Raw genomic sequence first — 55,083 nt, 5'->3', positions numbered from 1 at the left:
CAGCCTGGTAGCGCACTTGCATGGGGTGCAAGGGGTCGCGAGTTCGAATCCCGCCACGCCGACCAAAACGACCAAGGGTTAGCAGCTTTTCGCTGCTAACCCTTTTGTCTTTTTGATTTGCACTCAGCCACAACGCAACGCTCGGTCAATTGGCATCCTGAGTGTTTGATTCGTCTATGCTGTCTTCATTCATTGGCTTGTTGAACGCTCAGTGAGAAGAAGGGGTGTTATGAATATTCAACATTTGTTGGCCCAAAGCGTGGCGCAACGCGCCTCTGACTTGCACCTGTCTGCGGGTTTGACACCGATCATTCGCGTCGATGGTGATTTACAAAAACTGTCTGACCACACGCTCAGCGATGCTGACATTCGTGAAGCGGTCTACAGCATCATGACCGTCCACCAACGTGAGCACTTTGAGCGCGAGTTGGAGTGTGATTTCTCTTTTGAAGTGACTGGCCTGTCACGCTTTCGCGTCAATGCGTTTCACCAAACACGCGGTGCAGCGGTGGCGTTTCGTGCCATCCCGGCAGGTATTCCCAGCCTGGACGATTTGCACGCTCCTGCGGTATTTTCTGAGTTTGTCCGTCGTCCACGTGGGCTGGTGTTGGTGACAGGGCCGACCGGTTCTGGCAAGTCCACCACTTTGGCGGCCATGATTCACAGTCTCAACCAGTCAGACCCCAAACACATCTTGACCATTGAAGACCCGGTTGAGTTTCTGCATACGCCCAACACCTGTTTGATCAACCAACGCGAGGTGGGCGGGCAGACCCTGAGCTTTTCCAACGCCCTGCGTGCGGCGATGCGCGAAGACCCCAACGTGATCCTGGTGGGCGAAATGCGCGACCTTGAAACCGTTCGTTTGGCCATCACCGCCGCCGAGACTGGCCATTTGGTGTTGGGCACCGTCCATACCTCGGGGGCAGCCAAAACCATCGATCGACTGATTGATGTGTTTCCAGCAGAGGAAAAAGAGATGGTCCGCAGCATGCTCTCGGAGTCGCTAGAGGCCGTGATCTCTCAAGTTTTGTGCAAACGCAAAGACGGCAAGGGGCGCGTGGCTGCATTTGAAATCATGGTGGGCACTTCTGGGGTGCGCAATTTGATTCGTGAGGGCAAAGTGGCGCAAATGTACTCAGCCATTCAGACTGGCAGCGCGGCAGGCATGCAAACTTTGGATCAAAGCTTGGCGCAACTGGTCAAGCAAGGCGTCATTGAAATTTCCGAAGCACGGGTCAAAGCCAAGTTCGCTGAAAACTTCATGCGCTGAACAAGTCGTCCAGACCTGTACCTCTATGCCCGATTTGTTCACCTTTTTTTATGGCGCATCTTTGCTGCTGCAGATTTTGGCTGCCGTGGTCGCACTGGATTTGTATGTGCATTCCAGCCAATACCGTTGGGGTTGGTTGTTGCTGGCTTTGGGGCTCGTGGCCTTGACATTTCGCCGTGCCTTGATGCTCTGGACCTTGGACGGCCACCAAAGCGTCACAGGCGTGGAAGCGTTGATTTTTTCCATGATCGCCAGTGCGCATTTTTTAGGCATTGTGCTGATTCGCAATGTGGTCATCAGCCTGGAGCTGGCCAACCGAGAGTTGAAAAGAATTTCACAAACCGACTCACTGACTGGGGCCTTCAGTCGTGCCGAGGCATTCAATCGCGCACGGCTGGAGATTTCACGCAGCCAACGCCACCATTTGCCATTGAGCATTGTCATTGTGGATATTGACCATTTCAAACGCGTCAACGATGACTATGGCCATGATGTGGGTGATCTGGTGCTGCAAGGTTTGGTCAAGACCTGCCAAGTCCAGTTGCGAAAAATTGACACCCTGGGTCGCGTCGGTGGAGAGGAGTTCATGCTGGTGCTGCCCGAGACCGATGAAGACCAGGCCCATGAGGTGTGTGATCGTTTGCGCACAGCCGTTGAAAGCAAAGAATTTTTCCTGCCCTCTGACGAAGTGATCCACATCACCATCAGCCTAGGCATTGCCACGTACCACCCCCAGCAGGTGCGCGTTGACGATGAGTCAGCGCTGGTCCATGTCTTGTGTCAACACGCCGATGCTGCCATGTACCAAGCCAAAAAGGCGGGCCGAAACCAAGTGGCCATCTGGCATTAGCCACTCATTTGCAGGCCAGAGCCATGAGCTTCAAGTTTCTGCTCTGGTCCGAATAGATCGGTTTCTTTTGAAATTGCTTGGCAAAGTCTGAGTTGTCGTTCTCAATCACTTTGTCGTTGTTTTTGTACGAAATGATGGGTAACTTGCCTTCGCGGTCCGCGTAAAACACCCGGCTCTTGAGCTGAACCGTTTGCTCTTTGCAATCAAACTCATACGACGATTGTTCTGAACCGAACTTCACCAATTGGCTCACTTTGCCTTTGACCTTGGCGTCATACAAAGGCAGCCGATTGACGATGGAGAAGGCGCTGAATGTTTTCACCACCGTGGTCTTGCCTTGTGGGGTGATGGTTGATTCGTAGTAATCGTCAGAGCTGCCATGGCCATCGTCGAAATACACCCATGCGGCATGACCGAGTGGCTGAAGCAGCAAACAAACGAGGAGGGCGGTGACTTTCTTCATGGCTAAATTCTAGGGAATCCCCTAGCCGTGAGGCAAAGTCATGATTGGTAGCATGCTTACGAATTACTGACGCGTTTGCACCACCCATGTCTGACTCTCCATTGCCCACCTCCGCACACTATTTTCTGGAGGGCTTGAACGATTTAGGCATCGACTACATCTTCTCCAACTTTGGCACCGACCATGTGTCCTTGATCGAGGCCCTGGCGCAATGGGACCAGCAAGGCAAAGCCCACGCCCAAGTCATGTTGTGCCCCCACGAAAACGTGGCCATTCACATGGCGGCAGGTTTTGCGGCCGTCACCGGGCGTGGCCAAGCGGTGATGGTGCATGTCGACGCGGGCACCGCCAACGCCGCCATGGGCATGCACAACATGTTCCGTGGCCGTTTGCCTGTTCTGCTGATGGCCGGTAAGGCACCTTTCACAGTGCATGGTGAGTTGGAAGGTTCACGCGACAACTATGTCCACTTTGTGCAAGACCCGTTTGACATCGGCAGCTTGGTGCGCTCGTATGTGAAATGGGAATACAACCTGCCCACCGGCGTGACCACCAAAGAGGTGCTGCGTCGTGGCCATACCGTGATGCAAAGCGACCCGCCGGGGCCGGTGTTTTTGACGCTGCCACGCGAAGTGCTGGCCGAAACCTGGGCGCCCGAGGCGGTGCAGTCTTACCCCGAGTCGCGCTACGGTGCGGTGCATGCTGGGGGCGTAGACGAGACTTGCGCCCACGCCTTGGCTGAGCAACTGCTGCACGCTGAACACCCGATGGTGGTGACCGCCTATTTGGGACGCAAGGCGGAGGCTGTGCATGCGCTGCAAGATTTGGCCGAGTTGTGTGGCATTCAGGTGTTTGAGTTCAGCCCCAGCTACTTGTGTATCTCGCGCGAATCGCCGTGCTTCGCAGGCTTTGACCCCTCGGTGGGGCTGGCCCAGGCCGATGTGGGTTGGCTGCTCGATGTCGATGTGCCGTGGTTGCCCAAATACGCCAAGCCGCAGCCCCACACCCGCTGGAGCCATGTGGATGTGGACACGGTCAAAAAAGACTTTCCGATGTGGGGCTTTGCCACCGATGTACGCGTGCAGGCCGACTGCGCCACGGTGCTGCGCCAAGTGGCCACCATCGTGCGCGCCAAAGCCGATGCGGCCTTTCACCAGCGCGTGGCCACCCGCATGGCGCGCATGCGTGCGGCTCAGCAAACGCGTGTCGCCGCTTTGCAGCAAGCCGCGCTTAGCCCCGGCCAAGTGGGCGCTATTTCGCCTGCCTATCTGTGTGCGGCCCTGGGCGCCGCGATTGAGCCGCACGACGTGGTGGTCAACGAAGCCATTCGCAACACGTTTGCTGTGCTCAACCAAATCCCGCGCACCGAGCCTTTGAGCATGATCGCCGGTGCAGGCGGCGGTTTGGGTTACAGCGGCGGCATGGCCCTGGGCATCAAGCTGGCCAAGCCCGGCAGCCGCGTGGTGCAGATCGTGGGCGATGGCGGCTTTCATTTCTCCACCCCCACCTCGGTGTACGCCACGGCGCAGCGCTACGGCTTGCCCATCTTCACCGTGGTGCTCGACAACGGGGGCTGGCAAGCGGTCAAAGAGGCGGTGGTGCGTGTCTACCCACAGGGTGCCGCCGTGCAGAGCGACGAATTTCAAGCCCGTTTGCAAGGCCATGAACGCCACTTCGAACAAATTGGCCAAGCCTTCGGCGCGTATGGCGAATGCGTCAGCGACCCGGCCGAGGTGCCTGCTGCCATTGCGCGTTGCTTGCAAGCGCTGGACGCCGGTCAATCAGCGGTGCTGAATGTGCAAATCGGTTTGCAGTGACCTCGTTTCAATTCGTCTCCCTTTCATGGAATAGGAAAACAAGCATGCGTCTTTCTCACACCTTCGCATTCACCGCGTCGCTGTTGGCAGGTCTGTGCCTGAGCAGCGCGACGGCTCAAACCGCCGACTACCCCACACGCCCGATCACCATGGTGGTGGGCTACTCAGCAGGCGGCGGCACCGACGTGTTGGCACGCATCGTGGCCGAAAAACTGGCTGCCTCTTTGGGCCAGCCCGTGGTGGTGGAAAACCGCCCCGGCGTGGGCGCCATCGTCGGCTCCACCTATGTGGCCAAGGCCAAGCCCGATGGCTATACCTTGCTCATGGGCGCGAGTGGCCCCATGGTGTTCAACCACGCGCTGTATGCCAAGTTGCCGTATGGCCCACAAGACTTTGCGCCTGTCACGCTGGTGGGCATTTCGCCCATGGTGTTGCTGGTCAATGCCAACAACCCGGTCAAGTCGGTGCAAGAGCTGGTGGCGTTCTCCAAGCAGAACCCCGACAAATCGAACTACGGTGCCAGTTCGGCCTCGTTTCAGCTCATCACCGAGCTGTTCAACAACAAAACCGGTGGCCGCTTCATGTACATCCCCTACAAAGGTGCCAACGACTCGGTCACCGCAGTGATGACGGGCGACGTCACCATGACCTTGGCCGATGTGGGCCCGGCCAACGTGGGGCTGCAAAGTGGCCGTGTCAAACCCTTGGCCGTCACCTCGGCCGAGCGTTTGAAAGACTTTCCCAACGTGCCCACCTTGTCGGAGTTGGGCATCGACTTGAAAGCCTCGCTGTGGAACGGCTTGCTGGCCCCCGCTGGCACGCCCCCGGCCATCGTCAAGCGCTTGCAAGAAGAGGTGGCGCGTGTGATTGAACTGCCCGATGTGAAAAAACGCATCAGTGGCATGTCGGTGATTCCGTACACCAACACCCCGGAAGACTTCTCCAAATTCATCGCCTCTGAAATTGTCCTGTGGACGCAGGTGGCGAAAGACAACAACATCAAAGCAAACTGAGGCCCACCATGACACCCACTTTGTCTCGTCTGCTGTGTTTGGTTTTGGCGCTGCTGGGCTTGGCCACCACTTCGGTGCAAGCGCAAAACTACCCGAACAAACCCATTCGCTTGATCGTGCCGTTTCCGCCCGGTGGCGGCAACGACGTGATTGCCCGTTTGATCGCCCAAAAACTCAGCGACCGTTTCGGTCAACAGGTGGTGGTCGACAACAAGGCCGGTGCCAACGGCATTGTGGGTTTACAAGCCCTGATGCAGTCGCCCGCCGACGGTTACACCTTGGCGGTGGCCGCTGCTGGCCCCATGGCGGTCAACCCCAGCCTGTATGACAAGCTGCCCTACGACCCCACCAAAGACTTCTCGCCCATCACCAACTTGGTGAACTACCCGCTGCTGTTGGTGGTACATCCCTCGGTGCCGGTGAAAACCACCCTCGACTTGGTGAACCTGGCCAAGGCCAAACCGCAGCAGTTGTTTTTTGCCTCACCCGGCAGCGGCAACTCGGGCCATTTGGCGGGTGAGTTGTTCAACACCATGGCCCATGTGCAAACCGTGCACGTGCCCTACAAAGGGCAAGGCCCTGCCTTGGCCGACTTGCTGACCGGTCAGGTGCAGATGCTCTACAGCAGCATTCCTTCGGTGTTGCCCCAGGTCCGCTCAGGCCAGCTCACAGCCTTGGCCGTGGGCAGTGCCAAACGCTTGCCGTCATTGCCCGATATTCCGACCCTCGCCGAAACCGGTGTGCCCGGCTATGAAGCCTATTCATGGGTGGGCATCGTGGCCCCGGCCAAAACGCCCAAAGCCATCGTGACGCGTTTGAACCAAGAGATCGTGGACATCTTGAAACAAAAAGACGTGGCGGAAAAACTCAACCAGCAAGGCGCCTTGCCGGTGGGCGACACGCCCGAGCAATTCGCGGCCTACATCAAGACCGAAATCGACAAGTGGGGCGCCGTGGTGCGCGCTGCCAACATCAAAGCCGATTGACCTTTTTTAAAAAGCGACACCCCATGAGCACAGCCAAACCCACCCTACGCCCCAAGAAAAAAAGCCCCAGCGCCGCCTACAAAGCCGGCCTGGCCATGCGGGCCCAAGTGTTGGGGCCCGACTATGTGCAAAAAGCGTTTGACAACGCCAACGACTTGAACATGCCGTTTCAAGAAGTGGCCACCGAATTTGCCTGGGGCAGTGTGTGGACGCGCCCGGGCTTGTCGCTGCGTGACCGCAGCTTGGCCACGCTGTCCATGTGCATTGCCTTGAACCGTCCAGCGGAATTGCGCATTCACTTGCGCGGTGCCATCCGCAACGGTGTCACCCGCACCGAGCTGCGCGAGTTGCTACTGCATTCGTTTTTGTACTGCGGTGGGCCTGCGGCCCTGGATGCCTACAAGGCCGTGCGTGAAGAGTTGCCGCTGATCGAGGCGGCTGAGAAAGCGTTGAAACAAGCGGCTAAAGGCCGTGTCCCCAAAGCCAAGGCCAAAGTCACTTCGGCCCAAAGCAAACCAAGCCCTCGGGTGGCCAAACCAGCACCAAAGGTTGCTGCCAAAGCACCAGCACCGAAGGCTGCTGCTAAAGCATCCGCACGCTGAGCAGAGCGCTCAAGCCCTGAAATTACTTGGCAGATTTGGGGCTCTCCAACCCCGCCATGCGTCCCAACACCTCGGCGGTGGACGCCGTGTCATGCAAGGCCAAGCCTTGCGCCATGGCCGCGGTGTAAACCGAGGCACAGGCGTTGAACACTGGGGTGGGGCAGTGCAGCGACTTGGCCATGTCGCCAATCACCTGCATGTCTTTTTGCCACACCTCCACCTTCATGGTGGGCGGCGTGTACTGTTGCTTGACCATCATGTCCATGCGCAAGCGCATCACGCCCGTGCCGAGCACAGGGCTGGGGCCAAACAAGTCCAGCATTTGCTGCGGGTCCAAGCCCATCTTGCGTGCCAGCGTCACCGACTCGGCGTAGGCCACGTTGTAAATCGCCACCAAGTGGTTGGCGGCGTACTTCATCTTGGTGCCGTTGCCATAAGCACCCACGTGCGGCACGCTGTCGGTGAAGGCATTCAAGATCGGCAAGGCTTGTTGAAAGGCGGCTTTGGGGCCGCTGGCATAAATGGTCCAGGCGCGGTCTTTCATGCGCACGGCGGTGCCGCTGATGGGGCAGTCCAGCGCGGTCACGCCCACGGCTTTGAGCGCTTTTGCGCAATGCATCTTGTCGGCCAAGGGCAAGGTGCTGGTTTCAATCACCAAGGGCGTGTGCTTGCTCTTGGCTGCGGCGTCCGCCAGCGCTTGCGTGACTTGCTGCAAGGCATGGGAGGTGGCCAGCGACACGATCACGATGTCGGATTGGTCGCTCACCGTTTGCACGCTGGCCAAGGGCTTGCCGCCATGGCTTTTGAGCCGTGCTTTGGCGGCAGGCGCAATGTCAAAGCCACAGACCTTGAAGCCTTGGCGCAACAACTCTTCGGCCATGATGCCGCCCATGATTCCGAGACCGACGATGCCGATGCGGGGTGAGTTGTGGGCAGGTGTTGGGCGTTTTTTGGGGGATGTCAAAGCAGTGCTCCACGGGTTGTGAGGGGATTGATTGGGGGATGAACAAATTATCAACACCTGCATAGGCTCCTCGTGGTGTTTGACACACCTGTGTGACACCGGGGCATTCTTCGGGCGATACACTCGTTGCAGTTAACCAACCCACGGGAGCTTGAACTTGGTCTCAACAACGACACGGTTTGGCAGCGGACAAGCTGTTCAACGACTGGAAGACGAGCAGTTGCTCAAAGGTGCGGGCATCTACGCCAACGACGTGACGCCGCAAGGCCAAACGCGTTTGTGCTTTGTGCGCTCTTCTTATCCCCATGCACGCATTGTGTCGATCGACACCTCCGCCGCGCAGGCCATGCCCGGTGTGCGCCTGGTTGTCACCGGCCAGCAGCTGGTCGACGAAGGTCGCCCTGCCATGCCTGGCGTGGCCAATTTCACGCGTGCAGACGGCACGCCCGCCGCCACGCCGGTGCGTCATATCTTGGCGGTGGACCGCGTGCGCTACGTGGGCGAACCCGTGGTGGCCGTGGTGGCCGACACCGAACAACAAGCGCGTGACGCGGCAGAGGCCGTGCAGATCGATTTTGACGAGCTGCCTTGCGCGGTGACGCTGACCGATGCCCTCAAGCCCGGCGCGCCTTTGATTTCTGACGCGCCCGATAACCGAGTGGCCGAAACCCGTTATGGCGACCGCGAAGCCGCTGCCAAAGCCTTTGCCTCGGCGGCCCATGTGGTCGAACTCGACATCACCAACCAGCGCTTGGCCGCTTTGACCATTGAGCCCCGCAGCGTGGTGGCTTCCATCGACGCCGGTCGTCTGGTGGTGCGCATGAGCTCGCAAATGCCTACCGCCGTGCGCGGTGCGGTGGCGGGTTTGTTGGGCCTCAACCCTGAGCAAGTGCGTGTGGTGGTGGGGGACGTGGGTGGCGGCTTTGGCATGAAGACCGGCCCTTACCCCGAAGACCTGGTGGTGGCTTACTGCGCGCACCGCTTGCAATTGCCCGTCAAATGGATTGCCGACCGCAGCGAAGACTTCTTGAGCAGCTCGCACGGGCGTGACATCGAATCGCACGCCTCGCTGGCCTTGGACGCGAGCGGCAAAATTTTGGCCCTGCGCATTGAAAACAACGCCAACGTGGGCGCCTACGCCGTCATGACCGGTGTGGCCATTCAGTTGTTGATTGGCCCCTGGGTGCAAACCAGCGTGTACGACATTCCGCTGATCGACTTCCACTTCACCGGCGTGTTGACCAACACCGCCAGCACCGGCGCCTACCGGGGTGCGGGTCGCCCCGAGGCGATCTACAACATCGAACGCTTGATGGACGAGGCGGCGCGCCAAACCGGTATCGACCGCATTGCCCTGCGTCGTCGCAACTTTGTGCAGCCCTCGCAGATGCCCTACAAAAACCCCATGGGCCAAACCTATGACGTGGGCCACTTCGAGTCCATCATGGACCAAGGCTTGGCCCTGGCGCATTGGGACAGCTTTGAGCAGCGCGCCGCTGCGTCGGCCCAACAAGGCCTGTGGCGCGGTTTGGGCGTGGCCACGTTCTTGGAGTGGACGGGCGGCAATGCCTTGGAAGAAAACGTGCATGTGCAAGTGCTGGCCGATGGCGTGATCGAGGTGTTCACCGCCGTCAACGCCATGGGGCAGGGCATTGCCACCTCGCTGGCGCAACTGGTGGTGGATGTGTTTGGCGTGCCCCTGTCGCAAGTGCGCGTGGTCATGGGCGACACCGACCGTGGCAACGGCTTTGGCAGCGCCGGTTCACGTTCGCTGTTCACCGGTGGTTCTGCTGTGAGCGTGGGTGCCAAGCAAGCGCTGGACAAAGCCCAAGAGCTGGCCGCCCAAGCGCTTGAGGCCGCACCGCAAGACTTGCGTTACGAACAAGGCAGCTTCCATGTGGCAGGCACCGACCTTAAGGTGAGCCTGGCCGAGTTGGCCAGTGCCCAACCCAACCAGCGCATTGAACTCAACTCCACCACCGCCGCCAAAGGTCCGACCTGGCCCAATGGCTGCCATGTGTGCGAGGTCGAACTCGACCCTCAAACCGGCGAAGTGCAGGTGGTGGCCTATGCCTCGGTCAACGACGTGGGCCGTGTCATCAACCCCATGATCGTGCGCGGTCAACTCGACGGTGGCGCCGTGCAAGGCATTGGCCAGGCGCTGCTCGAGCATGTGGTGTACGACGACGAGACCGGTCAGCTGCTCACCGGCAGCTTGATGGACTACGCCGTGCCGCACGCCGACATCATGCCCACCCTGTTTGTCACCGAGATGGACCAAAGCATCCCGTGCAAAAACAACGTCTTGGGCGTCAAAGGCGTGGGCGAGTTGGGCACCATCGGTGCCACACCCGCCGTGGTCAATGCCGTGGCCGACGCCCTGGCCCGCCATGGCCGTGCCGACTTGGCCCCCCAGCTGCAAATGCCGCTGACCCCTTATCGCCTGTGGCGCTTGATGCACGCGGCTTGAAATCAAAAGGACACATCGATGCAGGTTTCTCTCCACGTCAACGGTAAAGCCGTGACCCTCGACGCCGCACCCAACACCTTGTTGGTCCAGGCCATCCGTGAACACATGCAACTCACCGGCACCCATGTGGGCTGTGACACTGCGCAGTGCGGTGCTTGCACCGTGCTGATGAACGGCAGCTCGGTCAAGTCGTGCAACGTGCTGCTGGCGCAAGCCCAGGGCGCACACATCACCACCATCGAAGGCTTGGCCCAAGCCGACGGCACGCTGCACCCCATGCAAGCAGCGTTCAAAGCCTGCCACGGCTTGCAGTGCGGCTTTTGCACCCCCGGCATGGTGATGAGCGCCGTCGACCTGTGCCAGAAAAAGCCAGACGCTTCGGCCCACGAAATCCGCGACATGCTCGAAGGCAATTTGTGCCGCTGCACGGGTTACCAAAACATTGTCTTGGCGGTGCAGCAAGGTGCTGCCGCCATGAAGGCTTGAAAGGGGGCCCCACGTGTACGCATTCACCTACGAACGTCCCACCACCCTGGCGCAAGCCGTGAGCCATCTGCAAGCTGGCGGTCAAGCACTGGCCGGCGGCCAGACGCTGCTGGCGTCCATGAAACAGCGCTTGCTCGCGCCTGAACAGTTGGTCGACTTGGGCGCATTGCCCGAGCTCCAAGGCGTGTGCCAAGACGGCGACCACTTGGTCATCGGCGCCATGACGCGTCACCAAGACGTGGCCAACAACGCCTTGGTGCGTCAGCACTTGCCCGGCTTGGCGTCACTGGCCAACGGCATTGGCGACAAGCAAATTCGCGCCATGGGCACCTTGGGGGGCTCGGTCGCCAACAACGACCCTGCGGCTTGCTACCCCAGCGCGCTGCTGGCCTTGGGTGCCACCGTGGTCACCAACCAGCGCAGCATCGCCGCAGAAGACTTTTTCCAAGGCCTCTACAGCACGGCCTTGGAGCCGGGCGAGTTGATCACCGCCATTCGCTTCCCCCTGGCGCAGCGCGCCGCCTATGCCAAGTTCAAACAATCGGCCTCGCGCTTTGCGTTGGTGGGCGTGTTTGTGGCGCAAACCCAAGCCGGTGTGCGTGTGGCCATCACCGGCGCAGGCAACGGTGTGTTCCGCCATGCCGGCCTGGAAGCTGCGTTGAGCCAAAGCTTCACGCCCGAGGCGGTGGCGCAAGTGGCCATCGACGCTTCCGACCTCAACGGTGACTTGCACGCCAGCGCCGACTACCGTGCCCACTTGATCACGGTGCAAACCCAACGTGCGGTGCGCCTGGCCCTGGCATGAGCGCAGCGGCAGCACTTGCCAGCATTGACGCACTGACCGAGGCCCTGGCCGCCCATGGCTACTGGGCCGATCGGCGCTTGGCCACCACGGTGTTTTTGGCGCTCAGCTTGCAGCGCCCCTTGTTGCTCGAAGGCGAGCCCGGGGTGGGCAAAACCGAGCTGGCCAAGGCCTTGTCCAAAGTGTTGGCGCGTCCGCTGATTCGCTTGCAGTGTTACGACGGCATCGAACAGCGCGAAACCCTGTACGAGTGGAACCACGCTGCCCAGCTCTTGCACATGCGCGCCGCGCACGACAGTGCCACGCCGGAGCAGCTGGAGCGCGAGATTTACCAAGAGCGCTACCTGATTCACCGCCCGCTGTTGCAAGCCTTGCAAACCCCAGCCCCTGGGGCGGTGCTGCTGATCGACGAAGTAGACCGCGCCGACGAGCCCTTTGAAGCGTTTTTGCTGGAGTATTTGGGCGAGTACCAAATCAGCATTCCCGAGTTAGGCACGGTCACCGCACAGCTGCCGCCCATCACCTTGCTGACCAGCAACCGCACCCGTGAGCTCAACGACGCGGTCAAGCGCCGCTGCTTGTACCACTGGATGGACTACCCCGAGCGCGAGCGCGAGTTGGCGATTTTGCGGGCCCAGGTGCCGCAAGCCAGCCAGCAACTGACCCAGCAGGTGAGCGACTTTGTGGCCCAGCTGCGCAGCCAGGCCCTGGCCGCGCACTTTGCGCGCGTGCCGGGCATTGCCGAGAGCGTGGAATGGGCCAAGGCCCTGGTCGCTTTGCACACCACCGCCTTGGATGCTCAGCGGGTGCAAGACACCGCCGGCTTGCTGTTCAAGCAGCGCGAAGACGTGGCGGCCCTCAACGACCTGTTGGCACAACTCCTCAGCCCCACGTCCCACGGCTGATCATCCCCCAGACCCACATGTTGGCGCTCGAGAACCTGGCCGCGTTTGCACGGGCGTTGCAGCGCGCCGGTGTGCCCATCGACAGCGCCCGCGTGGCTTTGGCCGCGCAAGCGGCGGTGCAGGTGGGGGTGACCCGCAAAGAAGACCTGCGCTTTGCCCTCGAAGCCGTGCTGGTGTCACGGCCCCAAGACCGCGCGGTGTTTGACGCGGTGTTTGATGCGTTTTTTCGTGCGCCTGGTGATGCGTCGGCGCTCTCGTTGGCGCCTGAAGAGGCATCGCCCGCGCGCGATCAGCCCGAACCCTCCGCCGCCCAGCGCCGTGCGCAAGAGGCCTTGGCCACACCTGCCGTGGCGCAGCCCCTGCACGACACGGCGGACACGCCAGACGACGACCCCTTGGCGCTGCGCGCCAGTGCCTACGCGCGCTTGCGCCAGGCCGATTTCAGAAGCCTCAGCGCCCAAGACGTGCGCCACATGCAGCGCTTGTTGCGCGACGTGCCCCTGGACCTGCCGCAGCTGCGTGGCCGACGTGTGGCCGCCAGCGCGCAAGGCACGCGACTCGACTGGGCCCGCGCCATGCAATGGGCGGCACGCCACGACGGCGAGCTGGTGCGCTTGCCACATTTGCAACGCCGCCAACAAGCTTTGCCATTGCTCATCTTGGTGGACGTGTCGGGCTCGATGGCGGTGTATGCACGCTGGCTGCTGGCGTTCTTGCACCAGGCCACGCGCAAGGTGCCACGTTCGGTGTTTGCCTTTGGCACCCAGTTGACCGACTTGAGCGCCGCTTTTCGCCAGCCCGACACCGACACCATGTTGGAGACGGTCAACCGCACCGTCACCGACTATGGCTCGGGCACCCGCCTGGGCGACGCCCTGCATGGGCTGCTGACACAGCACGCACGCCAGCTGGTGGGTCGGCGTACTGTGGTGCTGCTCATCAGCGACGGCTTGGACACCGGCGAGCCCGAGGTGCTGGAAGTGGCCCTGCGCCAGCTCAAGCGGCGCACGCGGCGCGTCTTGTGGTTGAATCCTCTGCTGCGCTTTGCGGGCTACACGCCCTCAGCGCGTGGCCCCGAGGTGTTGAACCGTTGCGTCGATGGCGTGTTGCCCATCCACAACCTCAACAGCCTTGAAGACCTGGCGCACGCTGTGGCCCAGGTGGTGCAACACTGAACTGTGAACGGAGAATGAGATGGACATGCAAGGAAGCCGCACCCTGGCGGTGACGCAACAACAAGCCTGGGACGCGCTCAACAACCCCGAGGTGCTCAAACGCTGCATCCCTGGGTGTGACAAATTCGAAGCCTCGGGCGACAACCGCTACACCGTGGGCGTGGCGATCAAGATTGGCCCGGTGTCTGCCAAGTTCTCGGGCTCGGTTCAACTCAACGACATCGTGCCACCGCACAGCTACGCCTTGCAGTTCGACGCCCAAGGCGGCGTGGCCGGTTTTGGCAAAGGCGATTGCAAGGTAGAACTCAAACCCTTGGAGGCAGGCTGCGAGCTGCACTACACCGTGCATTCGCGCATCGGCGGCAAGCTGGCGCAAATGGGCCAGCGCCTGATCGATGGCGCGGCCAAGTCGCTGACCGAAGATTTCTTCAGCCGCTTTGAACAGGTGTTGAAAGACGACGCAGCTTCTGCTGACGCTCAAGGCAACGCATCCGATGAGGCCAGCGCCGTGGCAGCACAGGCTGCGTCTGCACCCACCACCGTGCCCGTGTGGGTCTGGGTGGCCGGTGCTTTGCTGCTGGCTGCGGCGGTTTACGTGCTGCGCTGAAGCAGCTTGGCGGCGTTGCCACCGGCGACGGCCGCCAAATCGTCGCCCTGTAAGCCAGCCTCTTGCAGCCAGGCCACCGGATCGGCTTCGCCCACGGGGTAGTCGCTGCCCATGACCAAGCGGTCTACCCCCACGCGCTCGATCAGCACCTGCAACACCTGCGGGTCGTAGACGCAGGTGTCGTAGTAAAAGCGGCGCAAAAACGCGCTTGGGCTTTGCCCGTCCATGTGACGGACGGTGTCCGGACGGTTGGCGGTGTTGCGGTCTAAGCGGCCCATGTAGTGGGCAAAGTAGCCGCCGCCGTGGGCCATCACCACCTTGAGGTGGGGGTGGCGCGTCATCACCCCTTCGTAAATCAGCGAGGCCATGCACTTGGTTTCTTCGATCGATTGGCCCAGCGAGTTCCACAGCGCATAGCGCTGAAACCACGGGTCGCTCACACCTTCGGGGTGAATCCACGCGGTCAACTGGTGGGCGTCCAGCAAGGCCCAAAACGGGTGGTACAGCGGGTCGCCCATGTACACGCCTTGGTAGCTCGACGACATGTTGACCACCTGCAAGCCCAACTGGCTGCTGGCGCGCTCTAGCTCTTGCATCGCCAGTTGTGGGTCTTGCAGTGGCAACACCATGCTGCCAATGAAGCGCTCGGGGTACAGCGCCACCCAGCGCGCGGCTTGGTCGTTGCAGCGCTGGCACAGCTTCAAGTCGGTGGCGGCATCGGCCCACGAGGTGCCTTGCAGCACCGTGCTGGCACTGACCACCGAGCGGTCGATGCCGCGTGCGTCCATGTCTTGCAAGATCGCTTGTGGGTCAAACATCTTGCCCATCAAGGCCTGTGCGCCCGGGCGCGGCGCTTTGGCGGGCGTGGCCCCAAAGCCGGTGAACACCGTGCGGTTGGTGGAGGCCTCAAACACCTCGTGCTCCAACATGTGCACGTGAAAGTCAATGACCAGAGGAGGGCGTGCGGCGTGGGGCATGGGGGGCAAAGTAGACAAGGGGTAACAGCAAGTGTGGATGCGGGCAATTTTCAACCACGTTGCGGTGCAACGGTGTGTTCAACGTGACTCCAACTCACACCATAAAGAGCGCTACATCACATCATAGGGTTTGGTATTTAAGTGTTATTCGAGTTGAGAAGTGCGAGGACGCTTTGCAAAAGAAAAAACCTTCAGAGAAAGACACCACCATCGCATTGGCCTTACCCGAAGCAGCGCTCTACGCGCAGATTCAGCACGTGTTGCAGCAAGCGCGTCAGCGAGCCCAACGCAGTGTCAATCAAGTGATGGTCCAGGCCTATTGGCAGATCGGCCAGTTGATCGTGCAACACGAGCAAGGTGGGCAAGAGAGGGCTGTGTATGGGGCCAAGACTCTGCAAAGACTGGCAAAACGCTTGCAAATTGAATTTGGCAAAGGGTTTTCAGTACCCAACTTGCGAAATTTTCGGCAGTTCTATCAGACCTTCACCGAAGATGAAATTCGCTACTCGACAAGTAGCGATTTGAGCTGGACGCATTTTCGTGTCCTCATGCGCATCTCCGACCCCGCCGCTCGCCAGTGGTACGCCCGTGAAGCGGTTGCCCAAACTTGGAGCGTGGCTGCACTGGATCGCCAGATCAGCACCTTGTACTACCAGCGCTTGCTGTCCAGCCAAGATCAGGAAAGCGTCAAGGCCGAAAACTCAGTCATCAAGACGTGGGCCAACTTGATATGTATGTGCGGGTGTTTGATGAGCAAATTCGGCAACAGGGTGACAACCCCACCATTGGCCTGATCTTGTGTTCCGAGCGCAACGAAGCTGTGGCGCGTTACTCGTTGTTGGCAGATAGCGAGAAGATATTTGCCAGTCGCTATCAGCCTTGGTTGCCCACTGAGGCTGAACTCCAAGTTGAACTGGCCCGCGATCGAGCCTTGATTGAAACCGCCCAAGCCGCAAACGACAAGCGAGGCGGGTAACTCGCAAGGGCGTTACACCAGCAGGCGCCGCAGCACACGTGCGACAAAGCGTCCGTCTGTCTTCGTCCACAATCGCCCCAAAAATAGTGGGTCTGAAGAAGGAGACACCCCCATGCGATCACGCGTATTAGCTGCCTGCCTGGCACTCACATCCTGGGCCTTGCCCCATGGGGCTGTCTTGGCACAAGACTTTCCCAATAAACCCATCCGCATTGTCGTGGGGCAGGGCGCGGGCGGGGGCATGGACACCTTGGCGCGCTTGGTGGGGCAGCGGCTGTCCACCAACCTGGGCCAGCCGGTGCTGGTGGAAAACAAGGTGGGCGCTGGCGGCATCATCGCCACCGACTTTGTGGCCAAAGCGCCGCCCGACGGCTACAGCTTGCTGATGGGGCCGATTGGCAACATGGTGTTCACCCCGGTGATGACGCCCAAGCTGCGTTACTCACCCACCAAAGACTTCACCCCCGTGTCGTTGGTCGCCACCTTTCCTTTGGTGCTGGTGGTCAGTGCCAAACAAAACATCCAGACCGTGCCCGAGCTGGTGGCGTTCATGAAAGCCAACCCAGCCAAGTCCAACTACGGCGGCTCAGGCCCGGCGTTTCAGTTCGCGTCTGAGTTGTTCCGCCTCAAAACGGGCACACCGGGCGAGTTCATTCAGTACAAGAGCATGAGCGAGACCATCACCGGCTTGATCGCAGGCGACTTGCTCATGTCGATGGTCGACACCGGGCCCGCCACACCGGCCATTGCCGCAGGCCAGTTGCGTGCGCTGGCGGTCACGTCACCCACCCGTTTGGCCGCGCTGCCGCAAGTGCCCACCATGGCCGAGTTGGGGCTGCCCGAGGTGGGCTTTCGGTTCTGGACCGGCTTGTTCGCGCCTGCGGGCACGCCCGAGCCGGTGGTGAAAAAACTCGAAGCCGAGATCAACCGCATCTTGAAGTTGCCCGAGGTGGCCAGCCAAATGGCCACCATGCAAGTCACACCCACAGGCAGCACCTCGGCCGAGCTGGGCAAGTTGGTGGTGCAAGACCTGGCCCGCTGGGCCGCGGTCGCCGAGGTGGCGAAAATCAAAACGCCTGAATAAAAAAAACCGAGACCTTCACATGCCCCCTGTTTCTGCGTGCCACGGCACATGCTGCGGTGTTGACGTGCATGCGCATGTCATCCCCGCCGAATTCCCCCGCTACTTGGGCGATGTGGTGCCCAAAGGCTGGCCGTCCATGGCGCTGGGCGAGAACTGCCACCGCCACGTCATGATCGACGGCAAGAACTACCGCACGGTGTCTGACAAATGCTGGACCACCTCCAAGCGCTTGGCCGACTTCACCGAGATGGGCTTGGCCCAGCAAGCTGTGTCTCCCATGCCCGAGTTGCTGTCCTACTGGCTGGAGCCCGTGGCCGCACAACAACTGATTCGTTACCTGAACGAACACATCGCCCTCATGGTGGCCGAGTCGTCGGGGCAACTGCTGGGCTTGGGCGCGGTGCCTTTGCAGCACATGGACATGGCGCTCAAAGAGCTGCACTACATCAAGCACACGCTGGGGCTGTCTGGCGTGGAGATCGGCAGCAACATCAACGGTGTGGTGGTGGGTGACCCGCAACTCGACCCCTTCTTTGAAGCCTGTGAGGCACTGGACTTGGCAGTGTTTGTCCATGCTGTGCGCCCCACGGGCATGGACCGTTTGGTGGGCCCCGCACCCCTGCAACAAATCTTGGCCTATCCGTCTGACGTGGGCTTGGCCGCGGCTTCGGTGCTGACCAGCCAGCTCATGCTGCGCCGTCCCAAATTACGCATCGCTTTCAGCCACGGCGGCGGCACTTTGCCCATGCTGTTGCCGCGCTTGGAGCAGTCGATGTCGGTGTTCCCGGCGGTGCGTGAGGCGGTCGGGGTGTCGCCCAGCCAGCAGGTCAAATCGCTGTACTTTGACACCCTGGTGTTTGACGCGCCCACGCTGCGGCACTTGGTGCACATCTATGGCGCGAGCCAATTGATGATTGGCACCGACTATCCTTTCAACTTCCACGACCACACGCCCGTGCAACGCATCCACAATGCGGGCTTCGACGACGCGGTGGTGCAGCAACTGGTGGCCGGCAACGCCCAGCGTTTTCTGGCTTTGAATTCATACGGAAAGTAAATTTCATGACCCATGCTTCCTCTCGCATCAGCGCCTTGCGCAGTGCGGCACTGAATGTGCCCAACTTGCAGCAAGCCGAAGATTTTTTCTGTCGTACCTGGCATCTTTTTGTGGCCGATCGTGCACCGGGCGTTGTGTACTTGCGCGGCACGGGCCAAGACCACCATTTGCTGGCGCTGCATCAAGGCGGTGAACACGCACAGATCAAACACGTGACCTTGCGTGCCCGCAGCGAGAGCGCGCTGCACGAAGCTGCCGCTCTGGCCGTGCAACACGGGGGGCGTGTGGTCAAACCTGCGGCACCCAGTGCTGACCCAGCGGGGGGCACCTCGCTGACCATCGCCGACCCCCATGGACGCGTTTTTGAGTTGGTGACGGGCGACACCCTGCGTTCCAGCCCCACCGTAGAAGCGGACCAGCCCATGCGCTTGGCCCATGTGGTGCTCAACAGCCACGACGTTGAAGCCAGTCAAAAATTTCTGGCCCGCGTGCTGGACTTCTCGTTGTCAGACCGCACCAAGATCATGGCCTTCATGCGCTGCAACAACGACCACCACAGCATCGCGCTGGGTGACACCGACAACGATGCCTTGAACCACATCGCGTTCCTCATGCCCGACCTGGAATCGGTCATGCGCGGCGGTGGTCGCATGCGCGATGCGGGTTACGGCATCGAGTGGGGCCCAGGCCGCCACGGCCCTGGCAACAACGCCTTCAACTACTTTGTGGGCCCGTTCGATCTGGTGATCGAATACACCGCCGATGTGCAGCAAATCGACGACAGCTACAAGGCCGGCCAACCCTCTGACTGGAAGTGGCCCGAGGGCCGTGTCGACCAGTGGGGCATTTCCCAACCTCCCAGCGCCAAGCTCAAAGAAGCCCAGCGCGCCGTGTTGTTTGAAACCGTTTGAAGATGAGTCGCTGAAGATGAGTAACGAGATGTTTGATGTGGCCATCGTGGGCTTTGGTCCTACCGGGGCCGTGGCTGCGGGTTTGTTGGGCGGCCGAGGCCTGAAGGTGTGGGTCTGTGACAAGTCAGAGGATGTGTACGACAAGCCCCGTGCCATTGCCCTGGACCACGAGATCATGCGTGTGTTCCAAGAACTTTCCTTGGTTGAAAAAATTGAGCCCTTCACCGAACCCTTCACCAACTCTGAGTTCTTTGGGGTCGACGGCCAGCTCATCAAATGCATGTCCACCGTCGCCGAGCCTTTCCCATTGGCTTACACGCCCTCGTTGGTGTTCAGCCAGCCCCCGGTGGAAGCGGCCTTGCGCGCCCATGTGCGCAGCTTGCCCAACGTCACCGTGTCGCTGGGCCACACCGTCACCGCTGTCACGCAAGACAGCGAGGGCGCCACACTGACCCTGATGGATGCGCAGGGCCACAGCAGCCAGGTGCAAGCGCGCTACGTCATCGGCTGCGACGGTGCGTCGAGCTTTGTCCGCGGGCAAGTGGGCTTGACGTTGGAAGACTTGGGCTTTGACGAACCCTGGTTGGTGGTGGACGTGCTGGTCAACGAACAAGGGCTGAAAAAGCTGCCTCAAACCAGCGTGCAGTACTGCGAGCCAGAACGTCCTTGCACCCTGGTGATTGGGCCTAAGAACCACCGCCGTTGGGAGATTTCGATCAATCCCGGCGAAGACCCACAACACTTGGCCACGCCTGAAGGCACCTGGCCTTTGCTGGCGCGTTGGCTCACGCCCGCAGACGCCACGCTGTGGCGCCAAGCCAGTTACCGATTCCATGCCTTGGTGGCCAAAGACTGGCGCCAAGGTCGCGTGTTCCTCGCCGGCGATGCTGCGCATCAGCAGCCGCCGTTCCTGGGCCAAGGCATGTGCCAAGGTGTGCGCGATGCCGCCAACTTGAGCTGGAAGCTGGCCGAGGTGTTGAGTGGTCGCGCCCACGCCAGCTTGCTCGACACCTACGGCGAAGAGCGCAAAGCCCACGTGACCGAGCTGACCCGGCGCATCAAAGGCATTGGGCAATTGGTGGGCCAGCGCGATGTGGCCAAAGCCCGCGCGCGCGATGCCCAGTTGTTGGCCGAGTGTGGGGGCGTGGTCCAACCCATGCCGCGACAAAACGTGCAACCCGCCCTGGCCCATGGCTGCTTGGTGCCCGGCACTGCGGCGGCTGGCACGCTGTTTCCCCAAGCCTGGTGGCAGCAGGGCGCGCGCAAGCAGCGCATGGACACCGTGCTGGGTACAGGCTGGCGCGTGTTTGTGGCTGCCGGTGCCGATGCGGGTTTTGAGGCCGCACTGGCCGCAGCCCCTGCCGCGTTGCAACTCAAAGTTGTGCGCTTGGGCACAGCGGACGCGCCTGAGTGCGATGGTGTGCTGGCTGCATGGTTCCAAGCCAACGGCTGCCAAGCCGCTTGGGTGCGCCCCGATCACTATGTGTTTGCCACGGCCCACAACGTGGCAGAGCTCACCGCACAGCAACAAACGTTGCGCGCTTACTTTTCATAAATACAACCGGAGACCCTATGACACGTCGTCACTTTCTGCACACCGCCCTGGCCACGGCCGCAGGTTTGAGCACCACCACCTTGTGGGCGCAAAGCGCTGCATGGCCCGACAAACCCATCAAAGTGGTGCTGTCGCAGCCCCCAGGCTCGGGCCCCGACAACGTGGCGCGCTTGCTGGGTGACCGCATCAGCAAGCCCTTGGGTCAACCTTGGGTGATCGACAACAAACCCGGTGGCCAAAACATCATCGGTGCGCAAGCCGCAGCGCGTTCGCCTGCTGATGGCTACACCTTGTACTTCGCCACCACCGCCGCGTTGGTGACCAACAAGCACCTGTTCAAGACCATGCCGTACGACCCACAGAAAGACTTTGTGCCGGTCGCCTTTGTGGCCAAGAGCCCGTTTGCGGTGTTGGTGAGGGCCGAATCACCCATTGCCTCGATCCAAGACCTGATTGCCCGTGCCAAGGCCACACCGGGCAAGCTGTCGCTGGCCAACGAGGGCCCACGCACCTTTGGCGGCATCATTGCGCGCCTCATCAATGCGCGTACCAAGATGGAAGCCAACTTGGTGTCTTACGCCTCGGTCAGCGTGGCGGTGCAAGACGTGTTGGGTGGACATGCTGAAGCCGTGGTGGCCGACTTGGCCTCGACCGCGCAACTGGTGCGCCAAGGCCGCTTGCGTTTGCTGGCCGTCACAGCGGGCAAGCGTGTGGCAGGTTGGGAACAAGTGCCTGCGTTGTCGGAGCTGCTGCCCAACTTTGAAATGGTGGGTTGGTTTGCCTTGATGGCACCGACCGGCACCCCAACGGCGGTGATTCAAAAGCTCAACGTCGAAGTCAACAAATTGTTGGCAGAGCCCGAGTTTGCGCAACGCATGCTCACCATGGGCCCGATTGCCGAGCCTTTGGGCGGAGCCGACAAGGCCGAAGCCTTCTTGAACCGTGAGCATGAGCGCTGGGCCGAAGTGGCCAAAGAGATTGGCCTCTTACCCGAGTAAGGCTGTTCAAAGGCCCTCACGCAGGGCCCTGACTCAGAGCGCTTACTTCTTCTTGGCCATGCCTTCGGCCGAGCAAGGGTTCTCGGTCGAGCAACGGTCGCCAATCACGCCCACGGCTTGAATTTCAATTTCAATGCCTGGGCGTGCGAAGTTGGTCACGGTGATCAGGGCACTGCCGGGGTAGTTGCCGTTTTGAAAAAAGTCTTTGCGCATTTCCACAAAGCGGTCGCCATAGCGTGACTCTTTGATGAACACCGTCATGCTCACGATGTTGGCCAAGCTGCCACCAGCTTTGCGCATCACTTGGTCGATCTGCGACACCACTTGTTTGGTTTGCGCTTCAAAGTTGTTGGAAATGTCTTTCCCGTCGTTGTCGCGGGTCGCGGTTTGACCGGCCACCCAGACCGTTTTGCCGCCTTCGGTGATGACGCCCGGTGAGAAGGCACGCGACAACTGGAATGGTGTTTTTTCCATGTACTCGGCTGCAGAGGCAGCGGGGAGATAGCCAGCAGCCAGCGTCACAAACGCAAGAATCGATGCAGTGAATTTTTTCATAGGGCTCTCTGTGTCAATGCATGGTCAAGATCAACCACCGCCCCAATGTAATTCAGACCGAGCGCCTTGACTGTGCTTACTCCGCCTGCACACCCGCCAGGCGAACCGCCTTGCGGGTTTGTTCAATGTCACGCGTCAAAAACTCGCGGAAAGCCTCGCCTGTGGTGCTGATTGGCACAGCGCCGTTCAGGGCAAACGCGTCGCGCAGCTCTTTGCTTTGCAAGGCTTGCGCCAGTTGACGGCGCAGCAGATCGATCACTTCGGCGGGCAGGCCTTTGGGGGCCATCAGCCCAATCCAGCTCGCAAACTCAAAACCAGGCAAGGTCTCGGCAATCGACGGCACCGTGCCCAGCGGCTGCGTGCCTTTGGGCATGCTGTGGCCCAGGGCTTTCAAGCGGCCGCCTTTGACCAGGGCCATGGCGGCGGGTGCGGGGGTGAGCGTCCAGTCGGTCTCGCCACTCACCACCGATCCCACCGATTGGCTGCCGCCTTTGTAGGGCACATGCAAGGCTTCAAAACCCGCCGCTGCACTCAAGGCCACACCTGCCAAATGGCTTACCGAGCCCGGCCCGGCTGAGGCCATGTTGAACCTGCCGCCCTGTGCCTTGGCATAGGCCACAAACTCCGACAGCTTGTTGACGGGCAGGGAGGTGCGACACACCAGCACATTGGGTAACAAGGCGATGAGCGAGATCAGCTCGAAGTCTTTCAGCGGGTCGTAGTTGACCGCTTTTTGCAGCAGCGGGGCCACGGTGGTCGAGCTGCTTGACGCCACGATCAAGGTGTAGCCATCGGGGGTGGCGAACTTGCCTGCATCCATGCCCACAGCGCCTGCGGCACCGGCCTTGTTGTCCACCACCATGGCTTGTCCCAACAGCGGGGTGAGCTGTTGACCCACCAGGCGACCCATGGTGTCGACCGAGCTGCCCGGCGCATTGGGCACGATCAAGCGCACCGGACGTGACGGGTAGCGTGGCGCTTGCGCCCACAGTGTGGCGGGGGCAGACAAACCAGCGCCACAGAGCAGGGCGCAAGACAACAGTTGGCGGCGAAATGGATCGGCAGATGGCATCCGTGACTCCTAGGTGTGTGGGGCCGATCTGGCGCAGTGGGCTCAGCCCTGCATCAGCTCTTGCAAAGCCTGCGCCATCAGGCCATCGGCTTGGGCAAAGGTTTCCAAAATTTCAAAATGGTTCAAACCCGTGCCCCATCGGAAGGTCAGTTCAACCTCTTGCCCAGACAGGTCTTTGGCAAAGTCACGCGCCTGGCGCTTGAACTCAGGTGACTCTTTGTCGCCACACAGCAACATCACGGGCATGGTGAATTTGCGTAAGTGCCTCTGCGGGCTCAATGCGTAGACGTTCTCGTCTGTGAACGCCACGTACTGGCTGCGTGCCGACAGGCGCACCGGCTCCAGGTCGTACATGCCACTGCAGCACAACAAACCATGGATGGGGGTGTGGGCCAAGCCCTCTTGTGCCCAGTTGTGTGTGGCCAAGCAGGCGGCCAGGTGTGCGCCTGACGAATGGCCCACCACGTAAATGCGTTCTGGGTCTGCCCCCATCGCCGCTGCGTGCTGAGCCGTGAAAGCCAGGGCGCGCTGCAATTGTTCGGCCAGGGTCATCAAGCGACCTTCGACGTCGGTGACGGCTGCAAAGTCTGGAATCACCACATGTGCTCCACGCTTGAGCAGCCATGCCACGGCCATCGCATAGTCCTGCGCCTGACCACGTCGCCACGCGCCGCCATGGATGAAAAAAACCAGCGGCGCGTTGGCGTTTGGGCTGGGGTACCAATCCAACGCTTCTATGGGGGTGGGGCCGTAGGCCATGTGCTGCACCTGCGTGCCTTGTGCATGCACGTACGCACGCGCTTCGGCGCTGCGCGCGGCACAACGTGCCATCACCTCCACCATGTTGGGGGCATGTTGGGTCTGGTCATAGGCCCAGTCGAGTTGGTCTTGCGTCAAGTCTCGCCAGATGGTTGTTTTCATTCGATCACTGCTCCTGATGCTTTGATGGTGGTTCTGCGGGAAGCACTTTCGCTGCGGATGTGGCGACGAAACTCGTCCGGTCCCAAACCCACAAAGTCGTACGACTTGCCTTCGATCTCTTTGCTGCGAAAGTCGGGCTCGCTGATCACCGCCAAGATATCGCGGTGCATGCGATTGACCAGGGCAGGCGCAAAGCTGGCTGGTGCAAACACGCCCACCCAGACATTGGCATCCACTTCTGGAAAACCCAACTCGGTCATGGTGGGCACATCGGGGTAGGCCGCTGCACGGGTTTTACCGCCATAAGCCAAGGGCTTGATGCGCTTGCTGGCCATGTGGGGGCGTGCCGACACAATGCCCGACCACGTGAGCGGCACTTCGCCACTGACCACAGCGGTCACCGCCTGCGGAATGCCGCGGTAAGGAATGTGCACGATGAACACGCCCGCTTTTTGTTTGAGCATCTCGGTGGCCAGCTGCGGTTGGCTACCCGGCCCATACGACGCGTACGACAAAGACCCGGGCTTGGCTTTGGCCATGGCCAGCAATTCTTTGAGGTTGTTGGCAGGCAGGCTGGCGTTGGCCACCAGCATTTGGCTGAACGCCACCAGTTGCGTCACAGGCGCAAAGTCTTTGTCAGCGTCGTAGGGCAGCTTGCTGTAGAGATGTGGGTTGATGGTGAAGGTGGCATCGGTGGTGAACAGCAAGGTGTGGTTGTCCGTGGACCTGGCCACCGCTTCCGTGCCAATCAAGGTGTTGGCGCCGGGGCGGTTGTCGATGGTGATGGGCTGCTGCCATTTGTCTTGCAAGCGTTGGGCCAGGGCCCGTGCCATCACATCCACGCCGCCGCCTGCGGGGTAGGGCACGATGAGTTTGACGGGGCGTGTGGGCCACTCTTGCGCGCTTGCTGAACCTGCGGCCACACAGAGCGCCGCGAACAAAACCGCCATCCAATGTTTCATGTGTGTATCCAAATACCAAAGGTTAGGATGCGGCCCAACGTCCAAGCACCCACAGAACTCAAATCGGCCCCGATCATGACACACCCCATGGCCTTTCCTTCTCTGCCTGAAGTGCGATTTGCACGTATCCCGCAAGAGTCCCAAGCACGCTACTTGGGCGACCGCTTCTCTTACATCGAAGCTGGACCTGCGGATGCGCCGTGTGTGTTGTTTTTACATGGCATTGGCAGCAATGCCACCTACTTTCGCTTTCAATTTGCGTCACTGAGCCATCGCTTTCGCGTGGTGGCCTGGAACGCACCCGGCTACTGGATGAGCGACAACTTGAAGACCGAGCACCCCAGCGATGCCGACTACGCACAGGCCGTGGCGGACTTTACCCAGGCATTGGACATCCATGACATGGTGTTGTGCGGCAACTCGTTTGGTTCGGTGGTGGCGCAGGCCTTTGCCATGCGCCATCCACAACGCGTTGAGCGTTTGATTTTGACCGGCACAGGCGTGGGCCAAAAGCAGCTCAGTGCACAACGGCGCGAAGCCTTTGAGGCACGGGCCCGACGCATACGCTTGGGTAGCTACCAATACGGTGATGCGGGGGTGGACAACCTGGTGGGGCCTCACGCCTCGCCCGCGTTGCGGGCCATGTTGGTGGCCGTCACGCGCGGCACGCAAGCGGCGGGCTTGTTGCGGGCGGTGTCATTCAGATTGAGCGACTTTTACACGCCTGATTTCGCCGCCGCTCTCACCATGCCCGTGTTGCTGGTGCAGGGCAGCGAAGACCGCACCAACCCCAGACAAGACAATGCCGACCTTCTCTTGCCCCAATTGCCGCATGGGCGATTGGTTGAGTTGGTCGGCATTGGGCATTTGCCCGAGGTGGAAGCCCCGGACACCTTCCATCAGTTGCTGGAGAGTTTCCTCAGCTCACTTGACCAGTAGCACCGGCACTTTGGCCACAGCCAGTACCTTGTGAGCCACCGAGCCCACCACCAAGTCTTTGATGGATGAGCGGCCTTTGGAGCCCATCACGATCATGTCGAACTTGCCCGATTCGGACTCGGCCTTGATTTGATCGGCAGGGTGACCATAGCGAATCACCATGTCGTGGGCCACGCCCATTTTGTCGAACAGCTTTTGTGCGCTGCCAATGTCTTTCTCGCTCAGCCCGCGCAGGTAGTCGCTGACCGCGTCTTTGGGCACGTATTTTTTGAAATGTTTCAAAGCCGTGTCGTCATGCACAGAAATGATCGTGATGTGACTTTTGCCCTTGAGTGACGCAGCCAATGTGGCGGCGTACTTGGCGCCAGACAGCGAATTTTTTGAACCATCGATCGCGACTAAAAGCTTCATGCGTTGCTCCTTGGAAATGAGTTGGTGAACTATAGAGTGAATAAACAGCACCTTGCGTGATCTTGATCAAACTAACATGAATCAAGATTCGATGAAGATGCTGTGTTTGCCCCTTTGCTCCAGAAATTCAGATGTGCTGACTCTGCGCCGCTTATTTCTTGCGAGCAGCAATGGCTTTTTCAGCCATGTCCACCAGCTCGACGCCGACGGTCTTTTTCCACTTCTCGTACACGGGGCGAGTGACTTTCACAAACGCGTCGCGTTCGGCAGGAGTGAGTTGGGTCACAGTCACGCCCATGGCAGCAATGTCTTTGAGCACCGGTTTGTCGGCTTCGATCAAGCCTTTGCGGGCCATGGCAATTTCTTGATGACCGGCATCGATGGCGGCTTGGCGCACGATGGCTTGGTCAGCCGCGGTCCATGAGTTCCAAATCTCTTTGTTCACCACAAAGATCAGCGGATCGGCCATGTAGCCCCAAGTGGTGACGAATTTTTGACCCACGGTGTGCATCTTGAGCACCGTGAATAAGAACAAGGGGTTTTCTTGACCATCCACCGCGCCGCTTGAGAGGGCGGGTTGCGCATCGGCCCAGCTCATTTGCGTGGGATTGGCTCCCATGGCGCTGAACATGTCCGAGAAGATGGGCGAACCCACCACACGAATCTTCATGCCCTTGAGGTCTTCGGGCGACTTGATCACGCGCTTGGAGTTGGTCACTTCGCGGTAGCCGTTCTCACCCCAGGCCAGTGGCATCACGCCAGACTTGTCGAGGGTTTGAAAAATCTTCTTTCCCACCTCGCCTTGCGTCAGCGCGTCCAGCGCAGCGTAGTCGGGCATCAAAAAGGGCAGCGAGAACAAATTGAGTTCTTTCACCTGGGGAGACCAGTTGATGGTCGAGCCCACCGCCATGTCGATCACACCTTGGCGCAGGGCGCTGAACTCGCGCGTTTGGTCGCCTTGAATCAGCGACACACCGGGGTAGAGCTTGATGTTGATGCGCCCCTGCGTGCGCTCTTTCACCATGTCGGCCCACAGCTTGCCCGCTTGTCCCCAAGGGGTGGGAGGGCCCAGCACCAGTGACATGCGGTACTCAGCTTTGTAGGTTTGTGCCGGTGCGGCCACCGAGAAGGCGGCCAGCGCGGTGGCCGCAGCCAACACGCTCACGAGAGTTCGACGAAGTTTCATGAATGTCTCCTTATAAAAATCAACGGTCGCAAAATCAGTAGCCCATGTAACGCGGCAGCCACAAGGCCAACTCTGGCCAAGCGATGACGGCCACCATCACCAAGAACATCGAAAACAGCATCCAGCCAACCCAGCGCACGGTCTCCTCCATGCGCACGCCCGCAATGCGGCAAGACACCATCAGGTTCACCGCCAACGGGGGCGTGAACTGACCCAGCGCCACTTTGAGTGTGAGGATGACGCCAAACCACACCGGGTCCCATTTGTAGAACTGCACGATGGGCCACAGCAAGGGCACAAAAATCAAAAAGATCGACACGCCGTCCAAGAACATGCCCACGGTGATGAGCATCAAGATCAACAAGGCCAACACACCGTACTCGCCCAGCCCAGAGTTAACGATGGCTTGGGTGATCGGGTCGATCACGCCCAGTGTGGACAACGAGTAGGCAAAGATGCCCGCCAGCGACACCACTAGCAAGATGATGGCCGACAACTCCCCCGACTCGCGCAAGATGACAAACAGGTCGCGAACTGCAATGGTGCGGTGAATCACCATGCCCACAAACAAGCCGTAGAACACGGCCACCACAGCCGCTTCGGTGGGGGTGAACCAACCGGCACGCATGCCACCCAAAATCAGCACCGGTGCGGCCAAGCCCCACGAGGCTTCGCGCAGGCTTTGCCAAAACGGGGGGCGTGGCAGGCTGGCCTCCAGCGCACCCATCTTGTGTTTGCGCGCCATCCACACGGTGGGGATGATCAAGGCCAAACCGGCCAACACCCCCGGCACCATGCCCGCGGCAAACAGCGCAGGCACCGAAGCCCCTGGCACCAACACCGAATACACGATGAAGGCCACCGAAGGCGGAATCAAGATGTCGGTGGCAGCCGCAGCCCCCACCACACTGGCCGAAAAAGCCGCTGGGTAACCGGCCCGCGACATGGCCGAAATCATCACCGCGCCTACCGCGGCTGCATTGGCCGGACCAGAGCCCGAGATGCCGCCCAAGAACATGGCCACCACAATTGCCACCAAGGGCAACATGCCGGGACCCCGCCCCACCATGGCCACGGCAAAGTTCACCAGCCGCAAGGCCACGCCCGAGCGGTCAAAGATGGAGCCCACCAACACAAACATCGGAATCGCCAGCAAGGGGTACTTGCCCAGACCCGCGTAAAAGTTTTGCGGCACGGCCAACAGGCCAAACCATTGCGCATCGGCATTGGCCAAGGCAATGCAGGCGGCACCCGCCAGACCCAAGGCCGCGCCGATGGGCACGCCCATCAGCATCATCACCACAAAGGCGGTAAACAGCAGGGTGGGGATCATGCGCGACGCCCCCGACGGATGAACAGACCCAAGGCACGGCCTGCAATGGCCACCGACATGATCGGCAGCCAGATGGTGTACCACCACTGCGGCACGCCAATTCCCGGTGAGGTTTCGCCAAAGCGGATGTCGTCCCACACCATGCGCGTGCTGAGCACCGCGATCAGGGCGAACAACACAAACACCATCAGCGCGCCAAATCGTGCCAGCGCGCGCTGGCGTGCAGGCGAGCCACTGTCGGCAAAGTACTCGATGCGAATTTGGCGGTTGCGCGCCACCGACGCCGAGCCCGCCACCAAGGCCAGCACGATCATCAGAAACACCGAGAACTCCTCGGTCCAAGCAAACGACTGGTTGGTGAAGTAGCGCACCAACACATTGCCAAAGGTGATCAAGGCCAACAGCCCCATCACGATGACGGTGAGCCAGTCTTCAATTCTTAGGGGGATGACGGTGACTTCGTCTTGTGCAGACGGGTCCGGCACTTCAAGGGGCAAGTGCGCTGGGTCGTGGGGATGTGTCATGAGAGGAGAGCGGTTCAATCTGAAAATCACTTTAGCATGGCATGCACAGTGGCCATCACCTGTGCGGCGCTGATGCGCGACTGGGCTTCCAGCACCGGCGCGTAGCCCACTGGAATGCGCGGCGCACCCAGGCGCTTGACTTTGCAGCCGGTGGCTTCGGCGGCAGTGGCTGCAATCTCAGCGCCAAACCCTGCGGCTTGCACGGCCTCGTGCACCACCAGCAAATGGCCGGTGCGTGCGCATGAACTGAGCACCGCGTGGCGGTCCCAAGGCCAGATGGTGCGCAGGTCGATCAGCTCGACCTCAATGCCTTGTTGCGCCAGTTGCGCACAGGCCTCGGCGCAAATTTGCACCTGCTTGCTCCAGCTCACCAGCGTCACGCGCTGGCCTGCACGCAAGGTCTGGGCTTGGCCCAGGGTGGCGGTGTGCGTGGGGTCCACCTCGCCACTCAAACCCCACAGGGTTTTGTGTTCCATATAAACCACCGGGTCGCCACTGGCCAAGGCGGCACGCAGCAAGCTGTAGTTGTCTTGCGGGGTGGCGGGGCAAACCACCACCACGCCTGGCAGGTGGGCAAACCAGCTCTCCAGCGACTGCGAGTGTTGGGCGGCCGAGGCATCCCAAATGCCAATCGGCATGCGCACCACCATCGGCACCCGGCCTTGACCGCCAAACATGAAGCGGTTTTTGGCGGCTTGGTTGACGATCTCGTCCATGCCGCACAGCGCAAAGTCGACCACGCGCATTTCCACCACCGGGCGCAAACCCGCCAAGGCCATGCCCACGCCCGCGCCCAAAATAGCCGCTTCGCTGATGGGCGTGTCGATCACACGCTGCGCGCCAAACTGGGCTTGTAGACCTTTGTATTGGCCAAAAATACCGCCGCGTCCCACGTCTTCGCCCAGCACCACCACGCTGGCGTCAGCGCTCATCTCGTGTTGCAGGGCCAGCACGGCGGCTTCTGCATAAGTCATCACAGCCATTGACCGTCTCCCAAGGTTTGCACATCGGTGAAGGCCGCGCTGGCCAGGGGCCAAGCCGCAGCATGGGCCACAGCCACGGCAGTGTCGACCTCGGCCTGAGCTTCGCGCGAGATGGTGTCGAGCACCTGTGCATCGCTGCCGGGCAGCGACAGGTAGTGCTGACGGGCGCGTGCAATGGGGTCGGTCAGCAGGGCTGCTTGCAGTTCAGCTGGGTCGCGGTAAGCGGCCAGGTCCACCGACACATGGCCTTTGACACGGTAGGTGTGGGCATGCAGCAAGCGCGGGCCACTGCCGCCACGTACTTGCGCCACCAGCTGTGCGGCGCTGGCATGCACGGCCAACACGTCGTTGCCATCCACTTTTTCGGCAGGAATGTCCAAGCTCGCGGCGCGTGCAGATGCCCCAGCGCCAGCGGTCATGGGGCCGCTCGCTGTGGTGGCGCTCCAGCGGTTGTCTTCACACACAAACAACACCGGCAGTTGGTACACCTGCGCCCAGTTGAGCGCTTCTAAAAAAGGCCCCCGGTTGATCGCGCCATCGCCAAAAAAACACACGGTGATGCCGCTGCGCTGTTGCAGCTTTTGCGCATGGGCCGCACCCACGGCAATGGGCAGGCCGGCTGCCACCACGCCGTTGGCACCCAGCATGCCCACCGAAAAATCGGCAATGTGCATCGAGCCGCCCTTGCCGCCGTTGGTGCCGTCGGCTTTGCCAAACAACTCGTTCATCATGCGCTGTAAGTTGGCACCTTTGGCCAAGGTGTGGCCATGGCCACGGTGGGTAGAGGTCAGGTAGTCGTCGGCGCGTAAATGGGCGCACACGCCCGCAGGCACGGCCTCTTGTCCGGTGGACAAGTGCAGCGGGCCGCGCACTTTGGCACTGCCGTCGGCTGACTTGCCATAGGCGCTCACGCCACCTTGGCTGGCTTGCTCGGCGGCGTTTTCAAATGCGCGAATGCGCACCATGGTGCGGTAGAGCGCAAGCAGTGTTTCGGTCTCTGGGGTCAAGGTGTCTCCTCCAGGTTGTAGGGTGTCAGAGCTGGGTCATCCAAAGTGCTGTAGCGACCAAGACAGCCGCCATGCAGCGGTTGAATAGGCGCAAGCGTTGGTGCGTTTGGTGGGGCCCACTCAGCCAGTCACGCAGCAGCGAGCCTACCAGCGCGTAGGTCAGGTTGCTGACCAAACCAAAGACTAGCATCAACGGCAAGATCACGGCAAAGCGTTGCAGCGCATCGTCGTGCCCGGCCATCCAGCCTGCCACCACGGTCAAGGCCAGCATCCAGGCCTTGATGTTCAAAAATTGCAACAACACGCCTTGCGCAAAACCCACCCGCAATGCTGCGCCGTCGGCAGCCACCAAACTCCGTGTGCGCGCCAGTTTGAAGGCCAGCCACAGCAAGTAGCCCACGCCCACGCTTTGTATTGCCAAGCGCAGCATAGGCCAAGCCAGCACCAAGCTGCCCACGCCTGCGGCGCACACGCACAGCAGCAGGCCCCATCCCACCGGCACCGCCAACACAAAACGCAGCGCATGGCGCAACCCCAAGTTGGCCGCCAGTGCGGTCGACAAGGTGGTGTTGGGCCCGGGGGTGAAGCTGGTCAAGGTGGCCAGCACCAGCAAGGCCGTGAGCTCGCTCGGCGGCAATTACTTTTTCAAGCGCTCGTTTTGCGGGAACATGAAACGCTTGGCCTCATCGTCCAACTCGGCTTTGAAGGTGTTGCGGGTTTTCAGCGCTTCAGCACGCTGCGCGGCGGGGCGAGCGTTGATCTCATCGAGCAAGCGCTTGATGTGTGGGTACACCGTCCATGGGTTTTCCAGACCCAACACATAAGGCACCATGCGTGCCCAGCCCCAAAACGCCATGTCAACGATGGAGTAGTGCTCGCCCAGCATGTAGTGGTGGTTGCTCAGGTGTTCGTTGATCACGCCCCAATGGCGGTGCGCCTCAAAGTCGTAGCGGTTCAAGGCATATTCTTTGGGCTCGGGCGCGGCATGGCGAAAGTGCACCGACTGGCCCGAAAAGGGGCCAATGCCCGAGGCAATGAACATCAGCCACGACAGCATTTGCCCACGCTCGACGCTGCCCGCTTGCAGGGGCACAAACTGTTGCTCGCGGTCGGCCAGGAACAACAAAATCGCGTTGCTGTCGAACACCGTCACATCGCCATCCATGATGGCGGGCACTTTGCTGTTGGGGTTGACTTGCTTGAAGGCGGGGTCGAACTGTTGCCCTTTGCGGGTGTCTACGGGGATGGCCTCGTAGGGCAAGCCCAGCTCTTCGAGCAGCAGCGCAATCTTCATGGGGTTGGGTGCTGCGTTGTAATAGAACTTGAGCATGCGGTGTCTCCTGAGGCAGTGGTTAGAAGCTGTCATTCTATGGACATGACTTGGGGCGTTTTGATGCTGTAATCTGCCCATTCATCACCAAGGAGACACGATGCAAAAAAGACACATGATGGCCCTGACCGCTGCCTGCCTGATGGGCTTGGGTTTGACCACGGCACAGGCCCAAGACGACACCTTCAAGGTCGGTCTGCTGTTGCCCATGACGGGACCCTTTGCGTCCACCGGCAAGCAGCTCGAAGCAGGGGCCCGTTTGTACTTGGCGCAAAACGGCAGTACCGTGGCTGGCAAAAAAATTGAACTCATCTTGCGCGACGACACCAGCACACCCGATGTGACCAAGCGCTTGGCCCAAGAGTTGGTGGTGAACCAAAAAGTCAATGTGTTGGCAGGCTTTGGCTTGACCCCTTTGGCCTTTGCCACCGCACCCGTGGCCACCCAATCCAAAACACCGATGGTGGTCATGGCTGCTGCGACTTCCAGCATCACCCAGGCGTCGCCCTACATCGTGCGTTCGAGCTTCACCGTGCCTCAGGTGGTGACGGCCCTGGCCGATTGGGCCTACAAAAACAACATCAAAAAAGTGGTCAGCTTGGTCACCGACTACGGCCCTGGCGTGGACTCTGAAAAGTTTTTCAAAGACACCTTCATTGCCAACGGCGGTGTGGTGGTTGAGACCTTGCGCGTGCCCTTGCGCAACCCCGACTTCGCCCCGTTCTTGCAAAAAGTGCGTGACGCCAAGCCCGATGCCTTGTTTGCCTTTGTGCCTGCCGGCGTGGGCACTGCTTTGATGAAGCAGTTCACCGAGCGCGGCTTGGACAAAGCCGGTATCAAAGTGATTGCCGAAGGCAGCGTGACCGACGACGACATCTTGAACGACATGGGCGAGGTGGCGCTGGGCTTGGTGACTGCCCACCACTACTCGGCTGCGCACAACTCGCCACAGAACAAAAAGTTTGTCGAGGCCTTTGCCAAAGCCAACAACGGCATGCGCCCCAACTTCATGGCCGTGGGGGCGTATGACGGCATGCGTGTGATTGTGGAAGCCCTCAAAGCCACCCAGGGCAAGGGCGACGGCGACGCCTTGTTGGCCGCCATGAAAGGCCAGATTTTTGAGAGCCCACGTGGCCCCATGTACATCGACGCGCAAACCCGTGACGTGGTGCACAACATCTACATCCGCAAGGTCGAGCGCAAAAACGGCCAGCTCTACAACACTGAAATTGAAACCATCAAAGACGTGAAAGACCCAGGCAAGGCGCGTTGATCTTTTTCATCTGAAGTCATGCCCAGCACACCGGCCAGTGCCGACCTGATTGACTCGCGCTACGCTGCGTGGCGCTTGCTCACCACCCTGGTGTTGGTGACGTTGGGCAACAGCAGCATGTATGTGGTGTCCGTGGTGCTGCCCACGGTACAAGCGGAATTCGGCGTCAACCGCGCTGACGCTTCGCTGCCCTATACCTTCATGATGATTTGTCTGGGCTTGGGCGGCTTGTGGACCGGTAAGTGGGCCGATCGCTACGGCATCACCCCGGTGCTGCAAGTGGGCTCGGTCGCGGTGTGCGCGGGCTTTGTGTTGGCCGGCATGTCGGGCAGCATCTGGACTTTTGGTTTGGCCCATGGTTTGTTGCTGGGCCTGCTGGGTGGGGCCTCCACCTTTGCACCCCTCATGGCCGACACCTCGTTGTGGTGGAACAAGCGCCGCGGCATGGCTGTGGCCATTTGTGCCAGCGGCAACTACGTGGCGGGCACCTTCTGGCCGCCCGTGGCGCAGTGGGGCATCGAGACCATCGGTTGGCGCCACACCTACATTGGCATGGGCTTGTTCTGTGGTGTGGGCATGGCCTTGCTGTCTTTGCGCATGCGACAGCGCCCGCCCATGGTGGTGCTCACACCGGCCACTGCACCTGAGGTCGCGTCGCACAGTTCACCCACGGCGTCAACCGCACGGCCCTTTGGCTTGAGCCTCAACCACGCGCAGTGGCTGTTGTGTGTGTCGGGGGTGGCTTGTTGTGTGGCCATGTCGATGCCGCAGGTGCACATCGTGGCGTATTGCACCGACCTGGGCTTTGGCGCCGCGCGTGGTGCCGAAATGCTGTCTCTCATGCTTGGCTGCGGCATCGTCAGTCGCTTGGCCTCGGGTTGGATTTGCGACCACATTGGTGGCATTCGCACCTTGTTGCTGGGGGCGAGCTTGCAGGGCTTGGCCTTGTTGCTGTTCTTACCCTTCGATGGCCTGGTGCCGCTCTACCTCATCTCGGCCATGTTTGGTTTGTTCCAGGGTGGCATCGTGCCGTCCTACGCCATCATCGTGCGCGAACACTTTCCGCCTCAAGAGGCCGGGGCGCGCGTGGGGGCTGTGATCATGGCCACCTTGGTCGGCATGGCGCTGGGTGGCTGGATGTCGGGCAAAGTGTTTGACTTGACGGGCTCTTACCAAGCAGCCTTCCTCAACGGCATCGCTTGGAACTTGGTCACTGTCTCCATTGCCGCTTGGTTGTACTGGCGGGTGGTGCGAAACAAGCGTCAAGCAGCTTTGGCAAACTCAGCCTGAATCTGCGCTTCGTAGGCCAGCAACTTTTGCACACTGGCGCGCTGCTCCATGCGGTGCATGTGGGCCATGCAATTCTTGAAACCCGACACATCGGGTTTGAATTGCGTGGCACGACGGAAACACCAGTAAAAGTAGGCGTCGACACAACTGAAGTGGTCCATGAACCACTCGCGTCCTGCCAATAAATCGTCGGCAATTTGGAGCATCTCAAACAAGGAGTGCGAGGCCAGTTCTCGCACGTTGTTGGCGGCACCTTCCAGTGTGCAATAGCGCTCGGTGCGGGCTTGCTGCGTGAGCTTGGGGTGAATGCCCGATGCGCACCAGGCCATCAAGGAAATCGCCTTCACATAAGCCATGGGGTCTTGGGGCAACAACTTGGCCTCTGGAAATTGACGCGCAATCCAAATTTGAATGGCTACGTTTTCGGTCAACGGTTCGCCATCAATGATCAGCGTGGGCACTTTGGCTTTGGGGTTGATGCGCAAATACTCCGGGCTGTTGTGCTGGTTCTTGCCGAGGTTGATGGGCATCGGTTCGAACTCGGCGCCTGCTTCGGTGAGCAAGATGTAGGGCACCAAAGAGCAGGCGAGGGGGCAGTAGGCGAGGGTGAGTTTCATGGAGGGTGTCTTTCAAAATCAAGTGTTGAGCCAGGCAAGGCCTTCAGCATACAAGCGTGTCAGCACCTCGCTGTTGGGGGTGGGCAAGCCTTCGGTGATGGTGGCGCCCCCTTGTGCTTGCATGTACGCCAAATGGCGGTAGCCCTCGGGGTGTTTGGCCAATTGCGCGGGGTCGAGTTGCAGCGTTGCGGCGGGGTCGAGCACATCCATGCGGTCTTTTTCGTAAATTGGCACGCGCTTTTGAATGCGCCATGCATCGCCCTGGCGGACAAACTGGTCAAAAAAGCGACCGTAGCAGGTGATGTCCACCTCGACGCCATGCACCATGCCACGTGCCAGCAAGATCATGCGCGTCTCGGCCAGGGCTTTGTCGCCTTGGATGTCAATGGTTGCCGCGCCAATGAAGTGCTGGGCCTTGGCGCCACGCTTGGCTGCTTCTGTCGAGCGGTTCACAAATTCATGGGCAGGCCCGACAAACCACGTGGTGTACATGGTGGCGTCGGCTGTGTAGAACGAACGCAATAGGTCCCAACGGCCGGCATCGCGTGCCAAGCCCCAGTCTTGAACCACCTGTGTGATGGTGGCACGGTCCATCAGGGTTTGAAGTGCTGTGGATGTGGTCATGTTCACTCTGCCTTGATGCCGGCTTGGCGTAAAAATTGTGGCCACTTTTCAGCTTCTGCTTTCACATAACGCTCGGTGTCTTTGAGGTTCATGTTGAGTGGGCGCACGCCTGAAGTTTCGAGGCGTTTGCGCAAGTCAGGCTGTTGCATGACCTTGCCCATGGCAGCGCGCAATTTGTCAAGAACCACGCTGGGGGTTTGGGATGGGGCAAAAATACCAATCCAGCTCTCCAACACCAAGCCAGGCAAACCAGCTTCACGACCAAATGGGACATGGGGCAACAAGGGGTCGCGGCTGGCGTTGGAGGTGACGATGGCCTTGACGCGCTCACCCTCCAAGAACGGACGCACCGTGGCGGTGTTGTCAAAGAACAAGTCCACTCGGCCACCAAACAAATCGGTGTAAGCGGGTTGTGCGCCCTTGTAAGGCACTTCCAAAATATTCACACTCGCCAAGCTCTTGAGCAAGGCGGCCGCCACATGTTGACCCGTGCCTGCACCGCCCGTGGCAATGGTCAGTTTGCCGGGGTTGGCGCGGGCGTAGTCGATCACCTCTTGCAGTGTCGACAGAGGCAGGTCTTTGCGCGCAATCAAGGTGTACGAAAACGAGCCTGCCAAGGCCACCGGCACAAAGTCGGTGACCGGGTTGTAGGGGAGCTTGTCGTACAGGCCGGGTGTGAAGGCGATGTTGGCCAATCCCCCCATCAGCAAGGTGTAGCCATCAGGCGCAGCTGCGGCAGCGGCTTGGGTGCCCACCACAGTGCCTGAACCTGTGCGGTTCTCGACAACCATGGATTGACCGAGTTCGGACGAGAGCTTTTCAGCCAACAAGCGCCCCACCAAGTCGTAGCCGCCACCGGGTGCGGTCGGCACGATCAGACGCATGGGTTTGGACGGATAACTTTGTGCTGTGGCGACCCCGCAGAAAAGTGCAACCGCAAACCATGTTGTTTGCGTCAATCGGTATACAAAACGATGCATGAATTGGGCCTTGTTTGTCTCGGTCTATGTTGCTAGGGCTGCGGCAGTCTAGTGACGCAAGTCCTTGCGCAGAAGATGTCAAATTCTTCAGGGTGATCGCAATAACGGATACCTGTGTTCGAATACAGCCTTGACGAACTAGGAAGATGTGAATGTCTGAGCTGCTGAATAAATTGCAATGGCGCTATGCCGCCAAAAAACTCGATCCCACCCAAGCGGTGCCACAAGACAAGGTGGACCGTATCTTGGAGGCTGCCCGCCTGGCACCCACCTCCAGCGGTTTGCAGCCGTTTGAAATTTATGTGATCAAAAACAAGGCCCTGCGCGAAAAAATCAAGCCATTGGCGTTTGGCCAACAGCAAGTCGAAGATTGCTCGCATCTGCTGGTGTTTGCCGCGTGGGACAACTACACCCCCGAGCGCATCAACATGATGTTTGACCTGACCAATACAGAACGCAACTTTGTCAGCGAAGGTGGTGAGAACTACCGCCAGATGCTGCTGGCCAACTACCCCAAGCGCGACGCCGAAGTCAACTTTGAGCACGCTGCCAAGCAGGCCTACATTGGTTTGACGGCCGCCATGATTTCTGCGGCCTTCGAAGGCGTGGACTGCACCCCCATGGAAGGTTTTGACCCCAAGAACCTGGACGAACTGCTGGGCTTGCGTGCCAAGGGTTTGCGCAGCGTGGTGATCTTGCCCCTGGGCTACCGCGAGGCCGACAAAGATTGGTTGGTCAACCTCAAAAAGGTTCGCCGCCCCAACGACCAGTTCATCACCGAGATCGACTGAGCGGCAAAAGGTCTCAGTCCACCGAGACCTTCACTTTTTTCAACACCTCGGCATAGCGGGCCAAATCAACGCTCATCAGGTCTGACACCTGCTGCGGTGAACCGGTGCTGATGGTGAAGCCGAAATTCGCCATCTTCTCTTTCACGTCGGGCTGCGACAGGGCGTCGTTTACCCCTTTGTTGATCTCTGCAATCACGCTGGCAGGTGTGCCACGTGGAGCCATCAAGGCCACCCAAGTCAGTGCGTCCAAATCTTTGGGCCCACCGCTCTCGGCCAAGGTGGGCACATCGGGCATGGCGGGTGAGCGTTTGGCATCAGACACGGCCAACACGCGCAACTTGTTGCCGCGAATCAATGCGCCTGCGGTGGCAATGCTGCCGTAGGCCCAGTCGACTTCACCCGTTGACACGGCGGCGTACAACTGCGAGGTTTCTTTGTAGGGCACGTGCAGCATCTCAGCGCCGAGCGCTGTTTCTAAACGTGCAGAGCCCAGGTGAATGGGGCCGCCCACCGCATTCGATCCATAACGCAAGGGCGCGTCTTTTTTGCTGGCCGCTGCCATGAAGTCTTTGAGCGATTTGTTCGGGCTGTCCATGCCCACCACCACAAAGAAAGCTGCCTTGTAGAGCACGGCAACGGGCACCAAGTCTTTGGCAGGGTCGTAGGATAACTTCTTGAAGATCAAGGGGTTGATAGACATATTGCCCACATCCACCACCACCAAATCATGGCCTGTTGGCGGTGCGTTCTTCATGGCGTTGATGGCCACTGCACCAGCGCCACCGGGCTTGGCGTCCACGATCACGCTTTGTCCCCAACGCCCTTGCAATTTGTCTGCCACCAAACGTGCCACCACATCGGGGCCACTGCCGGTGGGAAACACGCTCCACATCTTGACAGGTGCTGTCGGTGTGAATTGGGCCAAGGCCGTGCTGGCTGTCAAAGCCATGGCGCTGCATGCAATCAGGTGTTGGATGAGTTTCAAAAGATGTCTCCGTTGTATGTGTAGTTTGTGTGTTCAACCGCCCGGCATCCTATGCACGCCTTGATCTTCGAGGAAGATGTCAGTATGCCCAGGCTGATGCCTAAATGTGATCGCCTCGTCTTTAAGAATTTCGATTGGCAATCCAACCATCAAGACCTTGCTGGCTGTGCTGAACGCATCAGGCCTGCACCTTTCTGTCAGCCGACAGAACGCACCTTAACGCTCTCCACCAGAGCGCGCAGATTCTTACTCCGCCGTGATCTTGGCGGTGTCCACAATGCGCTGAAACTGCACCGACTCGGTTTTGATGAAGTCTCGGAATTGTTGCGTGCTCATGGGGGCGGGCTCGCCGCCTTGGTCTTGCAGCTTCTTGGACAGATCAGGGTCTTTGATGGCTTGCGTCACGGCGGCGTTGAGTTTTTGCAGCACATCTTCGGGGGTGCCCGCCGGTGCAAACAGGCCAAACCAGTTGTCGAGCTGGTAGTTGGCCAAGGGCTTGTACTCGGCAATGGCCGCAATGTCGGGTGCAAAGCTGGTGCGCTTGGCCGAGGTCACGGCAATGGCTTTGACCTTGCCGTCTTTGATGAAGCCTTTGGCCGCGGTGTAGCTCACAAAGGTCATGTCCACGTTGCCCGACACTACGTCAATCAATTGGCCCGCTGCGCCCTTGTAGGGAATGTGAACCATGTGGATGCCTGCCAACTCTTCCAGCAGCTCACCGTTGAGGTGCTGCGGGTTGCCCACGCCGCTGGTGGAGTAGGCCACCTTGCCAGGATTCTTTTTGGCGTAGGCCACCAGCTCTTCGATGTTCTTGGCCGGAAAAGCCGGGCTCACCACCAACACGTTGGGAATGCGTGTGACCAGCGTGATGGGGGTCAAGTCTTTTGACGGCGAGTACTGCATTTTGTTTTTGTAAACAAACGCGTTGATCGCTGTTTCGCCCGCAGACCCCAGCAACAGCGTGTAGCCATCGGGCGCGGCCTTGACCACAGCCATGGCACCAATCATGCCGCTGCCACCGGCCTTGTTGTCAATGATGACGTTTTGCTTCAGCGAGGCGCGCAACTTCTCGGCCAGCAGCCGCGCAATGGTGTCGACCCCACCGCCCGCCGAGAACGGCACCACGATCGTGAGGGTCTTGTTCGGGAACTCTTGTGCACTGGCAGGCGCAGACACACCCATGCCCGCTGCCATGCACATGGCGGTGAGTAAAAGCTGACGACGGACATTGAACATGGGTGACTCCAAAGGGGGGGATAGGTGTTTTCGAGATGAAGGATTTATTGCATTTTATATTTGTAAAATGCAATAATACAAGCCATGGAAAACACCTACCCATTCGCCCCAGCCCATTTCAGCGTCAACCAACAGACCTATGCGTATGTGGACTTGCCCACGGTCTGTGGCGAGCGCTTGCAGCAGTTGCCCATGGTGTTGCGCTTGTTGTTGGAGAACGTCATTCGCAACATGCAAGGTGCCGAGCGCGAGCAAGCCGTGCAAGCCGTGCAAGCCATCTTCGATTGGTTGCCCAGCGGCACCAGCGAAGCCGAGATTGCGTTTCAACCGGGCCGCGTGCTCATGCACGACACCACCAGCACCCCCGCCTTGGTGGACATTGCCGCCATGCGCAACGCGCTGCACGAGGCGGGCGTCGACCCTGCGGTGCTCAACCCTGGCTTGCCTGTGGATGTGTCCATCGACCACTCGTTGGCGGTGGAAGTGTTTGCGGTGCGCGACGCGGTGACGGTGAACTTGCAGCACGAGATTCGGCGCAACGGCGAGCGCTACCGTTTTTTACGCTGGGCTGCTTCGGTGTTGCAAGGCGTGCGCATTCACCCACCGGGCACGGGCATCATGCACACCATCAACCTCGAGCAACTCGCCACGGTCGTCACCACCCAAGACAAGCAGGGCGTGACTTGGGCCGTGCCCGACATGATGATTGGCACCGACAGCCACACCCCCATGGTCAACGGCATCGGCGTGCTGGGCTGGGGCGTCGGGGGCTTGGAAGCCCAGACCGTCATGTTTGGCATGCCCACCATGCTGCGCATTCCCGATGTGGTGGGTGTCAAGCTGGTGGGGCAGTTGCCACCCGCGGCACTGGCCACCGACTTGGCCTTGACCGTCACCCAGCGTTTGCGCCAGCTGGGCGTGACCGGCGAGTTTGTAGAGTTTTACGGCCCCGGCGTGTCCACGCTGAGCGCGGGCGACCGCGCTGTGGTGGCCAACATGGCGCCTGAATATGGCGCCACCACGGGCTTTTTTGGCATCGACGCCAATACCTTGGCTTACCTCAAAACCACCGGGCGCACCGACGCCGCCATTGGCTTGGTCGAGGCCTATGCCCAACACGCAGGCTTGTGGTTTGACCCGCAAGCCGAGCCGCGCTACACCCAAACCCTCACCATCGACCTCAGCACCATTGGCCTGCACGTGGCGGGTCCACGCCGCCCGCAAGACCTGTGGCTGTATTCGCAAACACCTGAGGCCTTGGCCGACGTGGCGTTCACACCTTTAGATCACTCAGACCACACGGGCCACTCAGTTCAGGCAGCCAGTGCAGACAGCGCAGACATCCATGGACGAGCCAACAAACTGCCACGCCATCCGGTGGCCATTGCCGCCATCAGCAGTTGCACCAACACCACCGACCCTGCTTTGTTGGTGGCCGCAGGCCTGCTGGCGCGCAAAGCCAGGGCGCTGGGCTTGCGTGTGCCTGCGTGGGTCAAAACCTCATTGGCACCGGGCTCGCCAGCGGCGGCGACCTACTTGGCGCGTGCGGGCTTGCTGGAAGACCTTGACGCGCTGGGTTTTGGCATCGTGGGCTACGGCTGCACCAGCTGCATCGGCAACACCGGCCCATTGACCGCAGCTGTGCGCGACGCGCAGCGGGCAGGCCAGTGCAAGGGCGTGGCCATTTTGTCGGGCAACCGCAACTTTCCCGGACGCGTGCACCCCGACCTTGAGCTGAGCTTCATCATGTCGCCACCCCTCGTCATTGCTTTTGGCTTGTGTGGCGACGCCCAAAAAAACCTGGCCGCCGAGCCGCTGCAAACCGCGCCCAACGGCCAAGCCGTGTACCTGAAAGACATTTGGCCCACGCACGAAGACATTGCGGCCCACGTGGCCCTGGGTGCCAACCCCGACGACTACGCGCGCGACTTTGCACGCGCCACTGCCAACCCCTTGTGGCACGCTCTGCAAGCACCGCATAGCCCGCTGTTTCCGTGGGACGAGCGCTCCACCATCCTGCGCCGCCCGCCGTTTGCCGCTGTGACCGAAGGCAGCCAACTGGGCCACTACAGCGCCTACCCCTTGTTGGTGGTGGGCGACGACGTGACCACCGACCACATCTCGCCCGCCAGTGCCATTCCACCCGACAGCTTGGTGGCCGATTTCTTGGTGGCACGCGGCGACGACCGCCACGACCTGAACGTGTTTGCCTCACGCCGTGGCAACTGGGAGGTCATGCTGCGCGCTGCCTTTCACAGCAAAACCTTGGTCAACCTGTTGAAGCCGGGCCTGCCCGTGGCGCACACCCTGCACGTGCCCAGTGGCGAGGTCATGCCCATCTGGGACGCCGCCCAACGCTACCGCGACGCCGGTGACGCGGTGGTGCTTGTGGCGGGCGAGCGCTACGGCATGGGCTCGTCGCGCGACTGGGCGGCCAAAGGCCAACGCCTGCTGGGCATCCGCGCCGTGTTGGCCGTGAGCTTTGAGCGCATCCACCGATCCAACCTGATTGGCATGGGCATCTTGCCGCTGCGCATGCCAGCAGGCATGAGCCCTCACACCTTGCAACTGCAACCGGGCGATCAACTGCAAGTGCACGCCGCGCCCGAGCTGTTGCAACCCCGGGGTGCCATTGCGGTGTGCGTGCGCCGTGCCGATGGACGCGAAGAAAGCTTTCAGGCCACGGCCGCGGTGGAAACGCAACTGGAGCTCAGCTTGCTGCGCGCGGGTGGGGTGATTCCGTCCATCTTGCACAGCACCATCCAAGCGCACGCTGATCACAAGGCCTGCTAGGCTCGCATGCCATGAGCACCGACACCTCCATCGCAGCCCAAGTGGTGGCCTACATCCACGCCCAAGGCTTGGCGCCGGGCAGCCACTTGCCCGCACAAGCCATGGCCGACCACTTGAAGGTGTCGCGCTCGCCCGTTAACGACGCACTGGCTTTGCTACATAGCCAAGGCGTGTTGCGGCGCGAAAAAAACCGGGGCTACTTTTTGGCCAAAGCGGTGGACGTGAACAACCGCAAATTGGCCAAAGCCCTGGGCCTGCATGCCCCAGACGCCGTCAGCGCCGCTTACTTTCGGGTGGCCGAAGACCTGCTGCAAGGCAACTTGCCCAACGCGTGTTCAGAAGCCTTGCTCAAAACCCGTTACGACTTGACCACGGCCCAACTGCAAGCCGTGTTGAGCCGCATTGCGCAAGAGGGCTGGGCCCATAAAAAACCGGGCTATGGCTGGGAGTTCTCGACCATGCTGACCACCCCCGACAGCCTGTTGCAGTCGTACCGCTTGCGCATTGCGCTAGAGCCTGCGGCCTTGCTAGAGCCCGACTTCTACCTTGACCCCCAGGTGCTGCAAAGCTGCCGCGCCGCCGAGCTGCACTTGCTGGCAGGTGGCATTGAAACCGACACCCCCGACCAACTGCACAACCGGGGTGTGCGCTTTCATGAGTCGTTGGTGGAGGCCTCGGGCAACCCGTTTTTCATCGACACCATCAAGCGCCTCAACCGTGTGCGCCGCTTGCTGTCGTACCGCTCCATGCAAGACCGCCAGCGCTACCCCGAGCACTGCCAGCAGCACCTGCGCATCCTGGACTTGCTGGAGAAAGGCCGCAACGCCGAGGCCAGTGAGGCACTGCGCAAACACCTCACCAGCACGCTGAAAAACCTGCAAAAAATTCGGGGAACTGTGTTTGACTTGCTGGGCAGCTTGCCCGCTGACTTCATGGCCGACGGCCGCCAAGACACCCCGCCCCAAGAGCGTGAGGGGCTTTGACGATGGCCCGTGCGCCCACCCGTTATCTGCTGGACACCAACATCTGATTGCGATCAGGCGGAGCGAACTTCCTTGAGAAGGTCGGGGTGTCGATCGAGTAACTTGAACAGTTTGACCAGTGCCAGCGGGGGCTTGGTTTTTCCGTTCTCGTAGCGAGAAAACGCGTTCACACCGCCACCAAAAATTTCGGCGGCCTCACGCTGACCAAGATCCAGCTTCTTGCGGACATTGACGATGAAGCTGGGATCAACGATCGCTGCGTTGACCTGCTTGTTGAATGCTTGCATCTCACGCATGACGCGCTCTGTTTCTGCCATGTCTGTGATCGACTCATCACAGGCAGGACAAAAATCAGCGGTCACTGCGGGAATCATGGTTGTTTCACCCTTGTAGGTGTAGGGCACATCCCGGGTGTCATGGATCAATTTCGCCGCACCACAGACTGGACATTTCATTGTCATAACTCCTTGAAAGAAACAATCAACACGTCATCCACGACCGTCAGTTTTAGATACACGTCTCCTGCCTTTGTGCTTGGGCGGTATACGTCTTGCCATATCGTGTGATCGACATGCGTGGTCATGCTCTTGTAAAAGTCTGTTGGAGTCAGTGCCTTCACAACATCCAACACCTCATGAAACTCAAACCCCAATGCGGTGGCTCCTCGCCTTGCCGATTGCGTTGCACGAACTTTTCCAAGCTCAATGAGAGCTTTTACGATGGATAGCTTGCAATGCGGGGTTCGCTTTTCCATGAGTCGACTATAACCTAGTTGGTTTTTTTTGGAGTGTGTTTCGAGGCGCATTGATGCGAGGTGCAAACAAGTACCCGCAATAGGTTCGTTCTAACGCATATTGCGCGACCCTTAACTAAGCAGGATGAAGTTCCGCTCGGATATTCGATTGGCGCATGGCAACAATGAAGTGGCTAAAGAGCCGGTGCTTGCATCAAGGGTTACACGCATCACACCGGCTCGGGTCGGCCCAGGGGTCTGTTTGCAGCGAACGTTGTTCTTCATGACCGCAGCTGTCGCAGTGCCACACCTTGGCCACGGGCAGGCGGGTTTGACGTGCGCAGGCTCGGCAAGGCAGCCCTCCCACTTGACGGATGGGGCTGTACCCCGGCGCATGGCACTGGGGGCAGGGTGACTTTAATTTTTGAATCAGATCGTCTGCCGCTTTGCGGATGATGGTTTGACGCGTGGGGTTGCAAAACGCACGCAGGTCGTTTTCTACCCACACCGCGCCGTTGGGCGACTCGGTCTTGACCAAGCGGAAGGCATCTTCAAGGTCTGGCCACGTGCACACACCTTTGAAGAGGTGCGCACCCTGTGGCTCTGAGCGCACCACCACATGGTGCTCGGGGAATTGGGCTTGCGCGGCGAACTGGTGCAAAGCCTCCAGCGTGCTCACACTTGCGTGGGCGCTTTGCGCGGGCCCATGTGCCAGGCCCATCACTTCAAAGCCTTGGCGCTGGTCGACCCACAGCAGCACCTCGGTGTTCCAGGGCATCAGGCCCGTGAAAGGGTCGGTGTCAAACGCGCCCTCGCTGGCCAGCCCCACCGGTGCGCCCGTCAAGTCCATCGCGATCTGCGCTTTCTTTCGGGCCGCTTCGCGTTGAGAGCCCAGGCGCTTCACCTCGCCGGTGAAGGTGCCCAAGCTGTCGGTGTCGTAGCCGTTGGTGTGCAGCACATGGCAGCCCAAGGCGGCCTCCAACGGGGCTTTCAACAAGTCTTGCTTGCCGTGCTGTGTCAACAGGGCAATTTGGCAGCCTTGGTACGAGAGTCGATCAAACACAGTCATGCAACATTCAAGTCAAAACAGCGTGTGCCAGGCTCACATAGATGGGGATGCCCACCAGAATGTTCAATGGAAACGTCACCCCCAAACTCAAGCCGAAGTACAGCGACGGGTTGGCCTCGGGCAGCGCGAACCGCAACACAGCGGGCACCGCAATGTACGACGCACTGGCCGCCAACACCATCAGCAAAGCACTATCGCCTGCGGGCAGTGCCAGCAGCCACGACAGCCCCAAGGCCGCGCTGGCGTGCACCACAGGGCCCAACACCGCATAGGCAATCAGCACGGGCGACTTGTCTTTGACTTGGGGCAAATTGCGCGCTGCCATCAGCCCCATGTCGAGCAAGAAGAACGCCAACATGCCTTTGAACAAATCGCCAGAAAACGGTTGCATGGCTTGCTTGCCGCTGTCGCCTGTGATCAGCCCCACCACCATGGCACCCAGCAGCAGCAACTGCGCGCCATCGGTGAACGACTCGTGCAAGATCTTGCCCACCGACACCGTGGGCTTGCCCGCTGGGCCACCCAGCGCGGCCACGCCACCGCCCACGGCCACCACCCCGGTGGCGGTCTTTTGGCGCAAGGCGTTGGCAAACACCACCGCCATGATGATGGCGGGTGACTCCATCAAGGCCATGGCCGCTGCCATGTGCCCGCCGTAGGCGATCTGTTGGTTTTCTAAATACTGCACCGCTGTGACAAACGTCACCGCACTCACCGAGCCGTAGGTGGCGGCCACCGCCGCCGCATCAAAGCCCGACACAAAGCGTTTCAACATCCAGTAGCCTGCCCACGGAATGCAGATGGCCAGCAGCACGGCGGCCCCCAGACTCGTGCCCACGCTGGCCGTGAGCCCGGAGTGAGAGAGTGCAAAACCACCCTTGAGCCCCAGCGCCATCAACAGGTAGAGCGACAAAAAACGCGAGATGGCAGGGGGAATTTCGAGGTTGGATTTGACGGTGCCTGCCAGCACCCCCACCCCAAAAAAGAGAATGGCTGGGTCGAGTAAGTTGTTCATGTGTGTGGTCCTTTGCGCCCATCTTAGAAATTCAGGTGTATCTTGTAAAATCGATTTTTATGTACTTGTGAATAGATAAAAGTCTATGAATATCACCTTCCGACAACTGCGCCTGTTCTTGGCCTTGGCAGACACCGGCAGCGTGAGCGCTGCGGCCAAAGCCATGCATGTGACCCAGCCCACGGCCTCGATGCAATTGAAAGAGGTGAGCCAGTCGGTCGGGCTGCCGCTGTACGAAGTGGTCAGCAAAAAAATCTACCTCACCGACGTGGGCAAAGAGCTGGCTGCCACCGCACGCGCAGTGGCACAGGCCTGGGATGGGTTTGAACAAAACGTGGACGCCATCAAAGGCCTGTCACGGGGCAAGTTGCGGGTGGCGGTGGTCAGCACCGCCAAATACTTCATGCCGCGCCTGGTGGGCAGCTTTTGCACCAAGCACCCGGCCATCGATGTGTCGCTGGAAATATTGAACCGTGACGGCGTGGTGCAGCGCTTGCGCGACAACCTGGACGACCTCTACATCATGTCTCGGCCACCGGTGGACATGGACTTGGGCGACGAAGTGTTCATGCCCAACCCGTTGGTGCTGATTGCCCCCAACGCCGACCCGCTGGTGAAAAGAAAGTCAGTGCCCTTGCATGAGCTGGCGCAACGCCGCTTCATCCTTCGCGAAACCGGTTCGGGCACCCGCATGGTGGGCGACCAGTTTTTTAAAAAGATGAAGTTCCGGCCCGACATTCGGCTGGAGCTGGGCAGCAACGAAGCCGTCAAAGAGTCGGTGGCGGGCGGGTTAGGGCTGGGGGTGATTTCACGCCACGCGCTGCACGGGCTGAAAAAAGAACACGGCGTGAGCGTGATTGATGTGAAAGATTTTCCGTTGCCCTCGGCGTGGCACATCGTGCACCCCTCCAGCAAAAAACTGTCGCCATTGGCCTTGGCCTTCAAACAGCATTTGCTCAAAGAGGTGACGCGCCGTCAGTGGAACTTGGTCTGAGCAACAGTTGGTTGGCCAAGTAACTGGTGCCTGCGCCCGTCAATCCACCGTCACTTGCCCGTCCTTCACCACCTTGGCCATGGTGGTCATTTCGAGTTTGAGCCACTGGCCAAACTGATCGGGGCTCATGGCCAGGGGCTCTGCGCCCAGGGTGGTCAGGCGTTCTTTGATGTCGGGCAGTGCCACTATGCGTTGCACCTCGGCATACAGCTTGTCCACCACCGGCTTGGGCGTGCCAGCGGGGGCCAACAGGCCTTGCCAACTGCCGGTTAAAAAGCCCGGCAAAGTTTCGGCCACCGTGGGTGTGTCGGGCACTTGCGCATTGCGCTTGGCGCTGCTCACGGCCAACAGCTTGAGCTTGCCCGACTTGACGTGCGGGTACGTGGCCACCATGCCGTTGAAGGTCACGTCCACTTGGCCGCCCACCAAATCGGTCATGGCTTGTGCGCCACCTTTGTAGGGCACATAGCTCCAGGCCACGCCCGTGCGCTGCGCAAACATCACCCCAGCCAAGTGTGTGGCACTGCCCATGCCAGCGGCTGCTGCAAAGTTGACCTTGCCGTTTTGTGCTTTGGCATAGGCCACCAACTCGGCCACGTTGTTGACGGGCAGTTTGCTGGGCACCACCAGCAAGTGGGGCGAGTAAGCCACCATGGTGATGGGCGCAAAGTCTGTCGGCACCTGAAACGGCAGCTTGTACAGCGCAGGGCTGATGGCCAAATTGCCCACATCCATCAACGCCAAGGTGTAGCCATCGGGGGCCGACTTGGCCAGCGCATCGGCACCCACATTGCCGCTCAAGCCTGCACGGTTTTCCACCACGACGGCTTGGCCCCAGGCGTCGGTCATCTTTTGGCAGATCAAACGCGCCAAAACATCCGACGTGCCACCGGCAGGGAAGGGCACGATGATTTTGATGGGCTTGTTCGGGTAGCTGGCGGCTGCGGTTTGCGCATGGGCCAGTGGCAACACGCTGCATGCACCCAGGGCCACGGCCCACACCAAGTGTTTCAACATATGGGGTATTCCTTGTTTGAGTGGGCAGAGACTATCACCATGGCACATGGTTGGCGGTAGGGGTTTTCTTTGTCAGGGCGCCAAGAATAATACGATTAAGTCTGTACATGTTGACAAATACAGACGTAATCATAAAATACCTAAATGGACACAACCACCGAAAAAACAGCGCTCGATATCGTTCGTACATACGGGCTCGTGCGTGCGCGTGAACTGGCGCTACTTGGGGTAGCAGGTGGCACGCTTCAGAAACTGCTCAACACAGGCGGCTTGGTCAGATTGGGGCGTGGTGTGTACGCGCACCCGGACCGGGAAGTTCATGAGTTGGACGAATTGGGGCCGCTAGCAATCAAATACCCCGGCCTTGTGTTCTGCCTGCTCACAGCGTTGCAAGTGCATGGGTTGACCACGCAGTCACCGCATGAGGTGTGGGTGGCAATTGGACAAAAAGCCCGCGCCCCCAAGGTGGACCATCCGCCTTTGCGCATTGTTCGAATGAGCGACATCAGTTACGGCATCACGCAAACAGCCGTGGGTGATGTGGTGCAAATTCCTGTCACAAACATTGCCAAGACGATTGCCGACTGCTTCAAGTTCAGAAACAAAATTGGACTTGATGTGGCGCTAGAGGCATTAAGAGATGCATGGCAACAAAAAAAGGTCACGATGGATGAACTTTGGAAAGCCGCTGAACATTGCCGCGTTGCCAACGTCATGCGCCCATACTTGGAGAGCTTGGTATGACAGCGAAGAACATGGGCGCTTCGGTTCGCGCAAGAATTCATCACAAAGCCAAAGCTGACCAAGTCAACATGCAGTTCTTGTTGACGCGGTATGCGTTGGAGCGAATGTTGTACCGACTGTCTGTGTCCGAGCATCGTTATGGCGCGGTAAATTGACGGTTAGATTTAAGTGATTTAAATCAGACTATGTATATCGGCGAGTTTTATTAAATGTGAATTTTTGATTTTGTTGAATTTATAGGTTTGTGATTTAGGCAGAATATATACGGGACGAATCTAGGAGTAAGAGTGGTTTGGAACTAGGAGAACCCTCGTATTTCTTGTGTTCAACATTGCGAACTACTGCTATGTAGCGGCTACGGTCGTCCCCGGAAATCTACTTATGACTGCTATATGCCACGTTGCTATTTTATTGGGGGTTTCACTCGGCGAGGGAAGCACAGACAGATTTCCCACCGTAGCAAGCCAGCTTTTTGACACCATCTATAAGGGCGTTGCAATCACTTTGTATCGACATTTTTGTCTGATCTCGTTCGCCACTAATGACTAAGGTTTGTCAAAGCTATCACGCACATGGCGTCGGGATGTAGCATGAGATAAAAGTATGGGAGAGAAAATGTTTCTGAAAAAGATCCAGATAGAAAACACAGGCCCAATCGATTACCTATCTATTGACTTTCCACGGACAGCAGATGGATTACCCAAGCCTCTTGTGATCGTAGGAGAAAATGGTGCGGGCAAGACGATTCTTGTGTCTCACATAGTCAATTCAATGATTGCTGCACAGCAGGCTACTTACGATGACGCAGAAGTAGACGCTGGAAAAGTATATAAATACAGGAGTCCTACTTACATTAAATCTGGTTCAAATTACTCTTTTTCGCGTGTTGACTATGACTCTGATCAGTACTTGGAAGAATGGCAATTGAACGTCAAGCGCTCAGATTTCGAATCGACCCTTGGCTTCTCTCCTGCGCGCAAGTCTTGGACATCCGTACCCCTACAGGAGCACTCTCACTACTACACGAGCTTCAACTCCAACACACCTGGTGCAAAAGCGCTTTTTGATAAAAAGTGCTGCTTGTATTTTCCTGTGAATCGGTTTGAGGAACCTGCATGGCTGAATGAAGGCAATTTGAAGGGGCGCGCAAGCCATACTGAAATCAAGCATATTGACCGAATTTCGAATCGAACATTGATATCAACGTCGCCGCTAAAGCAGAACCGGAACTGGCTTCTTGATCTTCTACTAGATCGCCACGTCTTGGAGATGAGCCTAATTTCATTTGCGAATGGGCAAGGTTTACCATTTAAAATTTTTAAAGGATGGGACGGGGAAGGTTCTCGTATTTATGACGCCATTACTCAACTTCTGCGCACAACCCTGCGCTCTGATCAGTCAGTTCGGCTAGGTGTTGGTAACCGTCGGAATCGAATCATTTCAATCGTAAAGAATGAGAAGACTTGGGTGCCAAACCTCTTTCAGCTTTCAACTGGAGAGGTGCTTCTCCTTAATCTTTTCCTATCAACCATTCGAGACTTCGACTTAGCGGGCGGCTCTGTTGACACTCTGAGCAGTATCGAAGGTATCGTGGTTGTGGATGAGATCGATGCACATCTTCACGCAGTTCATCAACGTGAGGTGTTGCCAAATTTGATAGCAGCCTTTCCCAAAGTGCAGTTCGTTTTGACTACCCACTCGCCCTTATTTTTGCTTGGGATGCACGAAAAATTTGGTGAAGACGGCTTTCAGATTGTCAGTTTGCCTACAGGGTCTAGGTTATCTGCAATGGATTTTTCAGAGTTATCTGCAGCATATGACGCTTTCCGAAAGACGGATCAACATCGGCAAGAAATTCAAAAAATACTCCTTGAAAACGCTAAACCTATAGTTTTTGTGGAAGGTGACTATGACATTCGATATATCAATAAGGCTGCGGAGCTACTGGGTAAGGAGGATGTATTAAGCGCTGTGCAACTAAAAGATGGAAGTGGGTACGGAAACTTGGACAAGGTCTGGAAGTCTTACGACACATCAATGGCAGAAGTGCTACCCCAACGAGTCCTGCTTCTTTATGACTGCGACACGCAAAAGGCTGCTGCCAATCGGGGCATGGTTCTTAAACGTGTTATTCCATCAGTTGCTGCGAATCCCATTGCGATTGGCATCGAGAACCTGTTTCCTGGACAGTTGATTGAAAAGCTCGTTGCGACTCACGAGCAGTTCATTGACACGATAGACCCCGTACAGAAGCGCGTTAGGGGAGAACTACTGAACACGCCAGCGCAGATGATGGTCAACAAAGATGAAAAAGGGAATATGTGTAATTGGTTGTGCGCCAATGGAACAATCGACGATTTTCAGAACTTTGTCCACATTTTTGATTTGATAGAGCAAGTTTTATGAGGTGGTATGTGCATGTCCCTGGTGACTGCATTGGGTCTGAAGCAAACACTCATCCCCTTCAAATGATCGACCGCTATCAGCATCACGCGGACCCAGGCACAACTGCTAAAGGTCAATGTCTGCCGCTAATTTCAAAAATAACAACGTGTCATCAAGGTACTCTGAGCAATCGCTAAGCAATACAACTCACTAGCCGCTCTCAATTCACAAACCACACGTTCCCCCCGCGACATTCCCTCACCAATCACCCCCTCCCAACATAGCAAAATACACAGCAACCCCAAAAGGAATTGCCTGTGAAAATTTGTAGATTCGACAACGACCAACTCGGCCTGGTAGAGGCCGATGGTGTGCGCGATGTGACGGCCGCTTTGTCGGTGCTGCCCACCTGCCACTACCCCTTGCCACGCAACGATTTGCTGATCACGCATTTGCCTGCGGTGATGGCCGAGATCACGCGCATCGCGCCCACCGCACCCAAGCTGCCATTGGCTGGGCGTCGCTGGCTGTCGCCGGTGGCCAACCCGGGCAAGATTGTGGCGGCCCCGGTCAACTACAAAAAGCATTTGGACGAAGCCCGCGAGCAAGCCGAGATTCACCACAACAACCAGATTTTGGAAATTCAAAAAATTGGTCTGTTCCTCAAGGCCAACAGTTCGCTGTGCGGTGCCAGTGCGGGCGTGGCCTTGCAGCACCTGGACCGCCGCAACGACCACGAGGCCGAGTTGGTGGTCATCATTGGCAAGGGCGGGCGCAACATCAAAGCAGCCGATGCCTGGGGCCACATTGCGGCTTACTGCACCGGGCTTGACATGACGGTGCGCGGGCCGCAAGAGCGCAGCTTGCGCAAGTCGATTGACAGCTACAGCGTGCTCGGCCCCTGGTTGGTGACAGCCGATGAAATTGGTCACGCCGACCAGATGGATTTTTCATTGCACGTGAATGGCGAGTTGCGCCAACAAGCCAACACGCGCGATCTGCTGATTGGCATTCCAGAGCTGATTGAGTTTGCCTCGTCGTACTACAGCCTAGAGCCCGGTGACTTGCTCTACACCGGCACGCCCGAAGGCGTGGCGCCGGTGGTGCCGGGCGATGTGATCACCACCTCGTTCGCTGGCATTGGCGAGATGACGGTGGCTGTGCGAGCCGCTTAAAGCACTGAGCCAAGCCCCAAGTGCTTTGGGGCTTGGGCGCGGCAGGCTTACTCTCTCTCTAAGCCGCTCCGCTTGACAATCTCGCCCCAGTTTTTGAGTTCGCTGCGCAAATAGGCAGCGGCTTCTTCGGGGCTGGTGCTGGTGCGCGGTTGCAGGCCCAGCGACACCAGTTTTTGTTCCATGTCGGGTTGCGCCATCACGCTGTGCAGCGCGTTGTAGGTGGTCTTGACCAGGTCTTTCGAGGTGCCCGCAGGGTAGAGCATCATCAGCCAAGTGACGGCGGTGAAGTCGGCAAAGCCTTGCTCAATCATGGTGGGCACCGAAGCCAGGGAACCGCTCAAGCGCTTGGAGCTGCCGGCTGCAAGGGCACGCAAGCGGCCCGACTCCACATGGGCGCGCACGGCAGAGGCAGTCTCAAGCGCCATCGACACGTTGCCCGAAATCACATCGGTCAAGCCGGCCACGCTGCCTTTGTAGGGAATGTGGGTGATCTTCAAGCCCGCTTTGCGCTTGAGTTCTTCCATGGCCAGGTGCGACACCGTGCCGTTGCCCGACGAGGCGTTGTTGAGCTTGTCGGGGTTGGCCTTGGCGTAGGCAATGAGTTCTTTGAGGTTGTTGACCGGCAAGCCGGGGTTGCACACCAGCACAAAGGGCAGGTCGCCAATCAGGCCCACGGCTTCAAAGTCTTTGCCGCTGTCGTAGGGCACGCTCTTGTAGATGTGCGGGTTGGTGGCCACGGCAGACATGTGGGCAATCATCATCACCGAGCCGTTGGTGGGCGACTTGGCCAACTGGCCCAGCGCCAGGCTGCCGCCTTGGCCGGGGCGGTTGTCCACCACGTAGTTGTCACCGGTGATGGCGCGCATGCGCTCGGCCAACACACGCGTGACCATGTCGGTGGCTTGCCCTGCCGGGAAGCCCACCACCACTTTCACCACCTTGCCGCTGTCCATGATTTGGGCGTGGCCCAAGGGCGTGGCACCCAATGCGGCAGCGCCTGCGCTGGCCAACACGAGTTGACGGCGAGAGAGGTGAGAGGGGGTCATGTGTGTGTCTCCTAAATTTTTTTGTTCAGCTCAATGCATCCAGCGGCCAGCGGCAATGGCGATGAACGCCCCCAGCAACGCAGCAGGTGCCAACCACCAACCGGGCACCAGGGTGGTGTCGTGTGGGTGGGCATGTGCG

56 protein-coding genes and 1 tRNA gene (2 of these 57 cut by a window edge) are annotated in these 55,083 nt (G+C 59.4%); 30 read left to right on the top strand and 27 right to left on the bottom strand.

Annotated features, from left to right (window positions below):
* The 3 genes from B9Z39_RS10105 to B9Z39_RS10095 all read left to right on the top strand — a co-directional run.
* Window positions 1–65, top strand: a tRNA-Pro gene (locus B9Z39_RS10105); it begins 12 nt to the left of the window's first position.
* 164 nt (window positions 66–229) lie between these two features.
* Window positions 230–1,273, top strand: a complete 1,044-nt coding sequence (locus B9Z39_RS10100; protein WP_108301626.1) for a type IV pilus twitching motility protein PilT — start codon at window positions 230–232, stop codon at window positions 1,271–1,273.
* 25 nt (window positions 1,274–1,298) lie between these two features.
* Window positions 1,299–2,123 carry a GGDEF domain-containing protein gene (locus B9Z39_RS10095; protein ID WP_108301625.1) on the top strand — a complete coding sequence of 275 codons (825 nt, stop codon included), beginning with the start codon at window positions 1,299–1,301 and terminating at the stop codon, window positions 2,121–2,123.
* 4 nt (window positions 2,124–2,127) lie between these two features.
* Here B9Z39_RS10095 and B9Z39_RS10090 read toward each other — a convergent pair whose 3' ends face one another.
* The gene (locus B9Z39_RS10090) at window positions 2,128–2,586 is read right to left on the bottom strand and encodes a hypothetical protein (protein WP_108301624.1); all 459 of its coding nucleotides are present in this window, start codon (window positions 2,584–2,586) and stop codon (window positions 2,128–2,130) included.
* 86 nt (window positions 2,587–2,672) lie between these two features.
* On the opposite strand from B9Z39_RS10090, the gene B9Z39_RS10085 reads away from it, so the two are divergent.
* From B9Z39_RS10085 to B9Z39_RS10070, 4 genes are read left to right on the top strand one after another with little or no spacing between them, the layout of a single operon-like run.
* A complete protein-coding gene (locus B9Z39_RS10085; RefSeq protein ID WP_108301623.1) occupies window positions 2,673–4,403 on the top strand; it encodes a thiamine pyrophosphate-requiring protein in 1,731 nt (576 codons plus the stop codon).
* A 44-nt stretch (window positions 4,404–4,447) separates the two neighbouring features.
* Window positions 4,448–5,416, top strand: coding sequence for a tripartite tricarboxylate transporter substrate binding protein (locus B9Z39_RS10080; protein WP_158269488.1), 969 nt, complete (start codon window positions 4,448–4,450; stop codon window positions 5,414–5,416).
* A gap of 8 nt (window positions 5,417–5,424) precedes the next feature.
* On the top strand, window positions 5,425–6,402 hold the full coding sequence (locus tag B9Z39_RS10075; protein WP_108301621.1) for a tripartite tricarboxylate transporter substrate binding protein: 978 nt from the start codon (window positions 5,425–5,427) through the stop codon (window positions 6,400–6,402).
* A 23-nt stretch (window positions 6,403–6,425) separates the two neighbouring features.
* Window positions 6,426–7,004, top strand: coding sequence for a carboxymuconolactone decarboxylase family protein (locus B9Z39_RS10070; protein ID WP_108301620.1), 579 nt, complete (start codon window positions 6,426–6,428; stop codon window positions 7,002–7,004).
* A 22-nt stretch (window positions 7,005–7,026) separates the two neighbouring features.
* Here the strand turns inward: B9Z39_RS10070 and B9Z39_RS10065 are convergent, their stop codons facing one another.
* A complete protein-coding gene (locus B9Z39_RS10065) occupies window positions 7,027–7,968 on the bottom strand; it encodes an NAD(P)-dependent oxidoreductase (protein WP_158269487.1) in 942 nt (313 codons plus the stop codon).
* Window positions 7,969–8,125: 157 nt separating this feature from the next.
* On the opposite strand from B9Z39_RS10065, the gene B9Z39_RS10060 reads away from it, so the two are divergent.
* Genes B9Z39_RS10060 through B9Z39_RS10035 form a run of 6 tightly spaced genes read left to right on the top strand, consistent with a single transcriptional unit; the run spans window position 8,126 to window position 14,413 of the window.
* A complete protein-coding gene (locus tag B9Z39_RS10060; protein WP_369908125.1) occupies window positions 8,126–10,438 on the top strand; it encodes a xanthine dehydrogenase family protein molybdopterin-binding subunit in 2,313 nt (770 codons plus the stop codon).
* Window positions 10,439–10,456: 18 nt separating this feature from the next.
* Window positions 10,457–10,924, top strand: a complete 468-nt coding sequence (locus tag B9Z39_RS10055; protein ID WP_100144316.1) for a (2Fe-2S)-binding protein — start codon at window positions 10,457–10,459, stop codon at window positions 10,922–10,924.
* A 13-nt stretch (window positions 10,925–10,937) separates the two neighbouring features.
* On the top strand, window positions 10,938–11,729 hold the full coding sequence (locus B9Z39_RS10050) for a xanthine dehydrogenase family protein subunit M (RefSeq protein WP_108301617.1): 792 nt from the start codon (window positions 10,938–10,940) through the stop codon (window positions 11,727–11,729).
* Window positions 11,726–12,631: a MoxR family ATPase gene (locus tag B9Z39_RS10045; RefSeq protein WP_108301616.1), complete on the top strand. Its 906-nt coding sequence runs from the start codon at window positions 11,726–11,728 to the stop codon at window positions 12,629–12,631. The genes B9Z39_RS10050 and B9Z39_RS10045 overlap by 4 nt, the downstream gene beginning before the upstream one ends.
* Before the next feature lie 17 nt (window positions 12,632–12,648).
* Entirely contained in the window at window positions 12,649–13,806 is a 1,158-nt protein-coding gene (locus B9Z39_RS10040; RefSeq protein WP_108301615.1) for a VWA domain-containing protein, read from the top strand.
* Window positions 13,807–13,825: 19 nt separating this feature from the next.
* Window positions 13,826–14,413 (top strand): CoxG family protein, encoded by a 588-nt coding sequence (locus B9Z39_RS10035; protein ID WP_100144324.1) that lies wholly within the window; start codon window positions 13,826–13,828, stop codon window positions 14,411–14,413.
* Here B9Z39_RS10035 and B9Z39_RS10030 read toward each other — a convergent pair.
* Window positions 14,398–15,408, bottom strand: a complete 1,011-nt coding sequence (locus B9Z39_RS10030; RefSeq protein WP_158269486.1) for an amidohydrolase family protein — start codon at window positions 15,406–15,408, stop codon at window positions 14,398–14,400. The two genes, B9Z39_RS10035 and B9Z39_RS10030, sit on opposite strands and share 16 nt — an antisense overlap.
* A gap of 56 nt (window positions 15,409–15,464) precedes the next feature.
* Here B9Z39_RS10030 and B9Z39_RS17165 point away from each other — a divergent pair, with 56 nt between their 5' ends.
* The 7 genes from B9Z39_RS17165 to B9Z39_RS10000 all read left to right on the top strand — a co-directional run bounded on the left by B9Z39_RS17165 (window position 15,465) and on the right by B9Z39_RS10000 (window position 21,971).
* Window positions 15,465–16,184 carry a DUF1016 N-terminal domain-containing protein gene (locus B9Z39_RS17165; protein WP_233248974.1) on the top strand — a complete coding sequence of 240 codons (720 nt, stop codon included), beginning with the start codon at window positions 15,465–15,467 and terminating at the stop codon, window positions 16,182–16,184.
* The gene (locus B9Z39_RS17160; RefSeq protein ID WP_233202487.1) at window positions 16,121–16,366 is read left to right on the top strand and encodes a PDDEXK nuclease domain-containing protein; all 246 of its coding nucleotides are present in this window, start codon (window positions 16,121–16,123) and stop codon (window positions 16,364–16,366) included. Before B9Z39_RS17165 ends, B9Z39_RS17160 begins: the two co-directional genes overlap by 64 nt.
* A gap of 112 nt (window positions 16,367–16,478) precedes the next feature.
* The gene (locus B9Z39_RS10020) at window positions 16,479–17,450 is read left to right on the top strand and encodes a tripartite tricarboxylate transporter substrate binding protein (RefSeq protein ID WP_108301613.1); all 972 of its coding nucleotides are present in this window, start codon (window positions 16,479–16,481) and stop codon (window positions 17,448–17,450) included.
* 19 nt (window positions 17,451–17,469) lie between these two features.
* Window positions 17,470–18,507 carry an amidohydrolase family protein gene (locus tag B9Z39_RS10015; protein ID WP_108301612.1) on the top strand — a complete coding sequence of 346 codons (1,038 nt, stop codon included), beginning with the start codon at window positions 17,470–17,472 and terminating at the stop codon, window positions 18,505–18,507.
* A gap of 5 nt (window positions 18,508–18,512) precedes the next feature.
* The gene (locus B9Z39_RS10010; RefSeq protein ID WP_108301611.1) at window positions 18,513–19,418 is read left to right on the top strand and encodes a VOC family protein; all 906 of its coding nucleotides are present in this window, start codon (window positions 18,513–18,515) and stop codon (window positions 19,416–19,418) included.
* 16 nt (window positions 19,419–19,434) lie between these two features.
* Window positions 19,435–20,973 (top strand): bifunctional 3-(3-hydroxy-phenyl)propionate/3-hydroxycinnamic acid hydroxylase, encoded by a 1,539-nt coding sequence (locus B9Z39_RS10005; protein ID WP_233248973.1) that lies wholly within the window; start codon window positions 19,435–19,437, stop codon window positions 20,971–20,973.
* A gap of 17 nt (window positions 20,974–20,990) precedes the next feature.
* The gene (locus tag B9Z39_RS10000; RefSeq protein ID WP_158269485.1) at window positions 20,991–21,971 is read left to right on the top strand and encodes a tripartite tricarboxylate transporter substrate binding protein; all 981 of its coding nucleotides are present in this window, start codon (window positions 20,991–20,993) and stop codon (window positions 21,969–21,971) included.
* Window positions 21,972–22,013: 42 nt separating this feature from the next.
* Here B9Z39_RS10000 and B9Z39_RS09995 read toward each other — a convergent pair whose 3' ends face one another.
* The 4 genes from B9Z39_RS09995 to B9Z39_RS09980 form a co-directional block, all read right to left on the bottom strand.
* Window positions 22,014–22,526, bottom strand: coding sequence for a RidA family protein (locus B9Z39_RS09995; protein ID WP_233202459.1), 513 nt, complete (start codon window positions 22,524–22,526; stop codon window positions 22,014–22,016).
* A gap of 76 nt (window positions 22,527–22,602) precedes the next feature.
* On the bottom strand, window positions 22,603–23,598 hold the full coding sequence (locus tag B9Z39_RS09990) for a tripartite tricarboxylate transporter substrate binding protein (protein WP_108301608.1): 996 nt from the start codon (window positions 23,596–23,598) through the stop codon (window positions 22,603–22,605).
* Window positions 23,599–23,640: 42 nt separating this feature from the next.
* Window positions 23,641–24,519, bottom strand: a complete 879-nt coding sequence (locus B9Z39_RS09985; RefSeq protein ID WP_100144342.1) for an alpha/beta hydrolase — start codon at window positions 24,517–24,519, stop codon at window positions 23,641–23,643.
* Entirely contained in the window at window positions 24,516–25,481 is a 966-nt protein-coding gene (locus B9Z39_RS09980) for a tripartite tricarboxylate transporter substrate binding protein (protein ID WP_108301607.1), read from the bottom strand. The genes B9Z39_RS09985 and B9Z39_RS09980 overlap by 4 nt, the downstream gene beginning before the upstream one ends.
* Window positions 25,482–25,568: 87 nt before the next feature.
* Between B9Z39_RS09980 and B9Z39_RS09975 the strand changes: the two genes are divergently transcribed.
* Entirely contained in the window at window positions 25,569–26,420 is an 852-nt protein-coding gene (locus B9Z39_RS09975) for an alpha/beta fold hydrolase (RefSeq protein ID WP_158269484.1), read from the top strand.
* Here the strand turns inward: B9Z39_RS09975 and B9Z39_RS09970 are convergent.
* The 8 genes from B9Z39_RS09970 to B9Z39_RS09935 all read right to left on the bottom strand — a co-directional run bounded on the left by B9Z39_RS09970 (window position 26,406) and on the right by B9Z39_RS09935 (window position 33,194).
* The gene (locus B9Z39_RS09970; RefSeq protein ID WP_100144346.1) at window positions 26,406–26,831 is read right to left on the bottom strand and encodes a universal stress protein; all 426 of its coding nucleotides are present in this window, start codon (window positions 26,829–26,831) and stop codon (window positions 26,406–26,408) included. The genes B9Z39_RS09975 and B9Z39_RS09970 overlap by 15 nt on opposite strands.
* A 151-nt stretch (window positions 26,832–26,982) precedes the next feature.
* Complete coding sequence (locus B9Z39_RS09965) at window positions 26,983–28,017, bottom strand: DctP family TRAP transporter solute-binding subunit (protein ID WP_100144348.1); 1,035 nt, start codon at window positions 28,015–28,017, stop codon at window positions 26,983–26,985.
* A 34-nt stretch (window positions 28,018–28,051) separates the two neighbouring features.
* Window positions 28,052–29,350, bottom strand: coding sequence for a TRAP transporter large permease (locus tag B9Z39_RS09960; protein WP_100144350.1), 1,299 nt, complete (start codon window positions 29,348–29,350; stop codon window positions 28,052–28,054).
* Window positions 29,347–29,874 carry a TRAP transporter small permease gene (locus B9Z39_RS09955; RefSeq protein WP_108301605.1) on the bottom strand — a complete coding sequence of 176 codons (528 nt, stop codon included), beginning with the start codon at window positions 29,872–29,874 and terminating at the stop codon, window positions 29,347–29,349. The genes B9Z39_RS09960 and B9Z39_RS09955 overlap by 4 nt, the downstream gene beginning before the upstream one ends.
* A gap of 26 nt (window positions 29,875–29,900) precedes the next feature.
* Window positions 29,901–30,857: an alpha-ketoacid dehydrogenase subunit beta gene (locus B9Z39_RS09950; RefSeq protein ID WP_100144354.1), complete on the bottom strand. Its 957-nt coding sequence runs from the start codon at window positions 30,855–30,857 to the stop codon at window positions 29,901–29,903.
* On the bottom strand, window positions 30,848–31,822 hold the full coding sequence (locus tag B9Z39_RS09945; protein ID WP_100145072.1) for a thiamine pyrophosphate-dependent dehydrogenase E1 component subunit alpha: 975 nt from the start codon (window positions 31,820–31,822) through the stop codon (window positions 30,848–30,850). Before B9Z39_RS09945 ends, B9Z39_RS09950 begins: the two co-directional genes overlap by 10 nt.
* A gap of 67 nt (window positions 31,823–31,889) precedes the next feature.
* A complete protein-coding gene (locus tag B9Z39_RS09940) occupies window positions 31,890–32,501 on the bottom strand; it encodes a LysE family translocator (RefSeq protein WP_100144356.1) in 612 nt (203 codons plus the stop codon).
* Window positions 32,502–33,194: a glutathione S-transferase family protein gene (locus tag B9Z39_RS09935; protein WP_108301604.1), complete on the bottom strand. Its 693-nt coding sequence runs from the start codon at window positions 33,192–33,194 to the stop codon at window positions 32,502–32,504. It abuts the gene before it with no gap.
* A gap of 100 nt (window positions 33,195–33,294) precedes the next feature.
* On the opposite strand from B9Z39_RS09935, the gene B9Z39_RS09930 reads away from it, so the two are divergent.
* A complete protein-coding gene (locus B9Z39_RS09930; protein ID WP_108301603.1) occupies window positions 33,295–34,467 on the top strand; it encodes an ABC transporter substrate-binding protein in 1,173 nt (390 codons plus the stop codon).
* Between the two features lie 18 nt (window positions 34,468–34,485).
* Window positions 34,486–35,757, top strand: coding sequence for an MFS transporter (locus tag B9Z39_RS09925; protein WP_108301602.1), 1,272 nt, complete (start codon window positions 34,486–34,488; stop codon window positions 35,755–35,757).
* On the opposite strand, the gene B9Z39_RS09920 is transcribed toward B9Z39_RS09925, so the two are convergent.
* From B9Z39_RS09920 to B9Z39_RS09910, 3 genes are read right to left on the bottom strand one after another with little or no spacing between them, the layout of a single operon-like run.
* On the bottom strand, window positions 35,730–36,374 hold the full coding sequence (locus B9Z39_RS09920; protein WP_100144364.1) for a glutathione S-transferase family protein: 645 nt from the start codon (window positions 36,372–36,374) through the stop codon (window positions 35,730–35,732). The genes B9Z39_RS09925 and B9Z39_RS09920 overlap by 28 nt on opposite strands.
* 18 nt (window positions 36,375–36,392) lie before the next feature.
* Window positions 36,393–36,998 carry a nuclear transport factor 2 family protein gene (locus tag B9Z39_RS09915; RefSeq protein WP_100144366.1) on the bottom strand — a complete coding sequence of 202 codons (606 nt, stop codon included), beginning with the start codon at window positions 36,996–36,998 and terminating at the stop codon, window positions 36,393–36,395.
* A gap of 2 nt (window positions 36,999–37,000) precedes the next feature.
* Window positions 37,001–37,882 carry a tripartite tricarboxylate transporter substrate binding protein gene (locus B9Z39_RS09910; protein WP_158269483.1) on the bottom strand — a complete coding sequence of 294 codons (882 nt, stop codon included), beginning with the start codon at window positions 37,880–37,882 and terminating at the stop codon, window positions 37,001–37,003.
* Between the two features lie 248 nt (window positions 37,883–38,130).
* Here B9Z39_RS09910 and B9Z39_RS09905 point away from each other — a divergent pair, with 248 nt between their 5' ends.
* Window positions 38,131–38,769 carry an NAD(P)H-dependent oxidoreductase gene (locus tag B9Z39_RS09905; RefSeq protein WP_108301600.1) on the top strand — a complete coding sequence of 213 codons (639 nt, stop codon included), beginning with the start codon at window positions 38,131–38,133 and terminating at the stop codon, window positions 38,767–38,769.
* Window positions 38,770–38,782: 13 nt separating this feature from the next.
* Here the strand turns inward: B9Z39_RS09905 and B9Z39_RS09900 are convergent, their stop codons facing one another.
* Together B9Z39_RS09900 and B9Z39_RS09890 are read right to left on the bottom strand one after the other, a co-directional pair.
* On the bottom strand, window positions 38,783–39,754 hold the full coding sequence (locus B9Z39_RS09900) for a tripartite tricarboxylate transporter substrate binding protein (RefSeq protein ID WP_233248972.1): 972 nt from the start codon (window positions 39,752–39,754) through the stop codon (window positions 38,783–38,785).
* Between the two features lie 246 nt (window positions 39,755–40,000).
* Window positions 40,001–40,990, bottom strand: a complete 990-nt coding sequence (locus B9Z39_RS09890; RefSeq protein ID WP_199221196.1) for a tripartite tricarboxylate transporter substrate binding protein — start codon at window positions 40,988–40,990, stop codon at window positions 40,001–40,003.
* A gap of 84 nt (window positions 40,991–41,074) precedes the next feature.
* On the opposite strand from B9Z39_RS09890, the gene acnA reads away from it, so the two are divergent.
* Entirely contained in the window at window positions 41,075–43,783 is a 2,709-nt protein-coding gene (acnA, locus tag B9Z39_RS09885) for an aconitate hydratase AcnA (RefSeq protein WP_108301599.1), read from the top strand.
* An 11-nt stretch (window positions 43,784–43,794) separates the two neighbouring features.
* A complete protein-coding gene (locus B9Z39_RS09880) occupies window positions 43,795–44,766 on the top strand; it encodes a GntR family transcriptional regulator (protein ID WP_108301598.1) in 972 nt (323 codons plus the stop codon).
* A gap of 53 nt (window positions 44,767–44,819) precedes the next feature.
* On the opposite strand, the gene B9Z39_RS09875 is transcribed toward B9Z39_RS09880, so the two are convergent.
* The 4 genes from B9Z39_RS09875 to B9Z39_RS09860 form a co-directional block, all read right to left on the bottom strand.
* Window positions 44,820–45,221, bottom strand: a complete 402-nt coding sequence (locus tag B9Z39_RS09875; protein ID WP_108301597.1) for a type II toxin-antitoxin system MqsA family antitoxin — start codon at window positions 45,219–45,221, stop codon at window positions 44,820–44,822.
* Window positions 45,222–45,223: 2 nt separating this feature from the next.
* Window positions 45,224–45,520 (bottom strand): type II toxin-antitoxin system MqsR family toxin, encoded by a 297-nt coding sequence (locus B9Z39_RS09870; RefSeq protein WP_108301677.1) that lies wholly within the window; start codon window positions 45,518–45,520, stop codon window positions 45,224–45,226.
* Window positions 45,521–45,713: 193 nt separating this feature from the next.
* Entirely contained in the window at window positions 45,714–46,568 is an 855-nt protein-coding gene (locus B9Z39_RS09865) for a DUF6671 family protein (protein ID WP_108301596.1), read from the bottom strand.
* A gap of 7 nt (window positions 46,569–46,575) precedes the next feature.
* A complete protein-coding gene (locus B9Z39_RS09860; RefSeq protein ID WP_108301595.1) occupies window positions 46,576–47,583 on the bottom strand; it encodes a sodium-dependent bicarbonate transport family permease in 1,008 nt (335 codons plus the stop codon).
* A gap of 85 nt (window positions 47,584–47,668) precedes the next feature.
* Between B9Z39_RS09860 and B9Z39_RS09855 the strand changes: the two genes are divergently transcribed.
* Window positions 47,669–48,577, top strand: a complete 909-nt coding sequence (locus B9Z39_RS09855) for a LysR family transcriptional regulator (RefSeq protein WP_108301594.1) — start codon at window positions 47,669–47,671, stop codon at window positions 48,575–48,577.
* Between the two features lie 39 nt (window positions 48,578–48,616).
* Here the strand turns inward: B9Z39_RS09855 and B9Z39_RS09850 are convergent, their stop codons facing one another.
* On the bottom strand, window positions 48,617–49,594 hold the full coding sequence (locus B9Z39_RS09850; protein ID WP_108301593.1) for a tripartite tricarboxylate transporter substrate binding protein: 978 nt from the start codon (window positions 49,592–49,594) through the stop codon (window positions 48,617–48,619).
* A 144-nt stretch (window positions 49,595–49,738) separates the two neighbouring features.
* Between B9Z39_RS09850 and B9Z39_RS09845 the strand changes: the two genes are divergently transcribed.
* From B9Z39_RS09845 to B9Z39_RS09835, 3 genes are all read left to right on the top strand, one after another.
* Window positions 49,739–50,338, top strand: coding sequence for a type IV toxin-antitoxin system AbiEi family antitoxin domain-containing protein (locus B9Z39_RS09845; protein ID WP_108301592.1), 600 nt, complete (start codon window positions 49,739–49,741; stop codon window positions 50,336–50,338).
* Window positions 50,339–50,953: 615 nt separating this feature from the next.
* Window positions 50,954–52,744 carry an AAA family ATPase gene (locus B9Z39_RS09840; RefSeq protein WP_108301676.1) on the top strand — a complete coding sequence of 597 codons (1,791 nt, stop codon included), beginning with the start codon at window positions 50,954–50,956 and terminating at the stop codon, window positions 52,742–52,744.
* 296 nt (window positions 52,745–53,040) lie between these two features.
* Window positions 53,041–53,898 carry a fumarylacetoacetate hydrolase family protein gene (locus B9Z39_RS09835; protein ID WP_108301591.1) on the top strand — a complete coding sequence of 286 codons (858 nt, stop codon included), beginning with the start codon at window positions 53,041–53,043 and terminating at the stop codon, window positions 53,896–53,898.
* 47 nt (window positions 53,899–53,945) lie between these two features.
* Here the strand turns inward: B9Z39_RS09835 and B9Z39_RS09830 are convergent, their stop codons facing one another.
* Entirely contained in the window at window positions 53,946–54,944 is a 999-nt protein-coding gene (locus B9Z39_RS09830; RefSeq protein ID WP_108301590.1) for a tripartite tricarboxylate transporter substrate binding protein, read from the bottom strand.
* A 30-nt stretch (window positions 54,945–54,974) separates the two neighbouring features.
* On the bottom strand, window positions 54,975–55,083 hold the 3' portion of the coding sequence (locus B9Z39_RS09825) for a CoxG family protein (RefSeq protein WP_108301589.1). 575 nt of this gene lie beyond the right edge of the window; the window shows 109 of its 684 coding nt (coding positions 576–684); its start codon lies off the right edge, out of view; the stop codon is at window positions 54,975–54,977.

The organism is Limnohabitans sp. JirII-29, from assembly GCF_003063395.1.
Taxonomy (GTDB): Bacteria; Pseudomonadota; Gammaproteobacteria; order Burkholderiales; family Burkholderiaceae_C; genus Limnohabitans.
The sequence above is the reverse complement of the archived record's forward strand: the minus strand, read 5'-3'. Positions and strand labels throughout refer to the sequence as shown.

Bases quoted from the DNA above. Each gene is read 5' to 3' on its own strand.
- B9Z39_RS09845 (WP_108301592.1), top strand. From the start codon at position 49,739: ATGGACACAACCACCGAAAAAACAGCGCTCGATATCGTTCGTACATAC.
- B9Z39_RS17160 (WP_233202487.1), top strand. From the start codon at position 16,121: ATGTATGTGCGGGTGTTTGATGAGCAAATTCGGCAACAGGGTGACAAC.
- B9Z39_RS09905 (WP_108301600.1), top strand. From the start codon at position 38,131: ATGTCTGAGCTGCTGAATAAATTGCAATGGCGCTATGCCGCCAAAAAA.
- B9Z39_RS09910 (WP_158269483.1), bottom strand. From the start codon at position 37,882: ATGCGTCTGATCGTGCCGACCGCACCCGGTGGCGGCTACGACTTGGTG.
- B9Z39_RS10090 (WP_108301624.1), bottom strand. From the start codon at position 2,586: ATGAAGAAAGTCACCGCCCTCCTCGTTTGTTTGCTGCTTCAGCCACTC.
- B9Z39_RS09925 (WP_108301602.1), top strand. From the start codon at position 34,486: ATGCCCAGCACACCGGCCAGTGCCGACCTGATTGACTCGCGCTACGCT.
- acnA (WP_108301599.1), top strand. From the start codon at position 41,075: ATGGAAAACACCTACCCATTCGCCCCAGCCCATTTCAGCGTCAACCAA.
- B9Z39_RS09975 (WP_158269484.1), top strand. From the start codon at position 25,569: ATGGCCTTTCCTTCTCTGCCTGAAGTGCGATTTGCACGTATCCCGCAA.
- B9Z39_RS09915 (WP_100144366.1), bottom strand. From the start codon at position 36,998: ATGACCACATCCACAGCACTTCAAACCCTGATGGACCGTGCCACCATC.
- B9Z39_RS09920 (WP_100144364.1), bottom strand. From the start codon at position 36,374: ATGAAACTCACCCTCGCCTACTGCCCCCTCGCCTGCTCTTTGGTGCCC.
- B9Z39_RS09980 (WP_108301607.1), bottom strand. From the start codon at position 25,481: ATGAAACATTGGATGGCGGTTTTGTTCGCGGCGCTCTGTGTGGCCGCA.
- B9Z39_RS09995 (WP_233202459.1), bottom strand. From the start codon at position 22,526: ATGAAAAAATTCACTGCATCGATTCTTGCGTTTGTGACGCTGGCTGCT.
- B9Z39_RS09840 (WP_108301676.1), top strand. From the start codon at position 50,954: ATGTTTCTGAAAAAGATCCAGATAGAAAACACAGGCCCAATCGATTAC.
- B9Z39_RS09965 (WP_100144348.1), bottom strand. From the start codon at position 28,017: ATGAAACTTCGTCGAACTCTCGTGAGCGTGTTGGCTGCGGCCACCGCG.
- B9Z39_RS09970 (WP_100144346.1), bottom strand. From the start codon at position 26,831: ATGAAGCTTTTAGTCGCGATCGATGGTTCAAAAAATTCGCTGTCTGGC.
- B9Z39_RS09890 (WP_199221196.1), bottom strand. From the start codon at position 40,990: ATGTTCAATGTCCGTCGTCAGCTTTTACTCACCGCCATGTGCATGGCA.
- B9Z39_RS09860 (WP_108301595.1), bottom strand. From the start codon at position 47,583: ATGAACAACTTACTCGACCCAGCCATTCTCTTTTTTGGGGTGGGGGTG.
- B9Z39_RS09865 (WP_108301596.1), bottom strand. From the start codon at position 46,568: ATGACTGTGTTTGATCGACTCTCGTACCAAGGCTGCCAAATTGCCCTG.
- B9Z39_RS10095 (WP_108301625.1), top strand. From the start codon at position 1,299: ATGCCCGATTTGTTCACCTTTTTTTATGGCGCATCTTTGCTGCTGCAG.
- B9Z39_RS09950 (WP_100144354.1), bottom strand. From the start codon at position 30,857: ATGGCTGTGATGACTTATGCAGAAGCCGCCGTGCTGGCCCTGCAACAC.
- B9Z39_RS09880 (WP_108301598.1), top strand. From the start codon at position 43,795: ATGAGCACCGACACCTCCATCGCAGCCCAAGTGGTGGCCTACATCCAC.
- B9Z39_RS10070 (WP_108301620.1), top strand. From the start codon at position 6,426: ATGAGCACAGCCAAACCCACCCTACGCCCCAAGAAAAAAAGCCCCAGC.
- B9Z39_RS10020 (WP_108301613.1), top strand. From the start codon at position 16,479: ATGCGATCACGCGTATTAGCTGCCTGCCTGGCACTCACATCCTGGGCC.
- B9Z39_RS09955 (WP_108301605.1), bottom strand. From the start codon at position 29,874: ATGACACATCCCCACGACCCAGCGCACTTGCCCCTTGAAGTGCCGGAC.
- B9Z39_RS10035 (WP_100144324.1), top strand. From the start codon at position 13,826: ATGGACATGCAAGGAAGCCGCACCCTGGCGGTGACGCAACAACAAGCC.
- B9Z39_RS10015 (WP_108301612.1), top strand. From the start codon at position 17,470: ATGCCCCCTGTTTCTGCGTGCCACGGCACATGCTGCGGTGTTGACGTG.
- B9Z39_RS09850 (WP_108301593.1), bottom strand. From the start codon at position 49,594: ATGTTGAAACACTTGGTGTGGGCCGTGGCCCTGGGTGCATGCAGCGTG.
- B9Z39_RS09830 (WP_108301590.1), bottom strand. From the start codon at position 54,944: ATGACCCCCTCTCACCTCTCTCGCCGTCAACTCGTGTTGGCCAGCGCA.
- B9Z39_RS10075 (WP_108301621.1), top strand. From the start codon at position 5,425: ATGACACCCACTTTGTCTCGTCTGCTGTGTTTGGTTTTGGCGCTGCTG.
- B9Z39_RS09930 (WP_108301603.1), top strand. From the start codon at position 33,295: ATGCAAAAAAGACACATGATGGCCCTGACCGCTGCCTGCCTGATGGGC.
- B9Z39_RS09875 (WP_108301597.1), bottom strand. From the start codon at position 45,221: ATGAAATGTCCAGTCTGTGGTGCGGCGAAATTGATCCATGACACCCGG.
- B9Z39_RS09960 (WP_100144350.1), bottom strand. From the start codon at position 29,350: ATGATCCCCACCCTGCTGTTTACCGCCTTTGTGGTGATGATGCTGATG.
- B9Z39_RS09985 (WP_100144342.1), bottom strand. From the start codon at position 24,519: ATGAAAACAACCATCTGGCGAGACTTGACGCAAGACCAACTCGACTGG.
- B9Z39_RS10100 (WP_108301626.1), top strand. From the start codon at position 230: ATGAATATTCAACATTTGTTGGCCCAAAGCGTGGCGCAACGCGCCTCT.
- B9Z39_RS10005 (WP_233248973.1), top strand. From the start codon at position 19,435: ATGAGTAACGAGATGTTTGATGTGGCCATCGTGGGCTTTGGTCCTACC.
- B9Z39_RS10085 (WP_108301623.1), top strand. From the start codon at position 2,673: ATGTCTGACTCTCCATTGCCCACCTCCGCACACTATTTTCTGGAGGGC.
- B9Z39_RS10045 (WP_108301616.1), top strand. From the start codon at position 11,726: ATGAGCGCAGCGGCAGCACTTGCCAGCATTGACGCACTGACCGAGGCC.
- B9Z39_RS10010 (WP_108301611.1), top strand. From the start codon at position 18,513: ATGACCCATGCTTCCTCTCGCATCAGCGCCTTGCGCAGTGCGGCACTG.
- B9Z39_RS09945 (WP_100145072.1), bottom strand. From the start codon at position 31,822: ATGGTGCGCATTCGCGCATTTGAAAACGCCGCCGAGCAAGCCAGCCAA.
- B9Z39_RS10000 (WP_158269485.1), top strand. From the start codon at position 20,991: ATGACACGTCGTCACTTTCTGCACACCGCCCTGGCCACGGCCGCAGGT.
- B9Z39_RS10040 (WP_108301615.1), top strand. From the start codon at position 12,649: ATGTTGGCGCTCGAGAACCTGGCCGCGTTTGCACGGGCGTTGCAGCGC.
- B9Z39_RS10080 (WP_158269488.1), top strand. From the start codon at position 4,448: ATGCGTCTTTCTCACACCTTCGCATTCACCGCGTCGCTGTTGGCAGGT.
- B9Z39_RS09870 (WP_108301677.1), bottom strand. From the start codon at position 45,520: ATGGAAAAGCGAACCCCGCATTGCAAGCTATCCATCGTAAAAGCTCTC.
- B9Z39_RS09990 (WP_108301608.1), bottom strand. From the start codon at position 23,598: ATGCCATCTGCCGATCCATTTCGCCGCCAACTGTTGTCTTGCGCCCTG.
- B9Z39_RS09855 (WP_108301594.1), top strand. From the start codon at position 47,669: ATGAATATCACCTTCCGACAACTGCGCCTGTTCTTGGCCTTGGCAGAC.
- B9Z39_RS09935 (WP_108301604.1), bottom strand. From the start codon at position 33,194: ATGCTCAAGTTCTATTACAACGCAGCACCCAACCCCATGAAGATTGCG.
- B9Z39_RS10055 (WP_100144316.1), top strand. From the start codon at position 10,457: ATGCAGGTTTCTCTCCACGTCAACGGTAAAGCCGTGACCCTCGACGCC.